Origin of the sequence: Rhizobium sp. P38BS-XIX, assembly GCF_012641435.1 — a bacterium.
Lineage (GTDB): Bacteria > Pseudomonadota > Alphaproteobacteria > Rhizobiales > Rhizobiaceae > Rhizobium.
The window spans coordinates 114,209-171,284 of sequence record NZ_JABAIJ010000003.1 but is presented as its reverse complement, the minus strand read 5'-3'; the positions used below and the strand labels follow the sequence as shown (position 1 = coordinate 171,284).

Sequence of the window (57,076 nt, the reverse complement as noted above, 5' to 3'; positions counted from 1 at the left end):
AGCAGCCGATCTGGAAGACGATGGTTCTGAGATCCAACACTTTTGCCAGATCGTCCATGGCGTGGATTGCACGTGACGTGATCAGAACCAGTTCCTCCTGAAACACGACCTCCTGATCAAGATCGGGATGGCTGACAGGACCCGCCACGAAAGCTCCTTCAAGCTTGCATTCGACCACATCGTCAATCAGCCTGCGAGTGGTCCCAGTGGTCACGACGAGACGAACCTCTGGATAAGTCCTGGCGAAATGGCTTAGCAGAGGTGATAGTCGCAAGGCTGTCGTCGTCTCAAGACTGCCGAGAACCAAAGCTCCATTCGGCTCACCGTCATCCTGCGCGGCGCTGCGTGCATCGGCCAGCAGCTTGGTGATACGGCCCACGAACGGCAGGATACGTTGTCCAGCGGGCGTGGTTGAAACTCCGCGCGCATGCCGCTGGAAGAGACTGACGCCCAGCTCCTCCTCCAGAACGCGAATACGCGCGGTCACGTTCGACTGAACCGTATTCAGCTCCTGCGCCGCGCGGTTCATGCTTCCATGCCGGGAAACCGCCTCGAACACCCTCAGATCGGATATATCCATAGCTAACCTATCTCCATGAGAGATAACTATTCTCACTATAAATCAATTTTAATGATATACATACCGGCCTACTATCTCAAGCATTGATAGCTGAGAGAGTTCCGATGACCGCTCACATTGCTCACCATATCGACGAAAATCACTCCAATGCGAGAGGCGCCTGGCGTGGCGTTCTCTCCGCATTCTGCGCCAGCCTGATCGGTATCGGGCTTGCGCGCTTTGCATATACGCCGCTTCTGCCGGCAATCGTCGGCGCACACTGGTTCGAACCTTCGGCCGCAGCCTATCTGGGCGCGGCAAATCTGACTGGATATCTCGCCGGCGCACTGCTCGGACGGATGATTGCTCAGCGGATCTCGATGTCCTTGACGCTCCGCCTCATGATGATCGTGGCGACGGCGGCTTTTTTCGCCTGCGCATTTCCGATCGGCTTTGTCTGGTTTTTCGTATGGCGCTTCGCGGCCGGCCTGGCAGGTGGTGCCTTGATGGTGCTGGCCGCGCCAACCATCCTGCCTCACGTGTCGCCCTCACGCAGAGGTCTCGCCAGCGGTGTAATCTTCATGGGTATAGGCGCGGGCGTCGCCCTGTCCGGCACCCTGGTGCCCCTGTTACTTCAGCAGGGCTTACGCGCCACTTGGCTTGGCCTCGGCGCACTTTCCCTGTTGCTCACTGCCATTGCCTGGTTCGGATGGCCGAGCGACAGCACAACAGCCGGCGCAGCACATCACCACGCCGTACAGGTGCCCGCACGCGGGGCGCTGCGCGCGCTTTATGTCGAGTATGCGCTGAACGCCGCCGGATGGGTTCCTCACATGATCTTCCTTGTCGATTTCGTCGCGCGAGGCATGGGAAAAGGCCTACAGGTGGGGGCGGAATATTGGGTCCTGTTCGGTATCGGCGCAACGCTCGGGCCAATCCTTGCCGGCCATCTTGCCGATCGCACCGGCTTTGGCGCGGCGATGCGGTTTGCGTTTTTGCTTGAAGCGGTCGCCGTCGCGATCCCGGCGTTGGGCTTCGGCCAGACATGGCTCATCGTCTCCAGTCTCGTGGTCGGCGCATTCGTCACCGGAACCGTGCCACTGATGCTCGGACGCATCGGAGAATTGCTGCCCCATCACCCCGCACAGCAGAAAGCGGCCTGGGGCGTGGCCACCGTCTTCTTCGCCCTGTTCCAGGCTGGCGCAGCCTATGGCCTTTCATTTGTCTTTGCCCGCAGTGGCGGAAACTATCAGATGCTCTTCCTCATCGGGACAGCGGCCATAATTCTCGCTCTGGCGATCGACCTGACCGCGGCGCTGTTCTTCCGCGTGCCTCGGTCACAGAAAACTCGGGACACAACACCATCAGACCCTGACCTTACGGATTGATGTCCCGGATCAGATGGCGGATGCGCTGGCCATCGCGAGATTTTGTCCCACATATGGTCTCGCGCCCACATGGCGCCAAAGTTTCGAGCGACGGGACATATATGAGGCATTTTCTGCGTTTGCTAGCCAGCCTGTCCGCTATCTGCATTATGTCGATCCCGGCATATGCCCAGGGATTTGTCCACGCCCACCACACGCAAATTGTCGCCGCGAAAGGCAATCCGCTCATCCTGCGAGGCATGGGGTTAGGCGGCTGGATGGTGCAGGAAGGCTATATGATGGGCCTATCCAATCTGAAAGCGCAGCACGTTATTCGGGAGCGGATTTCGCAGATCGTCGGCAAGAAGGACACGGAACGATTTTATCGCTCCTGGCGCGACAATCTCGTGACGAAGGCCGATATCGATGCAATGGCCAGATGGGGCTTCAATAGCGTGCGCCTGCCGATGCACTGGAAGCTTTTCATCAAGGAAACGCCGGGCAAGAACGGCGAGAGCAGCATCGTCTGGAACGAAGAAGGATTTCGCCGCGTCGACAGGCTGATCGCGTGGCTGAAAGCCAATAAAATGTATCTGATCCTCGATTTGCACGCTGCACCCGGTGGCCAGGGGCATGACATTGCGATCTCCGATCGTGATCCGAACAGTCCATCGCTTTGGGATAGTAGTAGGAACCAGGAGGCGATGATCGCCCTATGGAGCGAAATCGCCAGACGATACAAGAACGAGACGACGATCGCGGGCTACGATCTGCTCAACGAGCCGAACTGGGGTTTCCAGGATAAGGAAGACAAGGGCGGTTGCCGAGAGACCGAAAACAGACCGCTACGCGAAATTTACGAGCGCACAATCCACGCCATCCGCTCCATTGACAGCAATCACATGCTCATAATCGAAGGCAATTGCTGGGGTAACAATTACGCCGGAATATTACCGATTGCCGACCGCAACACGGCGCTGAGCTTTCATAAATATTGGACCCCTACGACACAAGGATCCATCGAACCATTTCTAAAACTACGCCAGCAATATGATATGCCGCTTTGGAACGGTGAATCCGGTGAAAATACCAACGACTGGTATAAACGCGCCGTCACGCTTCAAGAAAAGAACGGCATCGGCTGGTCATGGTGGCCACTCAAAAAGCTCGGTCGAGGCAACCCTCTAGAGATCAAGACGAATACAAATTATCGGCAGCTAGCCGCTTATCTTCGCGGCGAAGGCAAAAAGCCTACCGTGAAAGATGCACGTGCGGGATTGATGCGATTGGCAAGAGACAGCCGCTTCGATAGAAACACGCATCATCCCGATGTTGTCGAGGCATTGATCGGTGCCTCAAGAAAATCAGGCGCTCCTCACTGAATAGCAGCACTGCGCTATACACCTAGCCCATGGCATGCCGAATTCGTTTAGAGATTCGCAGAAGAAATTGCGGTCTCGAGGAGGCAACGAGCTTCCATGAAAGAACGGCTTTCGCCATGTTGCGTGGCAGAATACCAACCGACAGAAACCAGGCTGCCAACATGGCACGGCGCCGTCGTGATGCATTCATCTCGAGGCTGGCAACAGCCCCGGCCTTTGCCAAGGAAAGCCTGGAATCGCTTGCGACAGGGTGCTGCGCCTCGTCCATGCAAATCGATGCGAGGCGTTCCTCCAGATGGACAGGATCGTGAAGACCGGCGTCATCACGCATTTCCAAGCCGATCTCCGACGCCTGATCCGACAGTGCTTCCAGCCGGCGAAAATCATGCTCAATGCGCCAGCGTGCGCGCTGGCCGAGCTTCTCCGCGAATACTGAATGATTACCGCCATGAATGCGATAGGCACCGAGGCACTCCTCGACGGAGGTGACATCGCCGTGAAGCGGCGCGACCGTGGCCAAGTATCCATCGCCCCCCTGGCGAAATTCCTGTTCGGGAACGGGCATGACCGTATCGAGAACAGAACGCCGGAATGCCAGTCCGCTCGTCACGGTCGTCTGATAGCGCCCCTTTTGCAGCAGTTTCGATGTGACGTCGCCGGAATCGAAGGGCAGTTCGGCGGGTGGATACACATCTTTTACATGCATATTCTCATCCACGATATGCAGCCGGAATTGCATCTGCGCTGTATTCTCTTCCCAGGCCTCGATAACCTCGGATACGGCATTGGGATAGAGATAGTCATCCGCATCGAGAAACAACACGATCTCGCCGTGACTTGCTGCAAAGCCGGTGTTGAATGCCGCTGCATGTCCGCCATTGGCTTCGCGAAGACATGCTTTGATACGCGGGCCATAAGACGAAATGACTTCGACACTCGCGTCGCTCGATGCATCGTCAACGACGATGACTTCAATATGATCGTAGTTCTGCTCCAGCGCACTCTCGATGCTGCGCGGGAGAAAATGTGCGTAGTTATAGTTCGCGATTACAATAGAAACGGGAACATGGTCGTCGATGGAATACATCGCATTGAACCTCGCAGATCTGCTTTGGTCGCGGCGAACCTTCTCATCAGGTCCTGGTGAATGAAGCCGTTGCAGGCAAGGATAACCGGGGCAAAAGGTAGTGTCCCATGAAATTATCAAGCAGCGGCTGTATGGATCTTATCGATCCGTTGCACTCCCGACCCTCGTCAGTTTTGTGGCTTTTGAATGGCCGGCATCCATGATTTGCATGCCGGCCAGTCTGCAATGCGCCAATTTCCCTATTGGATCTGGTAGCGTGGTGCTGCCTTGGAACGCGAGAGATTTGGCATCAGGGCTTGGCGAGCATCCTCATAGGCCTTCTGCAACCCGGCATCCTCAAGTGCCGGGATTGTTACCAGTTCACCCTGATCGAAGCCAACCAGCGATGCATCGACCATATCTTCCGTCGACATCACGATTTCGGATGGCAGCTGTTCGACGGCGATGCCGGCGGCAGACCAGAACTCTGTGGCCGTTGCACCCGGCAGAACCGCCTGGATCCGGATATTCTTATCCGCCAGCTCATGCTTCAGCGACTGGCTGAAGGCAAGCACGAAAGCTTTCGAGCCACCATAGACACCGTTTAACAGCTCCGGTGCGATCGCAACGATGGAGGCTATGTTGATGATGGAACCAACGCCGCGCTTCACGAAACCAGGCACGGCGGCATAGGTCAGCCGCATGAGCGCCGTGATGTTCAGGTCAATCATCTGCTGCATTCTGTCGACGTCGGCATCTACCGCGGGAGCGGCGCCGCCGAAGCCGGCATTGTTGATGAGAAGCGTAATCGTCTCATCGGTCTTCAGCACGTGTTCGACGCGGCTGAGATCATTTTGAGCGCCAAGATCCACCGCCATAACCTCGACGCTGCGCCCCGTTTCCGCGCGCAACTGCGCGGCAATCGCCGAAAGCCGCTCCTCATTGCGGGCGACCAGAATGAGGTCGAAGCCGCGGTGAGCAAGCCGATGTGCATATACCGCACCAATGCCCGATGAAGCGCCCGTGACCAAAGCCTTGCCTAGTGAATTCGTCATTGTTCCAATCCTTGTTTTGCGGAGTTGCTGTTCCGCGTGGAGGAACTATAGGCCCATATGCCTGCGGCCGAAATGTCATATTCACCACCTTTTGGGACATTCAGCGCTGCCGTTTTGGGCATAACCTTTAAGAATCTGATGCCATTTCCGTCTCAAAACTGCTACAAGCAACTTTTCCAGTCGGGAGCGCCACCATGCACACTATCGGATTTCTGATCTTTCCTGGCTTTCAGGTCATGGGGTTCACAGCGGTCACCGCTTTCGAGGTGGCAAACCTGGAAAGCGACCGGGAACTTTATCGCGTAACGCTCCTCTCGGAGACGGGCGGCTTGGTGCGCTCTTCGGCGGGCTTCAGCGTGGAGACGGAAGCGTTTGGCGACGCGACCTTCGATTCTCTCTTCATTGGCGCCGCCACACATGTTTCCTCCATGTCGCCCGCGACCCTCGAGTATATACGCACGGCGTCCAAAACCTCCCGACGCGTCGCAGCCCCCTGCACCGGAGCCTTCGCTTTGGCCGAGACCGGCTTGCTCGACGGGCGTCGGGCAACGACGCATTGGGTCTTTGCCCGAGAGCTGCGCGATCGCTTCCCGGCGCTTAAAGTGGATGAAGACAAGATTTTCATCGTCGACGGAGCCATCTGGACATCCGCCGGGATGACGGCCACCATCGATCTCGCCCTTGCCATGATCGAAAAAGACCATGGCGAGGAACTGGCCCGCACCATTGCCAAAAAGCTCGTCGTCTATCATCGCCGCGCCGGCGGTCAGTCACAATTTTCGACGCTGCTCGAACTGGAGCCGAAATCGGACCGCATTCAACGCGCGCTCGACTTTGCCGGTCGAAACCTGCGCAAGATCGTATCGGTCGAGGAACTGGCGGATGCGGCAAGCCTCAGTCCTCGCCAGTTCAATCGCATCTTTCGCAGCGAAACCGGCCAATCGCCGGCCAAGGCGATCGAAAACATGCGTGTGGAGGCGGCGCGATTGATGATCGAAGACGGACGTCATTCGATGGACGAGATCGCGATAGAAGTCGGCTTTGCGGACCGGGAGCGGATGCGCCGCGCCTTCCTGCGTGTGCTCGGTCAACCGCCACAGACGATCCGCCGCAATGTTCGAGCCGTCGCCTGACGGGTCGAAATGAGCCTTGCATTCAGTGATTTATGTCACAAGCTCGTAACAACCCCTGATTAGGTCGGTAGCGTTCAACTTAACGCGGGGGCGTATATGAAAAAGCTTGTTTCCATCATCGCGATGACAATTCTGTCCAGCACGGTCGCATCGGCGTCCGACTATGTGTCTTACATCGACTATCCGCAGCCGAAGGATGATAGTCGCGAATTCTATACGGCAATCGAAATTCCGGCCGGGAGCTTCACCAAATACGAGATCGACGCCAAGACGGGGCACATCGTCGTCGACCGCTTCCAGTCGATGCCAGTCGTCTATCCGGCAAACTACGGCTCGATCACCAGCTCGCTCGGCGGCGACGGTGATCCTCTGGACGCTATCGTCTATTCGCGCGAACCGATCGTGCCCGGTGCCATCATTCGCGTTCGCGCCATCGGTGTCATGAAGATGATCGATGGTGGCGAAGTCGATGACAAGATCGTTGCTGTTCCGACATCGAAGATCGATCCGACCTACGACAAGATCAAGGAAATTTCCGATCTGCCGAAAATCGAGCAGGACCGCCTGCAGGCGTTCTTCCGCGTTTACAAGCAGCTTCCCGATGCCCGCAAGGTCGTCGAAGTCGGCGGCTACGAGAGCGCGGAAAAGGCACAGAACGAAGTTGCCGCCGCGATCAAGGCCTATAGCGAGAAGAAATGATCCTCTTCGGGAGGGGGTGGCTTCGCCGCCCCCTTGTTTTGAATAGCAGCGCAAGTCTGCGGGAGCAGATGCTCCAATCGCCTATAAAGGCATCGCCGTGGATTGATAGATTAGCTTTTCGTACCTCACCTCATGCCCATAGGTCCGACATGAACGGCAGATGTATATGAGGCCGGTTGTCTTTTATTTCATGATCTATCTGCTGATCGATATCGTGGCGAATATACTGATCATTCATTGACATATTGATACTTCTACGAAGCGATATCTTCGCAGTATCTGCCTATCAATATCATCATAGTTGATAGACTTTTTGATAAAAACCTAACGAATCTATTTGAGAAATTGAGGCGCAGAGCGGGATATTTGATCGTTCAGAAAGGCCGCTCTATCGAGAAATGCGTCTGCGAAATAGGCCCGGCCGACCAAAATATAAAGCCCGCACGAGGCGGGCTTTATATTCATTCTTGTCGGCCTTATTCGGCCGCGCCTTCTGCTTTCGTCTTGCGTCCGCGCTTTGGCTTTGCCACCTCTGTAGCGGGCGTAGCGGCGGCTTTCGGCTTGGCAGCCTTCGGCGCGGATTTGGCCACAGCTGGCTTTGCGGCGACGGGTTTTGCAGCAGCAGGCTTCGTCGTCGCCGGCTTTGCAGCAGCAGGCTTCGCGGCAGCCGGCTTTGCCTTTGCCTTTGCGGAGACCTTGTCACCGCCGGTTTTGGCGGCATTCAACAATGCCACGCGGCGGCGCCGGTTCTGTTCAAGTGCCTGCTGAAAGCCGACATCGTTCTCGGCGTGATAGGCGAGATCCTCGAGGAACTCCGACACGTCCTTGAGCGATTCGACTACGATGTAGCTCAATCCTGAGCCGGCGTTGATGGAGTCGCGACCAACCGTGACACCGAAGCCGCCCGGCACGCGCTGAAACCAGGTAGAACGCCACTTCTTGAAGCCGGCGTTGTCTCGCTCATACTCCTCCAGATATGCCTTCTGCTCGGCTACGCGTGCACGAAACGTATCAACGACATTGCGTGCTCCAGCCTTCGGCTTGTCAGCCTTCTTCGAGGACCATTTCTCTAGAAAGTTTGCCATTGTCTGCCTCTCTTCCGGTTTGCGTTTTGTCCAGGCGGCCGCTCGCTCATGAGGCGATAACGGGACTCCTCCACGTGGATAACGACATAAATGTATAAGATAAGTGCATAATGGCAACATTATCGCCTGTTATCGCCCGCGAAACGGCATATTTGCCCTCGCGTTTTCGCGCGTCGTTGCCTCCAGAAGCAATTAGACCAACACCTTTGTGGCTTCTTGTCCTGCGCAATCTGGCTGGTTCATAGGCATTTGCCGCTTTATGGCCGAAGCGGGCGTTTGCTATTACGAGCGACAGTGCCGCGTTATGGCACGCGTTCCCTCACGTATAGACTTGCGACGGCTATTTCCTTGTCCGGCAAATTCTTGCTGGTTGCCTGAATGGAGCTGGGGACGAGCATAACAACTCTCGTCCCCAGCATCACGTTGATATCTGTCGATAATAGACGACGGACGGCAGTACCTCTTTAAGCGACCTCCAGCAGGTCCCCGTGCGGGTCCAGCACGAACTTGGTGGCCGCTCCCTGATCGAAGCTTTCATAACCTTGCGCTGCATCTTCGAGCGATATGATCTTGGCGTTGACGATATCTGCTATCGGCAGACGGTCATGAAGAATCGCCTGCATCAGTTGGCGATTGTATTTGAGAACCGGCGTCTGACCCGTATGGAAGGACTGCGCTTTTGCCCAGCCGAGACCGAACCGCAATGACAGGCTGCCCTGTTGGGCTGCAGCATCGACAGCGCCGGGATCTTCGGTCACGTAAAGACCGGGGATGCCGATCGAACCTGCGGCACGTGTGATCTCCATCATCTGATTGAGAACGATTGCCGGCTGCTCACCGCCCGTATGTCCCCGCGCCTCGAAGCCAACGGCATCGATCGCGCTATCGACCTCATTGGTCCCGACAACTTCGGCAATCATGTCGCCCAGGCGGTCGCTCTTTGAGAGATCGATCGGCTCGAACCCCACCTTTGCCGCATGAGCAAGGCGATCCTTGTTGAAATCACCCACCATAACCACGGCGGCGCCGAGGATGCGGGCGGAGGCAGCCGCAGCAAGCCCGACCGGTCCGGCACCGGCGACATAAACGGTGGAGCCTACCCCAACACCGGCGCGAACGGCGCCGTGAAAGCCGGTCGGCAGGATATCCGACAGCATGGTCAGGTCACGGATCTTTGCCAAAGCCTTATCGCGATCAGGAAATTTCAGCAGGTTGAAGTCTGCATAGGGCACCATGACGTACCGCGCCTGTCCGCCGATCCAGCCACCCATGTCGACATAGCCATAGGCCCCGCCGGCACGCGACGGGTTCACGGTCAGGCAAACGCCTGTATCTTGCGACTTGCAGCAGCGGCAGCGTCCGCAGGCAACATTGAACGGCACGGAAACGATATCGCCGATGTCAAGCATTTCGACATCGCCACCTTTTTCGATAACCTGACCGGTGATCTCGTGGCCGAGCACCAGTCCCGGCATGGCCGTTGTGCGGCCACGCACCATGTGCTGGTCGGATCCGCAAATATTGGTGGAGATCACCTTCAGGATCACACCGTGCTCGATGCGGCGGCCATCCGGCGCCTCCAGCTTCGGATCGTCGATATCGCGAACCTCTACCTTGCCGGGTCGCAAGTAGACAACGCCTCTGTTCCCACTCATGCCATCTCCTCCTTGGTTGAACGCTTGATCATCCTCGCAAGCGATTGCTCGCCCGCATCTTCGGGTCGGCCCGCTCCTCAACGGGCCGAAATCGGCAAAATCGGCCGCGGCCGCCGCAAGCGGCACTCCACGCCCGGAACGTTCATGACTGATACAAGAGAAGCGAGACGTGAACGGAAAACCGCAAGATCGTTTCCGTTCGCCTCTCGATCACCCTCCGTGATCAATCGAACCTGCAGTCAAGGCTGGTTTCCGGGCTTCGAACCTATCCCAGTGATCGTCTCGGCACCTTCCCAGTCAAAAAGACCAGTGGCATCTGCCGAGACTTTCGGTTCCGTTACCGTTGCGGGGGCAGCACCGGCCTCTGACCGGTTTCCCAATTATCCATCAGGACGATATCCCGATGGCACCTTGAACATGCATAGAAGATCATGTTCGAAGGGGGCGGCGCGCACAGGAAAACGACATCAGCCCTTTGTTGGGCGACATCGCGCATTTTCATTACCGGTTGGCGCCTCTCAGGCCAGCGGATGACCGCCGGCGTCGAAGAGATGGTATCGATCGCCCTTCGGCGAGAAGGAAAGACGTTGGCCGGATCGATAATCCGACTTGCCTTCCTGGCGAATGATGACCGGCTTCGTTCCGCCCATATCGATGTAGATGTAGGAATCGGCGCCAAGATTTTCCGAATGCATCACCGTACCGGACCACACGCCACCCGATACGTCGATCGCCAGATGCTCGGGACGCACGCCCACGGTTTCCGCCTTGTACCCTCTTGCGTCTTCACCGGTCATGAAATTCATTTCGGGCGAGCCGATGAACTTTGCAACGAAAAGGTTCTGCGGATTTTCGTAAAGCTCCAGCGGCGAACCAACCTGCTGCACCACGCCGTCGCGCAACACGACGATCTTGTCCGCCATTGTCATGGCTTCGACCTGATCATGGGTCACGTAGATCATGGCCGTGTCGGAAAGGTTCTTGTTCAATTGCGCAATCTCGATGCGCATCTGGACACGCAAAGCGGCATCAAGATTGGAAAGCGGCTCGTCGAAGAGGAACACCTTGGGATTGCGGACAATGGCTCGTCCGATCGCGACACGCTGGCGCTGGCCGCCCGACAGGGCTTTCGGGAGCCGCTTCAGATAGGGCACAAGCTGCAGCTTTTCCGCCGCGGCCATGACCATCTTGTCAATCTGATCCTTCGGCAGCTTCTGCAGCTGCAGCGAATAGGCCATGTTATCGTAGACGGTCTTGTGTGGGTAGAGCGCATACGATTGGAAGACCATCGCGATGCCGCGCTGCGACGGGCCGACATCATTGACAACTCTGCCGCCGATTTCCAGCGTCCCATTGGAAATCTGCTCAAGGCCGGAGATGCAGCGCAACAGGGTCGACTTGCCGCAGCCGGAAGGGCCGACGAAGGCAACGAACTCACCCGACCTGATGTCGAGATTGATATTCTTCAGGACTTCGACCGCGCCATAGCGCTTGTAGAGATTGGTGATTTTGACGTCGGCCATGAGGCACTCCATTCCAGAATTTTGTAGGCGTCGCGGACAAGGATTTACTTGCCGACACCCTGACTGAGACCCTTGATGAACTGGCGCGAGAAGATCACGTACAACACGACCAGAGGCACGACGCCAAGCGTCAGCGCGGCAAGCAAGGCCGGATAGTCATTGAGAAACTGTCCCACGAATTGCTGAACCCCGAGCGTGACGGTCTGATTGTTCTTGCTGGGTGCCAGAACCAGCGGGAACCAGAGATCGTTCCAGACCGGCAGCATGGTCATCGTCGCCACCGCGGCAAGGCCTGGCTTGACGACGGGAAGCGCGATCAGGAAGGTACGGAATTCACCCGCACCATCGATGCGCGCAGCTTCCTTGAGTTCCGTTGGGACCGTGCGGAAATAGGCCACCATCAAGGTAACGGCGATCGGAATACTCATCGCGGTATAGACGAGGATCAGCGACGTCAGCGTATCGATAAGGTTCCAGGAGATCATGATCTCAAGGATTGGCACCGTGCCGAGGCGGATCGGCAGCATGATGCCGATGATAAACAGGCCACCAAGCACAGGCGCAAGCCGCACCTTGTATTCCACAAGACCATAGGCAGCGAGTGTCGATGTTATGATCGTCAGCAGAATGGTAACGACAGTGACGATCAAGCTGTTTTGATAGTTCAGGAAGAAGTTGCCGCGCGTGAAGACACGCAGATATCCGTCTACACTGAATGTCTTGGCCGTGGGCAGATCAAAGGGACCGCCAAAGATCGCGGGTGTTGTCTTGAACGAATTCAGGATGACAACCAGGATAGGACCAATGGCCAGCAACACGAAGAAGATCAGCAATGCGTGCACGACGATCCTGTCGGCAGTCCACGCGCGGCGATCCCTTGCTTTCCGCTCCGACTGAACAGCCTTATCGTCGCTCAATATCAGGGTCATGCCGGGTCCTCCTCAGATCTGATAGGGCTTCAGGCGGCGCTGCACGAGCCAGAAATAGACTGCAGTCACCACGAGAATGATCGTGAAGATCACGGTTGCAACGGTCGCGCCGAGATCGATATCGGCGACCTGTCCGCTCGATCCGAAAAAGGTTCGATAGAACAGAGTACCAAGGATATCGGTGCTGTAATTCGGGCCGGGCGCGGCTCCGTTCAGAGCAAAGACCAGATCGAAACCATTGAAGGTCCAGATATAGGTCAGGATAACGATCAAGCCGAACTGTGGAGCGATCAGCGGAAACTTTATGCCCCAGAAGATACGCCAGTTGTTGGCGCCATCGATGCGCGCCGCCTCGACGATATCCTCGGGAACGGCAAGGAGAGCACTATAGAGGAAGATCATGGGGATGCCGACATATTGCCAGACCGACATCAAGGAAATCGTCGGCAACGCGGTCATCTCGTTTCCGAGCAGCGGAAAATCGACGAGCCCCCAGAGCGGGTTGATGATCAGGCGCCAGATGAAACCGACAATGACCACCGACAATGTCGCCGGAATGAAAAGAAGCGTGCGATAGATACCTTCCGATCGGCGCAACAAGCCCGATGTCAGGAGTGCCGCCATCAACAGGCCGATCGGTACTTCCACAACCAGATGAATGGCGAAATATTCGACATTGTTGAGAAGAGCATTCCAGAAGCGGGCGCTCGTCACCGGATGCGTGAACAGATAATAATAATTCTCCAGACCGACGAAGACGCGCCCAGCCGAAGTCTTCGTGTTGAAGAAGCTCATCAGGATGGAAAGAGCCAGCGGCAGCACAGCGAAGGCGACGTAAATCGCCAGTGCCGGAAAAACGAACAGCGCCAGACTGATGCGCGCAGTTGTTGGGCGTATCACTCGGAAGGCCTCCCATACCCGTATGAACGTCTTGAATGCGAAGAAGGCCCGCGCGCTTCCCGCAAAGGAAAGCGCGCGGGCCTGAAGATTTACTTCTGTGGCTTGTACCAGGAATCCAGCCCCTTCTGCAGCTCGGTGGCGGCAGCATCCGGGGTCAGCTTATCCGTGGTCATCATTACCTGCAGAACGCGCCAGATTTCGTCGTCGAGCGGCGGGTTGCCGGCACTCAGTCGATCAAGAGCAAGACGCGGCGTCAGCTCGGCACCTTTCTTGAGATCGGCAAATTTCTGCGCGAGTTCGTTCTTGTAGGAAACAGGCTTCGAGCCCATAGCGAAGAAGCCGGGCGCTTCGTTTACATAAAGCTCCTGGAATTCCGGGCTCGCCAGCCAGGTCAGGAATACCTTCGCGGCATCCTTGTGCTTGCCTGCCGCATTGAGGCCGATTGCCATATCGGGCATTTCCTGCAGGTAGCGCTTGCTATCGCCAGTCGCCGTCGGCGGACCGAAGACCCCGACATTGAGACCCGTCGCCGTGACCTGATTGATGTTCCAGGAACCATCCGGCAGGATGGCGGCACGGCCGATCGTGAAGAGCTGGGTCATGTCGGCATACTGAAGGCTGGCCTGGCCGTTCGGCAGGAACGGCTTCCAGGCGGCAAAGGCCTTGAAGGCAGCAACGAAATCGGGATCCGTCAGCTTCTTCGTGCCGTTGATCAATCCCTGGCGGCCCTCTTCGCCCTTCCAATAGGAAGGACCGATATTGTAGAGGCCGTTGTAAGCGAGCTGCCAGCTCTCGGCGGAACCATAGGCAAGTGGCGTGTACTTGCCGTTGTCCTTGATCTTCTGGAGTACGGCGATGAATTCATCGGCTGTCTTCGGCGGCTCGAGACCGAGTTCCTTGAAGATATCGACATTGTAGTAGAAGCCGGCCAGAACGGCGGCGATCGGCAGGCAGAAAGGCTCGCCCTTGCCATCAGCCCAGGCAGCCTTTGAGGTATCGCTGAAATCCTTGATCGGCGCAAAATCCTTCAGCGGCTCGAAATAGCCACGGCGAATCCACTCGCGATTGACGTCGAAGGGGCGGCAGGTCATCAGATCCGGACCGGCGCCAGCCTCCATCTGCGATTGAATGGCGGCATTGTATTCATTGGTATTGATCGGAGCGAACTCTACTTTGATCTCCGGATGCTCCTTTTCGAAAGCCGGCAGCAACTTATCCTGCCAGACAGCGATATCCTCCGTACGCCAGCTTCCCAATTTGATCGTCACGGGATCCGCGGCAAGCGCGCTGCCGGCCATGAGCGCCAGGCCCAGCGACGCAACGGCGCCCTTGATGCATGCATGCTTCGAACGCATCTGAAATGCTCCCCTCTTTTTGTGCTTGGATTGCGCAGCATCTCTCCGATGCTCGCAATGAACGCCTAAAAGATACATCTCAATACAATATGTGACAAGAAGTTTTTTTTCTTTCCATTTTTGTCTTATGTGGTATTTCTTCGATCTATCGATGTTTTGCGGATTTTGGCATCTAGGGGGATGGCTTGATGATCGGTGTTGGGATTTTGGGTTCAGGCTTCATCAGCGACTGCTATGCGGACTCACTGCTGGATGTTCGCAACGGGCAGCTTGTTGCGTGCTACTCGCGCAGCGGCGAACGCGCTGCCGAATTCGCCACGAAATGGGGGCCGGGTGTCACTGCCTATGAAGACATGGATGCGCTTTGCGCCGACCCTTCGGTAGAGCTTGTGGTCATTGCTCTGCCGAACGAGATTCATCTGGACGCCGTGAAAATCGTCGCTCGCCATGGCAAGGGCGTCGTCTGCACAAAGCCGCTCGCACGCACGGAAAAAGAAGCCGCCGAAATGCTGAAGATCGTCATCGACGGCGGCATCTGGCATGGCTATGCGGAAAGCTCCGTCTTTTCGCCTAACATCGCCAAGGCCTATCAGATGGTGCAGGCAGGCGGCATCGGCGATCTACTGACCATGCGGGCGCGTGAAGCGCATTCCGGCCCGCATGCGCCGCATTTCTGGGACGCTGAAACAGCTGGCGGCGGCGCCCTGCTGGACATGGGCTGCCACACGGTGGAGTCGGCGCGGCATTTCTTCGGCAAAGACAATCCCGTCGTCGAGGTTATGGCCTGGGGCGCAACGCTGGCGCATGCCGACAAGACCACCGGCGAAGATACCGCGATCGCACTATTGAAGTTCGCAGGCGGCCAGCTTGCGACGATCGAATCGTCCTGGATCGAAAAGGGCGGCATGCAATTGCGTCACGAACTCGTCGGCTCCGCCGGCCGCATCGTAACCGATAGCTCGGTCGGTCCGGTCTGGGGCTTCATCGAAAAGCCCGTCGGATATCTTGTGGAAAAGGCGAACGCAGACACCGGTTGGGTCTATCCCGTTCCCGAAGAAACGCGCGCTTATGGTTTCTCGCAGCAGATGCGCCACTTTGTTGATTGCTTTGCCGCCGGAACTCGGCCACTGGAAACCTTCGAGGATGGCGTGGTGGTCAATCGTATCCTCGATGCGTGCTATCGTTCGATGCGCACGAAGATGTGGGAAAAGGTGACGATAAGCTGATGGTCAAGATGGACGGCACGGTCGCCCCGCTTCAATCGGACTCTCCCGAACCGCTCTGGCAGCAGGCTGCCAAGGCGATTACCCGCGAAATCAATGCCGGAAAGCTGACGTCTGGCAGCCGTCTGCCGCCGGAGCGTGATCTCATCGACCGCCTGTCGATCAGCCGCGTGACGCTGCGCCGCGCCCTGCAGAGCTTGGTCGGCAGCGGCGTGCTGGTTTCATCCCATGGCCGCGGCTGGTATGTTGCGACCGAGGCGCATCAGGAGTTTCCCCAGACACTCGAATCCTTCAGCGAGACCGCCGCCCGGCTGGGTCTCAAGGCATCATCGGAGGTCCTGAGGGCGGAAGAGGCATCAGCGACACTCGACCAGGCCGAGGAGCTATCGATTGCGCCCGGATCGAGGCTTTTTCATCTCGATCGCATTCGCAAACTCGACGGTGTCCCCGTGGCGATCGACACGTCCTATTTTCCGGCCGCCAAGGAATTGAACCTGTCCGGCGCGGACTTCAGCACCGCATCGCTCTTTCGCCTGATGACAGAGGCCGGCATAGAGCTAAGCCGCGCGGAATCGACCATCGAGGCCCAGGCCGCCGATCCGTTGACCGCCAAACACCTGGGGATCGACGCGGGAATGCCGATCCTCACCATGTATCAGCTCATCGAGGATAGCGCGGGCAAGCCGCTGATATCTTCAACCATACGCTACGCCGGCGACCGCTATCGCCTGCGAACCTCCTTCAGCCGTACGATCAAGCCAGGCAACTAGCACGGCGGCAGGGAAACATCGAAATCATGGCAGGGCTCAGCTCCTGCATTCGCAAAACTGAACGATGGATTGCCGCCGGCGCCCAACCCGACGGGTGGTTTCGTCGTGCCCATACCCAAGGAGACATCAATTGCCCAAAGGATATATCCCGCTCGCGGTGGCCCGCGCATCGCAAGCCGAGGCTTTGGCCAAGGCCATCACCAGAATTACCGAGGATGTTCGTCTCCTGCAGAGCCGCGGCGCACTTCAGGGGCCTGGCCCGATTTTCCTTGGCATCGGCGCAAGCTTCGCTGCGAGCGCCGCCGCTGTCTGGACTTTGAGAAGCCGCAATATTCACGGCTGGCGCCTGAATGCCGGTGAGCACCCGCTCCCCTTCCCTCATACGCCTCACCCCTTGATCGGCGTGTCCCAGAGCGGCAAAAGCTCCGAAACCCTGGCCGTGCTGAACACGGTGGAGCAGGAGAAACGCTTCTCGGTGGTCAATGCCGTCAGCTCGCCGATCGAAGCCATCTCGGCCGTTAATATTTCTCTCGGCAATATTCCGGACAGCTATGCCTCCACGATCGGCTACACGGCAACCGTCGCCGCGCTCGGCATGATTTCCGAAGCCTGGGATGGTGGCGTGATCGATGACACCTGGACGGACCTCTCGGACGCCTTTCGTGCCGTCGAGACGGTCCTTTCCAGCCGGATATCGACCCTGATCGCCCCGATGCAAGAAGCCCAATATGTTGATTGCGTCGGTGCTGCGCCCTCCACCGGCTCTGCCGAAGTCGGCGCGCTGCTGCTGCGTGAAATCGCACGTATCCCGTCGACTGGCATGTCCACGCGGCAATATCTGCACGGCGCCATGGAATCGGCCGGCCGCGGCGTGCACATCATTTTCGGCGAAGAGCGCGAATTGCAGCTTGCCCAAAAGCTTGCACGTGCCGGCCACGACGTCATTCTCGTCAGCCCGCTCGATGTTGCGGAGGAAAGCCACCTCGCGCACGTCGCCATCCCCTCGCTCACGCCGGCGCAACGTCCTATTGTCGAAGCGTTGGTCATGCAGACCATCGCTGTCGAAACCGCAATTGCACGAGGGCTCGATCCCGATTCCTTCGTGTTTGAAAACAACGATACAAAAGTCGCCTGAGAGGGCTCGAACATGACTGACTGCCTGCTCGCGCTCGATATCGGCGGCACCAAGACACATCTGGTCATCGAGGATACGCAGGGCAATCGCCTGCTCGATACCGTCCTGCACAGCCGCGAATGGGATGCCGAACCAGCGGACGAGGCGGCGGAATGGATCGCGGAACGCATTGCGCCATACGTGCCGACTGGGGCACGCATCGCCGCCATGGCCTTCGGCGCGCAGGGTATCAACAGGGCTGAAACGGCACACGATCTGCAACGGGCGCTTGCCTCGCATGGTCTGCGCGCCAACATCGTCAACGACGCAGCGCTGATTGCCCTTGCTGCCGGCTTTCCTGATGGCATAGGCATCATCGCCGGGACCGGCGCCATCGGCGTTGGTGTCGATGCCAACGGTGCGCATATGGCAACCGGTGGCTGGGGATGCGTCATCGGAGACGAAGGTGGAGCCGCAGCCCTCGTGCGCGAGGCGACGCGTGCCGCATTGCGTGCACTCGACGAAGGCAAGCCGGACGACGGTCTGCTCGGTGCCCTCATCCGGGATTTCGGCGTCGCCGATGCCGAGCGACTGACCCGCAAAGTCAACGACGAACCCACCGCCGAAAACTGGGCGCCGCATTGCCCGGCCATCTTCAGTGCCGCGGCCTCCGGCTCGGCGCTTGCGGCCCGCGTGATCGACGAGGGCGCTCAGGCTCTTGCCGTGTTGGTTGATCAACTGGTGGCGCGTGGTGCGGTCGGCAAGAATGTCGTCGTCGCCGGCAGCGTCATCGTCAACCAAGCGCCACTCTTCGACGCATTTAGACGTCATGTCCTTGAGCAGCATGCCGATTTGCGAATTCACAAGCTGGCGATACCGCCCGTCGAAGGCGCAGTCTTCCTTGCCCGCCGGGCGCTCGAAGCCGTGAGATGACAAAGCGGGTGGGGTGACGAAAACCACCTCGCCCGTCGTCCTTCAGATCTGGAGCCCGCATAAGGGCCGGAAATTTTCGAGCTGGATTTCATTTTGCTACTTGAGCCGGACCCAGGGTCATACCTTATGGAAGATTCCCGAAGGAGTTTTCGATGTCCGGTTGCACCCAGGATGACGTTCTCATCACCGCGCTCGAATGTGCCGAACGCATCGGCATCACCATTCGGGCGTTGCGGATCTATGAGCAACATGGCCTCATCTCGCCGCGTCGCACATCAAAGCAATGGCGCCTCTACGGTCGCGATGAAATCGCGCGCCTGAACGAAATACTGGCGCTCAAGTCTCTCGGGTTCAGCCTGCGCGACATCGCAAAGCTTCTTCGAAAACATCCCACCGATCTCGCTCAGATGCTCGCTTTGCAGCGCAACGGGCTCGAGGACACGCGCAGGCGTGCAGAACGAGGATTGCAAGTCATCGAAGCCCTGCAATCGAAGGTTCGATCCGGAGCCGTCGCATCTCTCGACGATCTCACAACTCTGGCAAGGGAAACCAACATGACCGAACCATCAAAAGACTTGAGGGCATGGAAACAATACGAGCAGATGCGCCCGAGAACCGAGGTAGCGGCCGACAGCGCTTCGTTTGCCGACTATGCCGGCGCCTATACGACGGAGGACGGCACAATCTCCATTGTCTCGAGCCGCGACGACAAGCTCTTCTATCGAATTGTCGGACAAGAAGACATCGAGATTTCCTCGGAAGGCAACGACGGATTCTTCATGAAATCGATCCCCGTTCAAGTGACCTTCAATCGGAATAAGGACGGGCACGTCGTCAGCCTTACGCATCATCAAAATGGCTGCGAGGATCTTGTCGCAAGGATGGATCTCACTCAGGCTTTGGGCATCGAGAAAGATATCACTGAGCGTATCAGGGATCAGACGCCAATGCCCGATGGTCCGCGTATTCTTCAGCGCGTCATCGAAGAACATGCACGCGGCGAGCCGGACACCAGCATGATGTCGCCACCATTGGCGGCACTTGCGAGTGAACAAATGGATATGATTAGCGGTGAGCTGGAAAAGGCCGGCTCACTAACGCGCCTTATCTTCAAAGGGGTCGCAAACGGTCTCGACATCTATGAAGTCGAATTCGAGAATGCAAAGATGGAATGGGGTATCGCGATAACATTCAGGGGAAAGATCAGCCATCTCTATCTCAGGCCCATCTTTTAGCTGCATTCAATTCGCAGGCCTTGCCCGACGAAGAGCCTGGTCGGCCGCTGCCGACCGACCAGGATCAAATTCCATTAGGCAGCGCGCTTCAACGCATCGCCGAGCATGGAAACAATGGTTTCGATCTGCTCGCGCTCGATAATCAGCGGCGGCGAAAGCGCAATGATATCACCGGTGACGCGCACCAGAAGACCCTTCTGGAAGCAGTCAACGAAGACATCATAGGCGCGCGCGCCGGGGGCACCATCGCGCGGCGTCAGTTCGACAGCGCCGACCAGGCCGAGATTACGGATGTCGGCGACATGCGGCAGACCCTTCAGCGAATGCAAGGCGTTTTGCCAATCGTCCGCAAGTTCGGCAGCGCGTGTCAGCAGGCCCTCTTCCTCATAGATTTCCATGGTTGCGAGGCCGGCAGCACAGGCCACGGGGTGACCCGAATAGGTATATCCATGGAAGAGCTCGATCTGGCTTTCCGGGCCGGTCATCAGTCCATCATAGACCTTGCGGCTGGCAAAGACGGCGCCCATCGGAATGGTGCCGTTGGTGATGCCCTTGGCCGTGGTCACCAGATCGGGAACGACGCCGAAATACTCGGTGGCGAACGGCGTGCCGAGGCGGCCGAAGCCCGTGATCACTTCGTCAAAAATCAACAGGATGCCATACTTATCGGCAATCGCGCGCAGCCGCTCCAGATAGCCCTTTGGCGGCAGGATGACGCCTGCCGAACCGGACATAGGCTCGACGATCACGGCAGCGATCGTCTCTGCGCCATGAAGCGCGACCAGCCGCTCCAGGTCCTCGGCAAGTTCGATGCCGTGCGCCGGCAGCCCCTTGCTGAAGGCATTGCGCTCGACATCCAGCGTATGGCGCATATGGTCGGCTGGAATCTGCGGGAAGACGCGGCGGTTGTTGACGAGGCCACCAACCGAAATGCCGCCGAAACCGACGCCATGATAACCCTTTTCGCGACCGATGATGCGGGTATGGGTTCCTTGGCCGATCGCACGCTGATAGGCGATAGCGATCTTGAGCGCGGTGTCGACGGACTCTGAACCGGAGCCGGTAAAGAATACGCGATCAAGCCCCGCTTCGGGGCCGCCCGGCGCATGCGCCGCAAGCTTTGCGGCGAAGTCGAAGGCAATCGGATGGCCCATCTGGAAGGTCGGAGCGAAATCCATCGTCGTCAGCTGGCGCTCGACGGCCTGAGCGATCTTCTTGCGACCGTGACCGGCGTTCACGCACCAAAGTCCGGCAGTGCCGTCCAGCACCTTGTTGCCGTCGATATCCGTGTAATACATGCCATCGGCGGCTGCCAGCAGCCGAGGTGCGGCCTTGAATTGACGGTTTGCCGTGAATGGCATCCAGAAATTATCGAGAACCGGGGCGTTGGTGTGCGTGATCTTGTCCATGGTCGACTCCTTTGCGCTGCTCCTGACATCAGCGATTTTCCAGCACCGAACAAGTCCTTTTCTCGATTAATTTAAACTATTGATATTATTAGATGCAGATGTAGAGTTTTCGATATTTCGAACAGCTGAAACGTGAGGCCATCATGTCGGTCGATATCGGCAACCGTCTTCGCCATCTGCGCCTGGCGCGCAACCTTTCACAGCGAGAGCTCGCCAAGCGCGCCGGCGTGACGAATTCGACCATTTCGTTGATTGAATCCAACTCCGCCAATCCCTCGGTCGGGGCTCTCAAGCGCATTCTCGACGGCATCCCGATCGGCCTGGCGGAATTCTTCGCCTACGAACCGGAAGCGCCGAAAAAGGCTTTCTATGCTGCGGAGGAACTGGTCGAAATCGGCAAAGGGCCAATCTCCTATCGGCAGATTGGCGAAAATCTCTTCGGCCGCAGCCTCCAGATCCTGAAGGAATGCTACCAGCCTGGAGCGGATACCGGCAAGGTACCGTTGGTCCACGAGGGTGAAGAAGGCGGCATTGTCCTGTCCGGCCGTCTCGAGGTTACCGTCGATGACGAGCGGCGCATTCTCGGGCCTGGCGATGCCTATTATTTTGAGAGCCGCCGGCCGCATCGCTTTCGCTGCGTCGGCCCGGTGCCTTGCGAAGTCATCAGCGCCTGCACGCCGCCCAGCTTCTGATTGCCGGGCGGCAGCGTTTTAATAATGGCGGCTGCTGTCGTCAGCCAAAGGTAAACGCATAGGCCTGAGCGCCGGGATCAAGGAACTTGATCTCGAAGGTATGATCCATGACGGGACCACTTGCGCGAACAAGCTGATAGAGCCTTTGTCCGTTCACAACGCCGTTGCCGTTCGCATCCGTATCGACGCCATGACCGTCACCGGGCGGCTTGCCATCGACAAGCACCTGGAAGCGTATGGGTTTTCCATCAGCCGATGGTCCAAGGACGAGATGAAGATCGCGCGCATGGAAGCGATAATAGAGGCGAGTATCGGCGCCATTGGAGGTCGCCTGCTGCGGGCCGACGGTCCAATTGCCGGCAAGCCCCCATTCGTTGAGCTTCGGCGTTGCGGCAACATAGTCATGTGCGGCGTCATTCACCGTGCCGCCATCATCGACGAAGTTCTGCGAGCGAAGATAACCGACATAGGTTTCCGGCGATTGCACGCTCGCCTCATCGGAAGCGGCTTCTGCGCCGGTCGCTTTCACATTGACGATATCGCTCGACACATTCGTCTTGCCGGCCTCGGCAAGCAATTGCTGGATCACCCGTTCCGACTGATCATAGTCGCCCTCGCCAAAATGGTGGTGACGAACCTGGCCCTTGGCATCGATGAAGTAATGCGCCGGCCAATATTCGTTGTCGAAAGCACGCCAGATTGCATAATTGTTGTCTATGGCGACGGGATAGGTGATGCCAAGATCGCCAATTGCCTTCTTGACGTTGTCGACATTCTTCTCGAAGGCGAATTCGGGCGCATGCACGCCGATAACGACAAGGCCTTGATCCTTATACTTCTGTGCCCAGGCTTCGACATAGGGAATGGCACGCAGGCAATTGATGCAGGAATAGGTCCAGAAGTCGACGAGGACAACTTTGCCCTTCAAGCCATCCGCCGTCAGCGGCGCGGAATTCAGCCATTGCACTGCGCCATCGAGCGAGGGCACCTGGCCCTCGACCGGCAATTGTTCCGCGGCCGGCTTCGGCGTCATCGCCATCATCATGCTGCCGTTTGCGCCGGCACCATCCGGCTTGCCGCTCATCATCATCTGGTTGGTGGCACTCATCATCGCACCGCCATCGCTTTTCATGATAACCGAAGACTGCTTCTTCTGATCCTGGACATGGAAACGATCGACAAGGCTCTGTTCCAGCGAGGCGGTGCTCGCAAGCGAAGCCTGCGTCAAAAGCCCGGTATCGAGCCCCATGGCAATGGCGACGACGGCGATCAGGACCGCAACGCCGACGCCGCGGCGCAGCCATTCGCCAACACCGAGCGACCGCTTCATAATCTGGTAAACGCGGCCGCCGATCAGCAGCGCAAGCGCCAGAGAAGTGGCAGCACCGAGCGCATAAGCCAGCAACAGCACGGTCGTGCCGACGCTTGCGCCCTGCAGGGCTGCCCCCGTCAGAATAAGCCCAAGAACCGGTCCCGCGCACGGCGCCCAAAGCAGGCCGGTTGCGACGCCAAGCAACAAGGAGGCGGCGACCGCCGATCCCCCACCACGCGTCGAGCGGTCGGCAGACTGCGACAGATGTGCGCCGAGCGATACCAGCGGGCGGGTCAGATAGTCGGACAGCGATGGGAAGAGCAGGATAATGCCGAATACCGCCAGCAGCGCCATGGCCGCATAACGCCCGTATTCATTGGCTTCAACAGCCCAACCGCCGCCCAGTGCAGCAAGCGTTGCCACCGCCGCGAAAGTTGCCGCCATGCCGACCAGCATCGGCAGCGTGCTGCGCAGAAAAGGCTGGCCTGCCCGCGCAAAGACGAACGGCAGGACAGGCAGGATGCAGGGGCTGACAATGGTCAGCACGCCGCCGAGATAAGCAAGAATAAATAAGACCATTGGTCGATCTCTGATGTCGTTCAGGCCGCAGCCGGATGAAATTTCATGGCGACGCCGTTCATGCAGTAGCGCAGGCCGGTCGGCTTCGGCCCGTCTTCGAACACGTGACCGAGATGGCCACCGCAACGACTACAATGCACCTCGTTGCGCACCATGCCGTAGGAAGCGTCACGCGACGTGGCGACGGCACCGTCAAGTGGCGCCCAGAAGCTCGGCCAGCCCGTGCCACTCTCGAATTTGGTCGAGGATGAGAAAGCGTCCTGATCGCAGCCGGCGCAGGCAAAATTTCCCTTGCCATGCTCGCTGAGCAGTTCGCTCGTAAAAGGACGCTCGGTCCCTTCTTCCCGAAGCACAGCGTATTGATCCGGCGTCAGCATCTTTTGCCATTCCGCGTCGCTGTGGGTGACGGGAAACTTCTCGGCGGCTTTCGCAGTCGTGCCGCCGATACCGAACCGCAAACCGATGCCGCCAAGTGCAGCGGTAAGAAGCAACAATCGTCTGTTCAACATCGCACTCTTCTCCTTGGCGGATGAGCCGCCTTCCCGCAAAACATTCAAGCCGGTGATCGTCTCGACGCCATGAACGTTCTGTCGCAATGAATTACGAGAGCCGACGCGATCTTGTTACACACAGAACGATGAAAACACCGAAACGTGATCGGCGGTTACTCAGCCGCAGCCAATGGCTGTGCGATCGCGGCAGCAAAGCTGGCCAGACTTGCCGAGCGGAGCGGACGATAGGGTTTCGAATTTTCGCGACACAAGCGCTTCACCATATCCGCGGCAGAGTGGCTGATGCAGTCGACGGGAAAAATTGCGGACGAAACGCGCCCGACCATTGCGGGCAGCAGCGAAAGATTGTCCTCGACGCCACCATCGTGAAGCACGAGATCGATATTGCGGCTTTCCGCCAGCTTGCGCAGCCGGTCGAACAGGCTTTTGCGGCCGCCGACATACAGCAGCGTTTGCGGTTCGCTGAAAGGCACAACCTCTGAAACATTCGGTGTGACGATTGCCGCCTCAACGAGCTCCAGCTCCCGTTGCAAGGCATTATTTTCGTCGGCGAGAACCGCGGCACGGCGCTCCGCCTCGGCAAGCTTGGCTTCCAGAGCGGCGAGACGACCGTCATGGTCTTCGGCGCGCTTGTCTGCGGCCTCCAGCTTTTCCCGAAGCTTCTCATCCTGTCGCTGATCCCGGCTCATCACTTCCGGCACGACGGCCTGCCGGCGCGAGAGGCCGGCTTCCAGTTCGTCGATGCGCCGCTGCAAGAACGTATGGTCGTTGGCTGCCGCCTGAAGCCGCGCCTCCTGCCGGGCAATCTTTTCGTCCCTCGCTTCGAGATCCAGCTGCAATTTACGCAGACGGGCGAGATCAAGGCGGCTTGAGCTGCCGACCAGATGCGACAGCATATGCACTTCGCCAAACACATCCTGCACAAGCGGCCGATCGCTCGCCGGATGGCTCATAACGGCCCAATACGCCCCGGATATGTCACCCTCATCGACGGCGATATTCCATTGCGCCCTGATCTCGGCGGCGGTCGATAACCGGGAAAATTGCTTCAGGATGCGCTCATGACGTCGGTCCAGCGCCTTGTTCAGCAGCTTGCCGGCGATATCGCGCTGGCCGGCCGCTCGCACGCCTCGACTATGTAGCGTGTGATCGCTAGCGGATTTCGCATCGATGTCCCCGACCTTGGCGAGGACTTGTCGCAGCTCGGTCGTGGTCAGGCATGTCCCGACGATCGAGCAATGAAACATCGACGCCATGTCCCAGGTCTTCAGCCTCTGGGCTTTGACGGTCTCAGCGTCCGGCAAAGGCTGCTGATCCAGCCGTTTGGCAGCGGTCGGAAGTGCGATCGGAAGCGGCTGTTTATGATTGAGCAGAACTGACATATCCGCACTAGCGTTATATTTCTTCGAATATTACGCTAGTGCGTCTTCTCTTCTCAAGCAAGCCCGACGTCAGGGCCAAAGCTGCTCTTTGATCCAACCCGCCTTCTCGCGCCTGTATCGCAGCCGGTCATGACGGCGATCGCTGTTGCCCTGCCAGAACTCGACTTCGTGCGGCATGACGATGAAAAGTGCCCAGCCGGATGCGACCAGATCAGGCTCCTCGTGCAATCGGCGATGCTGCTGCCGCAGGGCGTCCTCCAGGTCGTGCCGGGAGCCCATGACATCGCTTTGCCTGCCGATGAGGGCGACCGCCTTCGCGCCGGTCGCCCGCGCACGAAAATCGGCGTCCCGTTCGTGCGTCTCCGCCTGCAACGCCACGCCACGCAGTCGAACCTGCCTTCCAAGCGCTGACCAGTAGAACGTGAGGGAAACGCTCGGATTGAGCGCAATTTGGCGCCCTTTCGGCCCCTCGCCAGTCGTTGCGAAATGCCAGCCCCGGTGATCCAGGTTCTTCAGGATGAGAACCCGAGCGTCCGGCATGCCGTTTTCATCGACGGTCGAGAGCACCATCGCATGCGGCTCCTTTATATCGGCCGCGATGGCGTCACGCAGCCATTGCGAGAACAACTCGCGCGGTTCGTCCGGCGTCAGATCGGGATCGAAAGCGGGAAATGGCCCTGCCAGTGATTTCAACAGGCGTAAATCATCTCTCATGACACGAACTCATGGTCTAGCAATAACCAGCCGGAGCGACCCTTCGAAGAAAGGCTGACTGCGAAGGTCGCCATAGCGACGATCCCAGCTGCCATCGGCGAGATCACGGCCGAGATCTGCGACAAAACGCTCACCGATAGAGGGGTCGACGAAGCTCCAGGCCGAATTGGCGAGGCGTGCACCGGGATCGAGCATCCGCTCGGGCCTGCCATAATAGGCCTCGCCGAAACCATCGATACAATTCAACGGAATCGGCACCGGCATGACTTCGGCATGGCCGCCCAGACCTTCGACAATGCTCGCCATCGGCGGATAACGGCGGGCTTCCACGGCAATCATCTCGGGCGCATAGGCATGCAGCCAAGAGCGCTCCAAAAGATAGGGATCACAGCTGAGAATGAGCACCGGTCCGCGGGTGACCCGGCGCATTTCGCCAAGGCCGCGCTCAAGGTTCGACCATTGATGAACGGTGAACGTCGCCATGGCCGCGTCGAAGGCCTGATCGGGGAAAGGAAGATTTTCCGCGGTGGCGTCGATTGCTTGCGGAAGATGCGACGGTCGTTGCGCCCGCATCGATGCCGAGGGCTCGACTGCGGTGATCTGCCGATCGACCGGCTCGTAAGATCCAGCGCCGGCGCCGACATTCAAAACCGTCGTTGCGTCACCGAGAGCGTTGCGGATGAACTCCGCGATGTGCGGATCCGGCTGCCGATAGCGCGTATAGCCCGTGCCGATCACCCCATAATTCGCATCACCGGCGCTGCCGTCTTGATGTCTGCCTTGCATTTCATGCCTCCGTTGTTCGTGTGAACAAAGCTTCGCCCTGCATGAAAGCGTTGTCCCGCTCTCACGTCATTGTTCTGCAATCACACTGCCTCTTCGTTTCGAAGCCTAGAAACACTCTATCCGGCAGAAAGAAAAACGATATGATCGAACACTCAATGTTCGGAAAACGCACATGGCTAGACGCATCCCCTCACTGAACGCCTTACGAGCCTTCGAGGCAGCCGGTCGACTTGGTCGGATGACGCAGGCCGCTGAGGAACTGAATGTCACGCACAGTGCCGTGAGCCGACAGATACAACATCTGGAGAATGTGCTCGGAATTCCGCTCTTTGAAGGCCCGAAGAACCGTCTGCGGTTGACGGAAGGCGGCGCCACTCTTCTCGCCGGCCTGACGACGGCGTTCGACCAGATGGATATTTCCGTGCGTTCGGTTGCGGATACCGAGGACGGTCAGCTTGATGTTTCCTGTCCCGGCACATTCACCATGCGATGGCTGATCCCGCGCCTTTATCGATTTCAGGCAAACTATCCAAATATCGAAGTACGGCTCTCCGCGTCATCGAAACCCGTCGATTTCAGCCGGGATGGCTTCGATGTCGCCATCCGCGTTGGCACGGCACCCTGGCCTGATGGCGCCGACGTAATCTCGCTGTTTCCCGAGCAGACCGGCGCCGTGCTTGCCCCGTCGTCGTTTGCCGAGACGACGCCGGAATTCGATGGCGTGCCGCAGCTGCACACGCGGACACGACTTCGAGCCTGGGGAGATTGGCTTGCTCGTTCCGGCAGGTCGGTTGCCGCCAGTCCCCGCGTCGAATACGAGCATTTCTATTTCATGCTTGAAGCCGCCAGCGCGGGCCTCGGCGTCTGCGTGGCACCATGGCCCTATGTTAGCGACGATATCCGCTTCGGTCGGCTCATGGCGCCTTACGGCTTCCTCGAAAGCGGGCATGAATACGTGGCTCTCCGTCGCGCCCGGCGCAACAGAAAATCCGTCCTCTTTTGCGAATGGTTGCGCAGCGAAGCCGAAGCATACGTTCGCTCGAGCACCCCTCCAGCGAACTGATCGGAAAACCTGCGCGGGCGTGTGGTCATGCGATCGGAGAAAAGCCGGCGTCTCGCAAGATGCGCTGGCCTTGAGCCGAAAGCAGAAATTCCTGCAGAAGCCCGGCTCTTTCAGCCGCACCTTTGCGAACGGTCATCCCATACTCGATGACCGGTTGAAACTCCTGAGGGATCTCGACGACACTCAAGAGGGGATCGCTCGCAAGCAACCGCGCGTTCGAATAGTAGCTCATCATCAGGTCGACTTCGCCGTCGATGATCAGATAGCCGCCACTCTTGCCCGCAGGTGCCGGTGGAGAGTTGCGACCACCGACAAGCTGCCTTGCGCGAGCTTTCATCGCCTCGCCTTGACCCGGATGCCTGATCTCGACCCGATCGAAAACCTCGAAAGCATAGTCCCCGCCCGGATCGTCCCCTGGCGTCGACGTGCCGATCCGGACGGCCCGATCGGACAGTACGGGGAGAAAATTCGCCGTCGTGAGGCCTAGATCGGCACGCGCGACAACGCAAAGGCGGTTGCGCGCAAAACATACTGCATGCTCAGAAAAGCCCGCCGCAGCAAGACGGCGCGGATGGGTCATGTTGGCGGAGGTGAAAAGATCGAATTTCGCACCGGCCTCGATCTCCTCGCGCAGCAATCCTGCAGGCCCGAGCGTCAGCGAAACGGCAATGCCGGTTTGCTTTCCGAAAGCTTCAATAATGGCCGGAAATGCATGGCGCAAACTGCCGGCGGACAGGACGTGAATTGCCTCACTCATGGCCGACTTCCTTTCTGTTCCTCTGTCGGAACAACGGCACGAAAGCGGTTTCCATAAGCTCGCCGCTGCCGAGCGTCGCCGATCGCACCGGAATGCCATAAAGCACCTCGAGATTGACCTCGGTCATCACCTCGGCGGTAGTCCCGAAAACTGCCTGTGCCTGATCCAACATGAGCAAAACCTTGTCCGCGACAGCCACAGCATGATTTGGCTGATGCGTGGTGAAGGCAATGGCCAGTGCCTGGCGATCCGCCAGCGTGGCAAGCAGTGATAGCACGACATCCTGATTCCTGAGGTCGAGCGCAGACGCCGGTTCATCGAGAAGCAGAACGGTGTTTTCGCCCGCAAGAGCGCGGGCAATAAGCACGAGTTGACGCTCACCGCCAGAAAGAGCCTCGATATTTCGCTGTGCGTAGCCGGCCATACCGGTGGCATCCAAGGCGGCCATCGCCTTGTCGATATCGGCCTTTCGCGGCGTCTGGAAGAGCCCGATGTGGCGCGCGCGTCCCATCAACACGACATCGAGCACCGAATATGGAAACGAGCCGGAAAATTCCTGGGGTACGAAGCCGGTCTGCTCATTCAATCGAATATCGCCGCTGGTCGGCTTCTGCAGCCCCGCCAGAACGCGCAGCAAGGTCGATTTGCCGCGACCGTTTGGTCCGAGGATAGCCACGATCTCGCCGGCGCTGAGCTCGAAATCGAGCTCGCGAAACTGCCAACGCTTCCCGTCATAAGACTGGCTTGCCCTGGATATTTGCAGTTTGATCGGATCAGAAGCCACGGGCGCCTCTCTGGGTCTGCCGCAAGATGATGGCAAAGACGGGCGTGCCGATCAAAGCGGTGAGAATCCCAAGCGGAATTTCCGTACCCGTGATCGTGCGTGCTACCGTATCGATGATCAGGAGATAGAGCGCTCCAATCAATAGCGAGGCCGGCATCATCACGCGGTGATCAGGCCCAACGAGCATGCGTGCCATATGCGGAACGACAAGGCCGACCCATCCGATAATGCCGCTGATGGCAACCTGCGCCGCGACGATACAGGACACGAGTATGAGGATCAGCCAACGCAAGGGCTCGACACTGACACCAAGCGCGCGGGCATCCTCGTCACCGATGGACAGAAGATTCACCCGCCACCGCAGACCCAGCAACAACAAACTGCAGATCATGATCGGCCCGACGACCAGTGAGAATTTCTCCCAGTTCGCCGTCGCAAAGCTGCCGAGCAACCAGAAGACCATAGCCGGCAGCTTGTCTTCGGTATCAGCCAGATATTGCACGAGGCTCACCAGCGCTCCGAAGAAGCCGCTGACCACAACGCCGGCCAGCACCAGCGCCAGAATATTGCGGCGGGCGACGATGCCATTCAGCGCATAAACGATAACGAGAGCGGAAAGCCCGAAGGCGAAGGCGGAAGCCAGCAGGCCGTAGCGCGAAAAGCTCAGGAGAATTGCAAGCGTGCCGCCGAAAGCCGCGCCGGACGAAACGCCGACGACTTGCGGCCCGACCAGGGGATTGCGGAACACACCCTGCAGCGTCGCGCCCGACAGGGCGAGACCCGCTCCTGTCAGCACGGCGAGCAGGATGCGAGGCATTCGCACCGTGAAGACCACATTGGCCTCAGTCGCCGTGACAGGGATGGCGGGCGCGGAAATCGGCGCCCATAAAATCTCGACAACCCGCATAAACGGAATGTCGTATCGACCGATGCCGAGCGAAACAATCGCGGCAACCACCAGCATCACCGCCAGAATGGCGATGATTGCCTGCGGCGTTCGCCTGCGAAGAGCTACGGCGCTCATTGCGCCGCGCGATAATCGGTGCGGTAGAACTCCTTGTAATAGGCGTCTGCTTCCTTCTGCATGTCGATGTCCTTGAAGCGCTCGGGATAGAGCTCCTTGGCCATCCAGAGTTCGCCGAGTGCCATGGCCTCCGGCATCGGATAACCCCAGGCCTTGGCATATTCCGGCATCAAGTAGATGCGGCCGTTCTTGACGGCATCGATGGTTTGCCAGGAGGGCGCTTTCTTGATTTCATCGACGACAGCGGGATAACGCTCCTGTACGAAGATCACAGCCGGATCCCACTTCAGCACATCCTCCATCGTCACCTGCTTGAAGCCGCTGATCGAGTTCGCAACGTTGCGGGCACCGGCTCGCTCCATCATCAAACCGGTATATTTACCGCGGCCGTAGGTGGTGAGATCAGGGTTGGCCATGTAAACGGGGACGCGCTTGTCTTCGGGAATGTCGGCCAAGCGGTCAGCGACGAGTTTGCGGGTCTTCTTGGTGACCGCGATCATTTCCTCGCCTTTCTCCTTGCGACCAAGAACATCCGCAATCAGCCGCACTCCGCTTGCAAAGCCGGCATCGATCGCAGCCGGTTCGTCCTTGACGGAGGGATTGAGCTTCACAGCTTCTTCCGGTGGAACGTCGAGAAGCGAGATCGCGACGACGGCAAGGCCGGAATCCTCGATCTGCTTGACCATATCCGCCGGTGCATAATTGGTGACGAAGACGACGTCCGGCTTCAACTTCAACAGCTCTTCGATATTGACCTTAGTCAGCCCGCCCGGCATCGGCAAATTGGGCAGTTGCGGCGCAAGACGCACGTAATTGGCGCCAAGTTGCTTCTTCCATTCATCGAGAACGCCGACCACCTTGTCCATCGCATCAAGCTGAACGGCGATATTGAGCGTCTGGTGCTGCAGGATCACGACGCGGTTCACGGCATCCGGAATATGCACCTGCCGCCCGATCTGGTCAGTGACGATGCGATCCGCCCAGGCAGGCGCAGAAAACAGCAAACTGCCGAAAAGGACAGAGAATTTTGCAAGGGAGAGCAGATGACGGCGGCTGAACATGGGTTTCTCCTGAAAGGGTGCCCATCGCTATCATTATATTTTTCCGTATACAACGGCGGCGCCGATACGAAACCATAATCGCGCCGCGTCACCCGGTCATCACCGAAGCCATGGAAATATTTCAGCTTTCTGAAATATCGCGCAGCCCTGTTATTGAAACGACAAAGGCGCGAGGTATGCCTCGCGCCTTATGATTTCAATCACTCGCCAATCCAAGATCACCGGGTTTCGAGTATCCGCATCAAGCGGCCACGATAGCTATCCAGAATGACAGCCAGGACGATGACGGCACCGATGACGATCGGCTTGATGTTGTCGTCAGCGCCGAGCAGCTGCAGGCCTGTGGAGAGAACCTGCAGAATGCAGGCGCCGACCAGCGTACCGACGATTGACCCCTTGCCGCCCGAAAGGCTTGTCCCGCCAATAATGACCGCCGCAATCGCGTTGAGCTCATAGCCGATGCCTGCGACGGGGCTGCCGACGTTGAGGCGAAGCAGATAGACCATCGCTGCAATACCCGCCGTAAGCCCGGAGATGGTGAAAACGGCAATCTTGAAACGCTTCGGCTCGTGACCTGAAAGGCGAACGGCCTCCTCATTGGTGCCGATCGCGAAGACGAACCGCCCGAAAACGGTATAGCGCAGAACGAACCAGCCGATGAGGACGACGACGATCGCAATCAGGAAGATCGAGGGAAATACGCCCCAGAAGATCAGGTTCCCGAAATCCACGAAAGGCTGCGGCAGGCCTGTGATGGTGGAGTTGTCGCTCACGACCCGCGCCAGACCGCTCGCAACATTGAGCATGCCGAGCGTGACGATGAAGGAGGGAAGTTTCCACTTCTCGCATATCCAGCCATTGATCGCGCCAAGGACTGCACCCGTCCCCATCGATGCCAGCGATGCCAGCACGATCGCCTGCCAGGGAGAAAACCGGGGATCGATCATGATCGTCGCGCCGATCACAGTGCAAAGCGCAAGCAGCGAGCCGACGGACAGATCGATGCCGCCGACGAGAATGACGAACGTCATGCCCGAAGCCAGCACCGTGTTAATCGCGATCTGCACGAAGATCTTCAGGAAATTCTCCGGCGTCGCGAAATAGGGTGCTGTCGCCGAGAAGAAGATCAGGATGATGACGAGCGCAATGGTGACGCCCGCCTCCTTCATCGATATCCGAATGAGCTTATCCCAGAAGCGGGTCTCTTTCGCCTCGGTCGTTTGTTCAATGTTGCCGGACACGACTATACTCCTTGTAGGCGAGCGAGAGGATCCTGCTCTCTTCGAATTGGTCCCGGGCGATTTCGCCGGCTATCTTGCCATCCGACAAAACAATGATGCGATGGCAAATGCCCATGAGTTCCGGCAGGTCTGACGAGACGACCAGAACGCCCTTTCCTTCTGCCGCAAATTTCCACAGAAGATCGTAGATTTCGGCCTTTGCACCGACATCGATACCGCGTGTCGGCTCATCGAATATCAAGACTTTAGGCCCACGGAACAGCCATTTGGCAATGACCACTTTCTGCTGGTTGCCACCGGAGAATGTCCTGACCACCTGGTGGATGGACGGCGTCTTGATGCGCAGCTCGCGCACGAGGCGCTGCGAGTGATTGTTCTCTACGGTTCGGCTCATCAGGCCGTTGTGCGAGACCTTGCCGAGGTCGGTAATCGTCGTATTTTCGGCGCAGCTCATGTCGAGCATCAGGCCTTGCGTCTTGCGGTCTTCGGTCGCAAGGCACAATCCCGCAGCAACCGCGTCTTTCGGCGAATTGATTGCGACCGGCTGACCGTCTATGCGGATCTCTCCAGCAGCTTTCACATCGGCACCGAAAATCGCCCGCACGGCCTCCGTTCGGCCACTGCCGACAAGCCCGGCAATCCCTACGATCTCGCCTTTCGCGACGGAGAAAGATAACTCGGGGCTGTTGCGCGTTACCTTCAGGCCGGAAACGCCGAGCGCTTCGCCGGAAATGACACTATCGCCGCGAAACGCGTCGTGCTGCGCAAGCGTTCGACCAACCATCAGCTCAACGATTTTTGGAATGCCGAGCCCTGCAAGTGGCTGGGTGGTCACATGCTGCCCATCACGCAGGATGGTCACGTCGTCGCCGACTTCGAAAATCTCCTCGAGCCTATGCGATATGTACAGTGTCGTGACGCCGCGCGCTTTCAGTCGCTTCAGGATTTCGAAGAGGCGATCGACCTCCTTCGAGGTCAAAGTCGCAGTCGGCTCGTCGAGAACCAGAAGCTTGCTCTCGTAGCAGAGCGCCTTGGCAATTTCGAGCAATTGCAGCTGAGCAACGCTCAGGCTGCTGGCAAGCGTGGTTGGCGCGACATTGAGGCCGACCTCCGCGAGAAGTTCGAAAGCTCTCCTGTTCATCTGCTTGTAGTTCACCAGGCCGTATCGGCGCGGCAGATGTTCAAACAGAAGATTTTCGGCAACGGAAAGATTGGAAAGCGGGTGCAATTCCTGATGGATGACCCGAATACCAGCCTGGAATGCTTCCAGCGGAGATGTCGGCTCATAGGGCTTTCCGTCGAAGACGATGCGCCCGTCATCCGGCTTGAAGACACCGCCGAGCAGATTGATCAGGGTGGATTTGCCAGCGCCGTTCTCGCCGAGAAGGATATGACCTTTACCGCGGCCGATGTTGATGGAAACGTCCTTGAGCGCAACGACGCCCGGGAAGCGTTTGCCTATGCCTTCCAGTTTCAGGATGTAATCATCTGATGTGCCTGACACGTCCACCTCGCGCATGGTCTATTTCAGATTGAAAAAAGGTTGCCTGCCATGGCAACGTCGGGAACGCCTGAGAACGAGCGATGTCGAAGCGTTCAACCGCAAATCTGTCGGGCAGCGAATAGCGCCGGCCAAGCAGCCGGCGCCTTCTCTCAGCTCGAGATCGAGACTTGATTACTTCACGTCCTTGGCGGTGATCAGCGTCACGTCCGTCTTGACCCAACCGGTGAACTTTTCGCCGGCATACTCACGAAGGCCGTACTTGATGCCCATGGCAGCCATTTCCGCGCCGTATTGCTCGACTGTCGCAAGCATCTTGCCATCCTTGAGCAACGGCTTCACCGACGGAATGTTATCGAAGCCGATGACCTTGATCTTGCCGGCCTGGCCGGAAGCGTCGAGCGCCTTGACCACGCCGAGGGCCATGGAGTCGTTGGCGGCCATGACACCCTGAATATCCTTATATTTGGTCAGGAAATTCGTCATGACGGTGTTGGCTTCTTCCGTCTCCCAATGCGCGGTCTTGCTGTCGAGAAGCTCGAGCTTGCCGTTCTTGATGGAGTCCATGAAGCCTTCCTTACGCTCCTTGGCGTTGTCGGCTTCAGGGTTGCCTTCCACGATCACGACCTTTGCGCCAGGCCCCAGGTCCTTTGCCAGAGCGTCACCGGCGAGTTTGGCGCCTGCGGTGTTGTCAGGCCCGAAGAAAGCGAGATCGAGACCAGCCGCCTTTTTGGCGTCCGCATCCAGCGGCACGTCAATGTTGATGACTTTGACACCGGCCTTTACGGCCTTTGCAAGCGGCGTGGCCATTGCCTTGGAATCGGCAGGCGCGACGACGATGATGTCGTATTTCTGCGTCACGAAGTTTTCGACGGCATCGACCTGCGAAGCAAAGTCACGTTCGTCCTTCATGCCGACGGCCTTGAAGTCGAACTTGTCCTTGTTTTCAGCCGCATATTTGTCGGCTCCGGCCTTCATCTGCTTGAAGAACTCGTTGGATAGAGACTTCATGATCAGGCCGACCTTCGGCTTGCTGGCCGCATAAGCCGGCGAAACGCCGCAAGTCAGGGCGAGCACCAGCGTGACTGCCAGGCCAAGCTTCAAGGCAGCACGACGCGGTGCATTGCTCAAGACGGATTCATGCTTCATAGAATTGGACATTTGTTTCCTCCCCAACGGTCCTGATCTCAGCTCCACCTGAGTTGCCTGCGGCAATGAACCGTTTCACCATTTAATGGGTAACAACGGTCAAAAGGATTGTCAAGCTACTCCAAAATACTCAACAAGTGACGGGGATTGCAATTTTATAACGATGCTGCACTATGTATGATGAACCGGTTCCAAGATATTTGGAGGTACCTCCGGCTCGGGATATTCGCATAAAGGAAATTTAACGTGCAGTCTCGTGATGAAGGCAGTAGAGACCGCTAGCCGGATGCCGAAATCAGACGCTCTGCTCGCGTTCGGGAACAAGAGAAGGACACATGCTTCTGTGATGCCAAAGGTCGGGATTCGAGACGTTGCCAAGCTCGCCGGGGTCTCCACCGGGACGGTATCGAGAGTCTTGAACGATCATCCCTCCGTCACGCAGGAATTGAGACGCCGGGTCAGCGGCATCATTGAAGAACTAGGCTACACCCCGGATCCGTCCGCAAGAAGCATGCGCAGCAAGGTCAGCCGGCTCATCGGGATCATCATTCCGGATCTGACCAATCCATTCTTCTCGGAACTCGTTCAATCGGCGGAACAAGTGGCCGCAAAGCACGGCTACAACATCATCGTCATGACCTCCTTCGATCATGCTGCGAAAGAAGCAGATCGGATTCGGCAGCTGACGAGCCGCAAGGTCGATGGCATCATCCTTGTCCCCAGCAACGACTTTCACACGATCAAGCTGCCAAAGGGATTGCCGATTGTCGTCGTCGACCGCCTCATGCCGGGATATTCGGGGATCGCGTCGGACCATCGTAACGGCGTGCGCCTTGGCGTCGAGTATCTCCTGAAACTGGGGCATCGGCGCATCGGCTTCATTTCCGGACCGAAGCATTCGGTTCCTGCGAACGACCGCTTGAAGGGCTATCTTGACGCCATGGAACATGCCGGGGGCGCCGTACAAAATCCCGGACCGCCGCTGATCATGGAAACCGCGTTCGATTATGAAAGCGGCCGTTCCGCCGGAAACTATCTTCTCGCACGGGCACGCCATGAACGCCCGACGGCGATATTCGCAAGTTCGGATCAGCAGGCAATCGGCTGCATGCGGGCAGCGCACGATTTGGGTATTCCGGTGCCTGCCGCCTTATCGATCGTCGGCTTCGATGGCATTCCGCTCTCCAGCATGACCACGCCGCGCCTGACGACGGTGAAGCAGCCGATCCAGCAAATCGCGGCAGCGGCTGTCGCCGTCCTTTTGACGGAGCAACCTGCTGCAAGCGCCGAAAACCGGGTGCTCTTTGCCTGCGAGCTGTCCGAAGGTGAAACAACCGCAGCTCCTCAGCCGGATTGAGAACCGGAATTATGACGGAGCCTGTTCGCCACCGGCTTCGCTTGGCGCGTGCTTCGGCGGAACCACACCATTCTGCTCGGCGCGATCACGGTGAAGTGCCGCGCGGGCCAGCAGCATGAAGGTGATGGGCGTAGTTATGGTCACAAATACACCGATCAGGATCTCATGAATGACGAGCGCGTCGGTGGCCGTTGAGAAGAAAATCATCGAGGCCAGCATGATTGCGCCGATGCCGCCGCTTGTACCCAAAGTCGGCGCATGAATACGCTCATAGAAGGTGCCGAGCCGCAAAAAGCCGATGGCACCCACGAGGGTTAGAAACGCACCGATCAGCAGCAGCCCGCCAATCGGAATTGCGGCCCAGATCGGTATGTTTTCAAAGGGCGTGTTCATTCGATCACCTCCCCGCGCATCAAAAATTTCGCCAGGGCCACGGTCGCGACAAAGCCGAGCATGCCGATGACCAGCGCCGCCTCGAAATAGACGACCCGCCCGGTTGCAATACCGAAGGTGAGCAATAGCAGCATCGCGGCCACATAGAGAGTGTCGAGCGCAATGATGCGGTCCTGCGCACGAGGTCCGCGAAACATGCGAACGGAAGCAATCGCCATCGCAGCGACAATCATCAGCTGTGATACCGCGACACAGATTTGGATGATCATCGCGCTCATGCGAATATCTCCATCAAAAGGCTTTCGTAACGGTTGGCGACTGTTTCGCGCCACACCGCCTCGTTTTCGAGGTCGAGAACATGAAGCAGCACGGTGTTGTCGTTGGAATCATATTCGAGCCAGGCGGACCCTGGTGTGCTGGTGAGAATGACGGCCAGAAGCGCCAGCGGAATTTGATCCCGCACCTGCAACTGCAACGTCACGAAACCAGGTGTCGTCATTCGCGACTTGCCCCTTAGAATGATCCAGGCGACCTGGATATTCGACTTCAACACATCGAACACGACGCGAAAGAACAGTTTGGGAAGCAGATACCATTTCCGCAGCCTCGGTTTCTCCGGTCGCAGCGACGCCATGGCCCAGGAGGCAAATACCGCAACGATGATGCCGAGAATGAGATGACCGAGCGTGAAACCGTTCAGCAGCAGCCAGATGAAAACCAAAGTCACGGTCAAGAGCGGATAAGGCAACATCACGAACCTCCCGCGCTGCCCGCTTCAGAGGCGCCGCCCGATATCACTGCGGCATTGTGGACCGCATCGACGTAGACCTTGGGGTCGCTGAGCGTCCGGATGGTCGCCTCCATATATTGCATGGTCGGGCCTGCCCAGATGGTCAGAGCCAACGTCAAGGCGAGCAGGCCCATCACGGGCACGATCTCGATCACAAGGACGCGCGGCACGGTGCCTTCCAGCGAGCTCCAGAACGTGTGTATGCCGGCACGCGTCATCGAGATGAGGGCGGCAATGCCCGAGAGGATCACGAGAAAGATCAATGTCCAGACGGCCGCGCTCGGAGGCACGCCGATCGCTCCTGTTCCCATCATCGCGGAAAGCATCGCAAATTTCGCGACGAAGCCAGAGAGCGGCGGCAGGCCCGCCAGCAAGATTCCGCAAGCGGCAAAGCAGATACCGAGCATCGCCATCGTGCCGGGCATGGTCACGCCATCCCCCTCCGTGGGCTCCTTTTCCTCGGCATCGCCATAGGCCTCCATGGTGACCGCCAGCACACTTGCGCCGGCATCCTGCCCACGCTCGACCAGCTCGATCAGCATGAAAAAGGCACTGATGGTCAGCGTCGAACTGACGAGATACATCAGCGCGCCAGCCGAAATGGAGCCGTCGTTTATGCCGATGACCATCAGCAGCGTGCCCGACGAAACCAGCACGGAAAAGCCAGCCAATCGACCAAGCGCCTGCGACGCCAGAACGCCGACAGTGCCAAAAATCAGCGTCGCCATCCCGCCGTAAAGCAGGAAGGACGATCCGAAACCGGCCGATGGTCCGTCGCTGAAAAGAAGCATGGTCAGACGCAGGATGACGTAGATCCCGAGCTTGCTCAAAATGGCGAATATGCCAGCGACGGGAGCGGAAGCCGCGCTATAGGCCGTCGGTAGCCAGAAGCAGAGCGGCCACATACCGGCCTTGATCAGAAACGCGATACCAAGCACGCCCGCGCCGGCCTGCATCAGCATTCGGCGATCCGGAGCCATCTCGGGAATTCGCACCGCCAGATCCGCCATATTCAACGTTCCAGCCGTACCATAGATAAGGCTGACGCCGATCAGGAAGAGCAGTGCAGCAGCGAGATTGACGGCAATATAATGCATCCCCGCCTTGACGCGCAGTGGCCCCGAGCCATGCAAAAGTAAACCGTAGGAAGCCGCCAGCATGACCTCGAAGAACACGAAGAGATTGAAAAGATCGCCCGTCAGGAAAGCGCCGTTCACACCCATGAGCAGCAACTGAAACATCATGTGGAAATGCGCGCCCACCGCATGCCATCGCGCCAGCGAAAATATCAATGCAGCAACAGCAACAACTGACGTCAGCAGCAACATGAGTGCCGACAGACTATCGACCACGAGTACAATGCCGAATGGAGCGCTCCAGTTTCCGAGCAGATACGCGCGCTCCGGAAGTTGTGCGCCGCCTTCGATCCGAAATAAGGTGAGAGCTATACCAGCAAGCAGCAGTGTTGCCGCAAGGCTGATCAACGCCTTTACGGTGCGCTCGCGTTCATCGATGAATAGCAGCAGCGCGCCCGCAACCAAAGGCAGAAGTATCGGTGCAATAATCAGATGGTGGGACAAACCTGTCATTTCCGGTCGCTCCTTCCATCGACATGATCTGTACCAGTCATGCCACGGGAGGCCAGCAGAACCACAAGAAACAATGCGGTCGTTGCAAAGCCGATCACGATGGCGGTCAGCACCAGTGCCTGGGGTACAGGATCCGCCAGTGCTGCCGTTGGCGTACCATCTGACAGTAGCGGCGGCATATTGGTCTTGACGCCACCTACGCCGAAGATGAACAGATTGACTGCGTAAGACAAAAGCGAGAGGCCGATGATGACCTGATATGTGCGTGGACGCAGGATCAACCATACACCGCAAGCCGTCATTACACCGATTGCAACAGACAAGATGAGTTCCATCAATCCCCCCTTGCCTTTTCCGCCTCGATAGAGCGCAGACGGTTGATACGGATCGACTGGTGCGCCAACGCAACAAGGATCAGGACGGTGGAGCCGACGACGAGCATGAAAACGCCGAGGTCGAAAAGAAGCGCGCTGGCGGCCGGCACCTTACCGATCAACGGCACATCCAGATATTGAAAATGCGAGGTCAGGAAGGGATAGCCAAAGAACCAGGCTCCGATGCCCGTTGCCGTTGCAACGAGCAATCCTGCGCCCATCCAGCGCAGTGGCAGGATGCGAATTCGATCCTCGGCCCAGCGCGTCCCGCCAGCCAGATACTGCAGCAGGAAGGCGATGGACAGCGTCAGACCAGCTGAGAAGCCCCCACCTGGCAAATCATGACCACGCATGAATATGTACACGGACAGCGTTATCACAAAGGGGAACATCCACTGCATGATTACCGATGGAACCAGCAGATAGTCGCGCACCGTATCTCCCGCGGAGCGCTCAGGCCGCTCTTCGTCGAAACGGTTCTGAATTTTCTGCTGCTCCGGCATTTCCATGCTGTCGGGCGCCGGGCGAAAACGACGCAGCAATGCATAAACCGTCAACGCGACGACGCCGAGAACGGCGATTTCCCCCAATGTATCGAAACCGCGGAAGTCGACGAGGATTACGTTGACGACGTTATGGCCGCCTCCCTTGGAGTAGGCGTTATCGAGGAAATAGTTGGCGATCGCATCCGGTACCGGCATCGTCATGACGGCATAGGAGATGAACATCATGCCGACGCCGCAGGCGACTGCAAGCGCGAGATCGCGAAAGCGGCGGAAGCGCGCACGCATGTCGACCGTGTCATCGATCCCCTCGCTCCGCTTCGGTAGCCAACGCAACCCCAGGAGAATGAGAACCGTGGTGACGATCTCGACGAGAAGCTGGGTGATGGCAAGATCGGGCGCCGAAAGCCAGACGAATGTCATGCAGACGATCAAGCCGACACCGCCAAGCATGACAAGGGCCGCAAGCCGATGGTATTTCGCCAGAAACGCCGTGCCGATCGCCAGGCAGATCCCGATTGCCCAGATCGCTGCGAAGACCGGATCGGCGCCTGAAAACGCAAAATGAGGTTTCTCGAAGCCGGCCAGATAGAGGGGCAGCAATCCGGCGGCAAAGCCCGTCACAACAACCCAGCGGAGCTGCGGCTGCAGCTTGCGTGTGCCGATCCGCTTTTCAGCCGTTCTCGCCCAGTGCCAGGAAACCTCCACCAGAACTCGCTCGAAGATACGTTGCCCCCTGAGCCGCCGGAAGATGGGTGGCCCATCCTCGCAACGCGACAGATAATTCTTGAAGGCGAAATAGAAGACCGTGCCGCCAATCAACGCTACCACGCTCATGACGAGCGGCAGATTGAGGCCATGCCAGAGCGACAGGCTATATTCCGGCGTTTGCGCGTGCAGAACGCTGACGACGGCCGCATTGAGGAACGGGGCAACGGAGAGCGCTGGTACGATACCGACGACCAGGCACACGACCACCAGAAGCTCGATCGGAAAGCGCATCCACCGCGGCGGCTCATGCGGCTTGGCGATCGGCAGGTCGGTCGGCGCCGGCCCGAAGAACACCGTCTGAATGAAGCGCAGGGAATAGGCGACGCTGAATGCGCCAGCCAGGGTCGCTACATAGGGAAGCATCCGGTCGAGAATGGAATCGGCATGCGTCTCAATCGCCTCGGCGAAGAACATCTCTTTCGAGAGGAAGCCGTTCAAGAGAGGAACCCCGGCCATCGCGGCGCTGGCGACGATCGCAAGAGAGCCGGTGAACGGCATATATCGAAACAGGCCGCTCAGTCGGCGCATGTCGCGCGTTCCGGTTTCGTGATCGATGATGCCTGCGGCCATGAAGAGCGACGCCTTGAAAGTGGCGTGGTTCAGCATGTGGAAAATAGCGGCAACGGTCGCAAGGGGGCTGCCAAGGCTCAGCAAGGTGGTGATGAGGCCGAGATGGCTGATCGTCGAATAGGCAAGCAGTCCCTTGAGGTCCTGCTGGAACATCGCGAAATAGGCACCGAGCAGCAATGTGATGATACCAGCCGCCCCGACGATATAGAACCACTCGTCCGTGCCCGCCAGAACCGGCCAGAAGCGCGCAAGAAGGAAAACGCCCGCTTTCACAAGCGTGGCGGAGTGCAGATAGGCCGAGACCGGCGTCGGCGCCGCCATGGCGTTCGGCAGCCAGAAATGGAAGGGAAACTGCGCGCTTTTCGTCAAGGCGCCGAGCAGGATCAGGATCAGCGCCGGCAGATAAAGCGGGTGATTGCGAATGATATCGCCGGAGGCGAGGATCTTGTCGAGATCGTAGCTGCCGACGATATGGCCGAGCAGGATGAGCCCGATCAGCAAGCAGAAGCCGCCGATCCCCGTGATCGTCAGAGCCATGCGCGCACCGTCGCGGGCAGCAGCACTATTGTGCCAGTAGCTGATCAACAGGAAAGAGAAGATACTGGTCAGCTCCCAGAAAATCGAGAGCAGGATCACGTTGCCCGACAGCACGATACCGAGCATTGCCCCCATGAAGGCGAGCAGGAAGGAGAAGAAACGGGGAACCGGATCCTCTTCCGACATGTAATACCGGGCATACACTATGACGAGAAAGCCGATCGCCGTAATGACGACAGAAAACAGCCAGGAAAACCCATCCAGCCTCAGGCTGAAATCAAGCCCGAGCTGCGGCAACCATTCGATGCTGTAGCGAACGACGCCACCATCCATCACGGCTGGATAGAAGCTGATCGCAATCAGAAGCGCCAGAAATGTCGCAGCACCTGCGATCCAGGCTGGCGTGCGCCGCGACTGCGTGCGCAAGAGGCATACGGAGAGAAGACTTCCGATAAACGGCAGAGCCAAAAGTGCTAGAATGAGAACAGGCTCGCTGATTATCCCAAAACGTCATTCCTTTGTTCGGCCGAATCACCTCTGGCGCCCTACGGCAAACACCCCTAGCAAACCGACGCAATATGCCCTATATGACAGATATTGACCAATATGGGCAGCTTGGAACCGCACGTCAAGGTAGGATGGCGATGATTTTGACACCAGCGCTCTGTCGAGCGGCCCGCGGCTTTCTCGACTGGACACAGATCGATCTCGCCGACCGCTCCGGTGTATCACGCAGCACGATTCGTGATTATGAGGGTGACCGTCACAAGCTGCACCGGGCAACGGAAGCTCAGTTGCGTATGGCGCTCGAAAGCGGCGGAATCTCCTTCTTTCACGTCGAGGGTCACGAGATCGGGATCTGCACCAAGACACCCGCTTCTGACATGGCCGCTCCCGCGCAGGCGGAAAGCTGCGAGATTTTGGAAGCTTCGGGCGAGCACAGTGAGACGGCAGTCCGTAAAACCAGCAGGTAAGCCATATGCCAGGCAGGTCGCGACACCTGTACGATGTCCGAGACAGTGCCGGTTTCTCGCTCCTGTCCCATGGCTGCAAATAGAGGGGTTGCTCGCGAGAAGGTGAAAGGGCGAGCCTTCAAAATAGCCTGATTTCGGCTGATTGACAGCTCCGCGCCGTACCCCCGAGACGACCGGAGAAACCCATGTCTGCCACCTTGACCTCCACCGCCGACGCGCCGTCGGCCAACCGATATCGGCGATCGCAGCGAATCCTGCACTGGCTCATGGCCATCGTCATCATTTCCGCGCTCCTCATCGGACTCTACTGCTCATACCTCGTACAAGGCACCCCGCTGCGGCGCGCGCTTCTCGATATACACAAGTCACTTGGCATGACGGCGCTCATCCTCATTGCGATCCGTCTGCCACTGCGACTGTCGCTGGGCGAGCCGGCCTATCGCCGTCCACTCGATGTGTTCAGTCATTATGCAGCGCGTGGGGCACATATTTTACTGTATGTGCTGATGATCATGATGCCGCTTGCCGGCTACACGACCTCTGCCGCCGGTGGTCACGATCTGCCGTGGTTCGGTGTCTTCCAGTGGCCCAACCTGCTGCCACCAGACAAATCCCTAGAACGAACAGCGGCAATAGTCCATGAATACGGCGCTTACTGTCTCTATGCGGTCGTTACGCTGCATATTCTTGCTGCCCTCTGGCATCATTTCGCTCGCAAGGATGAAGTGCTGCAGCGCATGCTGTAGCTAGCCTCTGCAACGGAAATAGGCCAAAGCGCAGAGCCTTTTCGCTTTTCCCCGAAGAGCAAAAAGGCTGGAGCTCTTTGCTTCAGCGCATATTAAGCCGCGACAGGGTGAGGCGCGATTGCTCGCATAGCGCCTCGTTCAGCCCGCCCCGGTAGTAGCTTAGTGCGATGACCGCTCCGTAAAGCGCCCACCCTTCGGCCCTCAACCAATCGGCCTCGCTAACACAGCAGGCCATGCGAAAGGCGTCACGCGCCGAAGGATCGACCCACGACCATGCGGCTGCATAGTCTGCAGCCGGATCGCCCACCGCGCAGAGACCCCAATCGATCACACCCACAAGATTGCCGTTCCTGGCGATCAGATTGTCCGCTTTGATGTCTCCATGCAGCCAGACAGGCGGCCCATGGTGCCTGATCGCACAGGCTTGCCGCCACAGACGTCGGGCTGCGTCAGCATCGATCTCGTCCGCGAGACGATCGATTGCCGGAAGCGTGATGGACGTCAAAACATCCAGCGTCACTCCGCGATGATGATTGATCTCGCCGGCCTTCGGCGCACCATCGATGTCCACGCGATGCAGCGCGCGTAGAAAGCTTGCCAGTGAAAGAGCGGCATCCTCCGGATTGGCGATCGTGCCCGGTGAGGCAACCTCACCTTCCATCCACTCGAAAATGCCGAAATCGCGCTCGGGATCAGAATCGAACCGCCCCCTGAAAAGCAGTTTTGGCACCTCAAGCGGCAGGTCTGCAAAGCGAGGCAGACAATCAAGTTCCTTTTCAATCAGCCGTGCCGCAGAGGCGCGACGAGGAAGACGCAACGCAAGCGTTTCGCCCAAGCGAAAGATGGCGTTGTCTGTGCCGGAAGAGACCAGGCGACGGATCGGAAGATCGGCCCATTGCGGCGCCTGCCGCGAAAGCAGATCGCGAATAACCCCTTCCGCTGGCGAAATGTCATCGTTCATCATGGGGAGTATCTAGCATACCTGCGGCGTAGAAGCTCTCGAGCATCCTCCACAGGCTTTCAGCCCGACATAAGTCTTCAAGCGCGTTACCAATATCAGCGAAGTCAGCCATACTATCCGTTGACGCGCGTGATGCGATGACTTTCCAAATCACACTCGAGGAATACATCTCTCGACACCACATCGTTTTCAACCATAGGGTCTCATGTCAATAGAGATCCACACCAAACGCGACACAAGCGAGGATCCCATTTATGACAGATGATACACGCACCATGATCGTCATGGACGTCGGACACTCGCGCTTCCAGATGCGAGCCTGCGCGCTGATCCGCTGCAACGATCATATTCTCATTCATCGCGTGGTCGGGGACATTTTCTGGGTGCTGCCCGGCGGTCGCGTGGAGTTTCACGAAGCAAGCGCCGAAACACTAGCGCGCGAGATCGAAGAGGAGATCGGCAAGCCTGCAAAGGTCGGGCCATTGCGCTTCATCATTGAGAATTTCTTCGAGCTTACCGGACAGCGCGTGCATGAACTCGGCTTCTATTACGAGGCAGAGCTATCGCAGCCATTGCCGTTCCATGAGACGGACATCGTGCACCGGGTGAAAGATGGCAACTCCGATCTCGAATTTCGCTGGGCACCATGTACGCGTGAGGCTCTGGACGAATTCGATCTGCAACCCATGCCGATAAGAGACCTTATCGAGGCCATGCCTGCAGGCATTCAACATTTGATCCGCCGCGATCCTGTTTAAGGCGTGGTCTTTGCCCATTAAGCCCAAGGACAATTATTCCCAAGGGTGCAGCTCAAGCTCGATCAAAGGTAGCATCTTCAGGTCTTCGCATGATGTCACGTATCGTCATTTTGGGAAATGCGGGCGGAGGTAAATCGACCTTAGCCCGGAAGATCAGCGCGAAGCATGGTCTCAGTCATTTCGAAATTGATAAAATTCTTTGGAGAGAAGGTTGGGTACCGACCGCGATGAACATCTATACCCAGCAACACGAAGAGATCATATCTGGGGAGAATTGGATTATCGAAGGGCTCGGACATCTGAATTCCCTCCCTCTTCGCCTTGCCCGCGCGACCGAAATCATTCTCATCGACATGCCGCTCTGGATGCACTTCTGGCTCGCTGCCGAACGGCAGATTGCCTGGCACGCCGGTGAACTGAACCATTCGCCTGCCGGGCTCTCGACAATGCCACCAACGAAAGAACTTTTTCGAACCATCTCGGAAATCGACCGCGACTGGATGCCCGGCATCCGGAGCCTGTGCGCCGAGGCGGAGAGCACGGGAACGAAGCTCACGCGTATTTGCGGTGTAGATGAATTGGACAATTTTGCGAGAGGACTATGAGAGGCCGTCTCGGGACGGAGAAGATGGTCGAAAAGAGTTGGCGATAATCATCGCGGCTTTCCGGCTCGCATCCATGCCTGACGATCCGCATCGAAAAACCATTCCTGGAGGCTGCCGATCTTTGAGATGTTCTTGTTTGCATTGGCATTCAAGCGCCCTTAGCCTCGGCCCGGTTCGAAAACCGATTTGAGAGGAAACCCCGTGACCGTTCACACGACGCCGGCCGAAACGCACTCATCGTTGCCGACTCTCGATCTGTCTCGCTTCAATGCGTCGCCTGCAGAAAAGCAGGCTTTTGTCGCAGAGTTACGCTCGGTGCTCTATCATCACGGCTTCTTTTATCTGACCGGCCACGGCGTCGATCCGAAATTGATCGAGGATGTGGTAGGGACGGCCAAGCGTTTCTTCGCGCTGCCACTCGAGGAAAAGCTCAAGATCGAGATGGTGAAATCGCCGCACTTCCGCGGCTATAACAGAGCCGGCCAGGAACGCACGCGCGGCGAGCAGGATTGGCGTGAACAACTCGATATCAACACCGAAGACAAACCGGCCGAGATTGGACCTGACACGCCGGCCTGGCGGCGGCTGCAAGGTCCAAATCAGTGGCCTGAAGCCTTGCCGGAACTAAAACCGTTGCTGCTTGCCTATCAGGCCGAGGTGACACGGATCGGTATCGATATTCTGAAGGCCATAGCCGCGGCGCTCGACCAATCCGAGACCGTCTTTTCAAATATATATCAGCCCCAGCCTTCTCAACTCCTGAAGATCATCCGATATCCCGGTCGCGATGTCGCCGAGACCGATCAAGGTGTCGGCGCGCACAAGGATGGCGGTTTCGTCACCGTACTGCTTCAAGACACAACGCCCGGCCTGCGCGTGCGCACAGAAGACGGTGTGTGGATCAACGCCCCACCGGTTCCCGGTACCTTCGTCATCAACACAGGCGAACTGCTCGAACTCGCAACGAACGGCTTCGTGCGCGCCGACGTGCATGACGTCATCGCGCCGCCGGCCGGTGTGGAGCGGTTTTCCGTCGCCTTTTTCCTCGGCTCGCGCCCGGATGCGACCATTCCGGTCATCGAACTGCCCGACGACCTGAAGCGATCAGAACGGGGGATTTCGGTCGATCCGCTCAACGCTATTTTCCGCGAAGTCGGCCAAAACCAGCTCAAGAGCCGGTTGCGCTCCCATCCAGACGTCGCACGCGCGCACTATCCAGATCTTGCCGCGTCAAGTTAGCCGATCAAACAGCGATCGATGACAGGTGATGACAGCCGTCCTCGTCAGAGCCTTTCAACATTTGCAAAATTCCGGATAGAAAAGCGCCGCGCGCACCCTACAGGCGCTCTAATGCTGACTATCGGGCACGACGACACGCATGCCGTCGGTCACATCGCTCATGAGGATCTGACAGCTCAAGCGGCTGCTTGGGTTCGGCTCCATGACGAATTCGATCATCATTGCCTCTTCTTCCGATGGGGGCGGCAAGGCATTGAGATGCGGCTCATCGATATAGCAATGACAGGTGCCGCAGGCTAAGGCACCGCCACACTGAGCTACGATGCCATCGATACCGTTGCGAACCGCGACGGCCATCAGCGTCTCGCCAGTCTCCGCTTTGACACGTTTTTCCCGTCCGGCGGAATCGACGAACACGACTTCACACATTGCAGTCTCCCTGCTTTCAAGAACCCGTTCAAACGGGAATGAGGCGGATATTGAGGCTCTTTGGTCCGCGGACAGACAGGCCACGCTTATAGGCGGGATCTTCATCCAGCAATTCGATGGAGCGTGTCCGCTGCAAGAGCGTCGAGAAGATGATCTCCATATCGAGCCGTGCAAGGTGATTGCCAAGACAGAAATGCGCACCGCCGCCAAATGCCAGGTGGCGATTGGGGTTTCGTTCGATATTGAATTGATTGGGCGCATCGAACTGATCGGGGTCACGATTGGCCGCACCGTATAGCAGGCCCACCTTCGCACCGCGCGGCAGTAGCTTGCCGGCGATCACCTTCTCTTCCGTCAGATATCGATGAAAGAAGGGTAATGGCGACTCGAAACGAAACATCTCCTGGATGGCCGTCGGCATCGCTGCCGGGGCCTCCTTGAGCTTGGTCAACGCCTCGGGATATTTCAGAAGCGCGTGCATGCCGCTGCCCAGCACATCGATCGTCGAACCATGACCGGCCATCAGGATCAGCATGCAGGTGGAAACCAACTCGTCTTCGGTCAATTCGCCAGCAGAATAGGCCTGCGTGAGCCGACAGAGCAAATCGTCGCGCGGGCTGCGGATGCGATCCGCGATCAACTCTTTCAACAGTTCGTAGAACTCGCTCGTCGCACGCTCGGCGATCGCCTTGCGTTCCGCACTACGATCCACGTCGAAATACTGCACAACCTGTTCCGACCATTTACGCAGCTGCCCGGCATATTCGTCGGGCACGCCGAGCACCGAGCCGATGATATGACCGGGGACCTGCGATGCCAAATCCTCGACGAAATCGATCGATCCGGCCTCAAGCAGACTATCGAGCAGACGATCGACGAAATCCTGGATCATGCCACGCTGGCGTGCGACAAGTGCGGGCGTGAATTCGCGGAAAACCTTGCGTCGCAAACGGTCGTGCGTTTCACCATCTGAATCCAGCATGCTGAATTGCACGAAGCGCGAATGATTCGGCATGTCGTGCCAGTTCAGCCGAACCTTGTGCTCCTCAATCTCTTCGGGAGAGAGGAAGAACTCGAGCGAGCGCACAAGGGTCTTGTCGGCAGCCGCAGCCGCAACATCCTGATAGCGCGACAGCAGCCAGATGTCGAAATGTTCGTAGTAGACAGGGCCGGGGCTGGCACGAAGCTCACTGTATGACGCATAGGGATCGTCGGCAAATGCCTGCGAGAGCGGATCAAATACCAGTGCTGCCGTCACGATCTGGACCTCTTCCATTCCGGTTCAATGTTTCCACCTTATCCGTCCCGCACAGAGAAAGACATGGATGCCAAGTGCGACGATATGGATAAAACTCTCATTTCGAGATAGAGTGCCGGCACCATGAGCCATGCAACATCCTTGGCGGAAATCCGCACCCTGGACGATGTTTTTTTTCAGACGCCAGGACGCCTCTCGCGCGCCCTGCCCTACTCGCTTCTGGTGGCCGGACGGCGGATCTGCACGCCTGTGGAGGCCCCAATCGCCCGGCGCTTCAACCAGCATACGCTTATCCTCACCATGGGCGGAAAGGGTGCGCTCGATGTCAACGGACAGACAAGCCTCCTGAAGGAGGGAACCATAGCCTGGCTCGATTCCTCGATGCTGTATTCGCATGGCTGCGAGCCGCATCACTCGCATTGGTCTTATCTTTGGCTTGGGTTTGTCGGCCATGGCCTCGATACGCTGTTCGACAGCCTTGGCGTGGAGGCGGATCCTGTGTTCAGCGGCGTCGCGCAATACGAGCTGCTACCTGTCTTCGAGGATATTCTACGCGAAGTGGAAGCGAGCGGTTTCCTGTCGGAAAGCCGATGCTTTGCCCTGCTTGCTCAGCTGGTTTCGGCATTGGTATCCGAGCGGGCGGATCGCGGCGATCTCAGCGGAGCAGCGCAGCGATTGCATACCGTACTGGAAAAGGTCAGAGCGGATCTTTCCCATCCCTGGAGTGTGGCGGAACTCGCCCTTGCCGCCAATCTCAGTCAAGCGCAGCTGTTTCGTCGGTTTCGGCAGCGGATGGGAACGACGCCGCTCGACTGGCTACGCCACGAGCGTGTCAACGCCGCCAAGCGTCTTCTCGTCGTCACGGACGATCGTATTGGAGGAATTGCGGCCAAATGCGGCTATCCTGATCCCTTTCATTTCGCGCGTGATTTCAAAAGGCTTGCCGGTGTGACGCCAACGGAATTCAGACGACAAGGGCAAAGCGCAATGCTGCATGGATGACGCCGCAAAGAGCTGGCGAATGATCGATCGGAGCGAGTGCGAAATGTTTATTCGAAGGACTGAAGCGTGACCACAGAACAGAGTGTCCTGCGCGTCTCCATCATCGTGACGTTTATTCTTGCGGCAGCCGGCATCGTCTTCGGGCTTTTGTCGGGCTCCTATGCAATCGTGTTTGATGGCGTCTATGCCTTGACGGATGCGATCATGACGATCGTGGCTCTGATCGTTTCCAATCTCATCATTGCCTCGGCAACGAACAGTCCGACGGCCGGCCGCTTCGTCAAACATTTCACCATGGGCTTCTGGCATCTGGAGCCGATGGTTCTCGGCCTCAATGGTATCCTGCTTACCGGCGCCGCGATCTATGCGCTGATCAATGCCGTGGGCAGCATCATGATCGGCGGCCGCCATCTCGCCTTCGATCGGGCGATCATCTATGCGATCCTGACGATGGTCATCGCCTTTGCCATGGCCGCTTATGCCAGCCGAATGAATCGGACACTGAAATCCAGTTTCGTTGCTCTTGATGCCAAAGCCTGGATCATGACCGGCTGCCTCAGCACGGCTCTGCTCGTCGCCTTCATCTTCGGCTCCCTCATTCAAGAGACAGGCCTGCAGTGGGTGTCACCCTATGTCGACCCGGTCGCACTCGCTATCGTTTGCCTCATCGTCATTCCCATGCCGATCGGGACGATCAAGCAGGCGTTCGCCGATATCCTGCTCGTCACGCCCGCCGACCTCAAACAGCACGTCGACCGCGTCGCGGCAGACGTCGTCCAGCGCTACAATTTCTTGTCCTATCGCTCCTACGTCGCGCGCGTCGGACGCGGCAAGCAGATCGAGCTTTATTTCATCGTTCCGCCGAATGGACCCGCGAAACGATTGGAGGAATGGGATCATATTCGCGACGAAATCGGCGATGCCATCGGCGGCGAAAGCCCGGACCGATGGCTGACGATTGCATTTACGACCGATCCGGAATGGGCGGATTGAGAGACGCAGCTTGCGCGACCGAGTTCAGGCGTTTTTCGTATCGGTGACCGATGCCGTTGTCGCAGTCGCGCGCTGTTTCCGCCTCGCATGCGGCAAGAAACTCTGGACGTAAGACGTCAGCGGCTTCTCGATAAGCCGGTAGAGTATCACCGCAACGATAGCTGCCGCGATCGATGCGCAAAAAATGAAAACGCCGTGCGGGAGATCGTCGCCGACTGTCTTTTTCCAGATGGCTCGCATCGGCCTCAGGATAAAAGGATGCGCGAGATAGAGGCTATAGGAGGCATCTCCCAGCGCAACACCCCATAGCACCAATCGGCCGGCACGAGGAACAGGCCCGATAGCGCCGGCAAGAACGAGCAGCGCTGCAGGCACGCCACTGCGAAGAAACTGCGGCAAGGCGGCATCGTCCCAAGGTGTCGAAACGTGGACAAAGCCGACAAGGCCGATAGCCAGCAGGGCAAGCGCCGTCCCACGGCCGATGCGCAGGCCGCTGCGGAAGATGAGCGCCACATAGACGCCGAACAGGAATTCCAGGATGATCGGGCTCGTCCAGAAGGCAATCTGAACGAATTGTGGATTGACCAGATTACCAACGAGCGCCAATGCCAGCATGAGTGCCGACAGCCAAATAATCCCGAAACGAAGCGGCAAAAGCAGGGCTACGGCAAACAATACATAGAACAGCATCTCGTAGTTCAACGTCCAGCCGAGAGCGAGCACGGGTCTGATCTCCTCCATCACCCCCCGCCCTGACGGAATGAAGAAATAGGATGCCAGCACATGCGAGACACTACCGATCGGTACGCTCAACAGGGATGGAGCAACGATTGATCCCAGCAGCAGCGCGGTCGTCAACAACCAGTAAAGCGGGATTACGCGGGCACAGCGTCGAAGAAAGAAACGTACCGACGCTCCGCCCTTGCCGAATTCGGCGGCGGCGGTATGGGTCATGATAAAGCCCGACAGCACGAAGAATATGTCGACTCCGAAGCCGAGATTCCACATGGAGCGACTACCTGCTGGCTCGACCGTCGCGCTCGTCAGGCTCGCAGTTTCATGGATGGCATGGGCAACGACAACTGAGAATGCGGCAAGCGCGCGTAAAAGCTGAAGATTGATGAGCGTGCCGGAAGAGGTGCCGTCTTTCGAACGGGCCGTTCCATCACCCAGCATCTTTTGATCGACCGCCACCAGAAATCCCAGTCAATAATCCTTCGGATCTCTATTCCGTACGGCTGACGATATAATAACTCGTCATGATCGGCAGGAATCGGCGGATTTGCCTGAAGTTATGGTTATGCTTCGGTTAAGCAGACGCGAAAATCGCATGGTACGTCCAGTGAAGCAGCCGAATTCCCCAGGCTATGTCCATCAGCTATTCTCGCCGCGCGCGAGAACGTCGAGCAACTGGCTGGTATTGTCTACCGAAAACTGGACGCGTTCACCCGGCCAAACCGACTCGGAATAGGAAATCGGTGTTCCCTTGAGATCGACGTCCACTTTCTTCAGAACCACGACCGGCTGCGACGTCGATTGGGACAGCTGCTTGGCTTCCTCACTCGTCGGCAGGCGCACGAGGATATCGGTCCGCAGACGAATATAATCGGGGATGCCGTATTCCGCGAGAATGACCGTGACGCTGCGACCGCTGCGCCGCGCCTCGTCGAAGCCGGGAAAGCGGCGAACGGGATAATAGGCGTTGGAATAATTGATGGGCTCCTCATCAGCAAAGCCGCGCCTGACGATATGATACACGGGTTCGCCATGGGGCAATCGCAGGGCCTCGGCAATCATCTCGGAAGCCGGCACAACCTCTTCGTGAATCGCCTGCCCCAAAGGCTCCCTCCCCTGATCAAGCAAGTTTTGCGAGAAGCGGGTGCGCTCGGAGAGCCGATAATCGAGACGGCTGTCTCGCACGAAAGTCCCGCGACCCTGCTCGACCAAAACGAGCCCACGGCTTTCCAGCCGGGAGATGGCACGCCTGATGGTATGGCGCCCGACGCCGAAACGTTCCATCAGGTCGGTTTCCGTCGGCAGTTGCGCCTTCGGCGACAGACGGCCTGTCAGAATATCCTCGGCAATATCGCTTTCGACCTGTTGCCATTGGCCGTGCAGCAACTTTCTTTCCATGCCTGCCCTTCCGAACATCCACCCATGTCATTCGGATGTCATATATCGGCTACAGCATCGATTTTCAATCGCCATTGGATCGTGAAGTTATTGCAAATCACCAACTAATGCCATTTGACGATTTATGTTGGCGTTTGACCACATGATCTTTCACACGCATGTCACTTGCCGCCATTAGATAAATATCCGGATGTTTTATTAGTCATTCGAATATTGAGGTTATAATGGTAGCGCTTAATCGCCGTCAATTTATCGCTGGTACGACCGCAGTCGTCGGCACGTCATTCGCAATGGCCGGCAAGGCACGATCTGCCGATGCGGCGATCGAGATTTCCAGCACCTGGGGTTCCGACAAGCCGTTCCAGAAAGTTGTCGACGCGTTCAATGCCAAGAATCTCGGCGTCACGGTCACTAATCGGTTCGACGGCGATTATGAAGCTGTGACCGCAAAGGCCGTCGCAAGCATCGCCGCAGGCCGTCCGCCCGCGATGATGGTGACGGGCTGGAAGTTCGGCTATTTCGCCAAGCGCACGCTCGGCGCCCGCGACCTGCGCGAGATCAATTCCGCAAAGGCGGAAGCAATCCTCGGCAACTTCCGCTCGTCGGTGCTGCCACTGGTCACGATCGACGGTGCCGTTATCGGCCTTCCCTGGGCGATGTCGACGCCGATCACCTATATCAACAGCGATATGTGGAAGGCTGCCGGCCTCGATCCGAACCTGCCGGAGACCCCTGATACGACGTGGCTCTACGAGACCGCGCGCAAGCTGGATACGGCCCTCAAAGGCAAGCATGCGACCTATCGCTCGCCGATCTCGCTCTCCAATAACGAATGGACGAGCCAGTCCTTCATCCAGAATGCCGGCGGCTTCATCATCGATCCGGATGGTAAGCTCGCGCTCAACAGCCCGGAAGCCGTTGCCGGCATGACCGAATATTGCGCGCCGGCCCATGAAGGCCTCTGGCTGCCGGTCAGCGACAAGGAGCAGACGGCCGCGTTCCAGGCAGGCGCGCTTGCCATCTGCACGACCAGCTCGACTGCCGCCGTCACCTTCCCGTTCGGCGCGGCAAAGGCCGTCACGACCAAGTTCCCGGGCATGCCGGGGCACCAGCGCAAAATGAACAGCGGTGGCAATTTCCTCGCCGTCTACACCCGCAACAAGGAACAGGCGGAAGCCTCTCTCGCCTTCCTTGAATTCTGCGCCTCGAAGGAAGGCCAGGCGCTCTGGTCGGAGACGGGCTATCTCAACACGTCCAAACACGACATTCCGCTCATCAACGAGTTCATGAAGCCGGCAGCCGCTCAGCTTGCCGATGGCCTGACAGCAGAAACCATCTGGCCGGGCAAGCGCGGCCTCGAAGGCCAGACCGTATGGCGCAAGTGGGTTTCGCGCATGTTGCTCAAGGAAACGACGGTTGCCGACGGCATCAAGGGCGCTCATGACGAGCTTGCCGGGCTGATTTCGGCATAGGCTTCCCATCATGCCATTTCGCTTTCGATCGCTGGCCCCCTATTTGTTCGTGGGGCCAGCCGTTCTTTCCGTCGCGGTATTCCTCTACGGCCCACTGATCGCGTCGATGTTGCTTTCGGTGGTCGACTGGAATTTGCTGTCGTCCGACATCCGCTTTGTCGGCGTCGATAATTACGTGTCCATCTTCGATAATCCCGATTTCCGCATGGCCTCATGGAACACGCTGCTTTATTGCGTCGTCCTCATCCCGGCCGAAATCATCATTCCGCTCATCTTCGCCGTCATGCTGCATTCGGTGCGCAAAAATCCGCTGCAGGGGCTCTATCGCGGCAGCCTGTTTCTACCGACGATCGTCGCCTATTCGGTGGCGGGTGTTGCCTGGTCCTGGCTCTTCAATCCGGTCAACGGTCTCTTCAACGAGGTGCTCGGCCATTTTGGCTTTCCGCCGTCGCGCTGGCATACGGATCCGAACCTTGCGCTGCTCTGCGTCAGTCTCGTCACATTCTGGAAGACCTTTGGCCTCAACATGCTGCTTTGGCTCGCGGCACTTGCGAACCTGCCGCATCAATTGCGCGAGGCATCGCAGCTCGATGGCGCGGGTTCGACGCGGCATTTCTTCAATATCAGTCTGCCATTGATGACGCCGACAGCCTTCTTCATTAGTGTCACGACCTTCTTCCATGTGCTTGACGACATTGTTGGCGTCATCGACGTGCTGACCCATGGCGGGCCCGCCGGCAGAAGCTCGAGCCTCCTCTATTTCCTGTGGCAGCAGGGTCTGTTGTTCTTCCAGTTCGGGCCGGCCAGCGCCGTCGCCGTCATCATCATCGTTCTTGTGCTCGCCATAACCTGGCTGCAGTTCCGGGTCAGCGAAAAGCGGGTGCACTACAGATGAGCGACATAGGCCACAGACTGAGCAGGTTGCTGCTTCACATCGTGCTCATGGCGATCTGCATCGTCACCGTTTTTCCACTTGTCTGGATGGTATCTGCCGCGTTCACACCCAATGACATGATCATGGCCAAGGCCGTCCGCCTCTGGCCCGAAAACCCGACGTTGTCGAACTTCACCATTGCGGCGAGCCGCCATCCAATCTGGATGTGGCTGTGGAATTCCATGCTGACCGCAACGCTCATTACGGTCGGAAAGCTTGTTCTGGCGATCCCCGCGGGCTTTGCCTTCGGGCGGTTGGAGTTCAAAGGCAAGCAGACGCTGTTTTGGTTCGTCATTGCCACGATGTCGTTCCCCAACGTGCTCGCGATCATCCCGACCTATATCGCCGTCGTTAAGCTCCAGGCTTTCGATACCTATGGCGCGATGATCATCCCGTCGATCCCGTATATCGGCTTCTATGTTTTCTACATGCGGCAGGCCTTCCGCTCGCTTCCCGCTTCGATATTCGAGGCTGCGCGCATGGACGGAAGCGGCCTGTGGCGGCAATTCATCGAGATCGGCCTTCCAAACGTCATTCCGGCGGTCGCGGCACTTTCTGTGATTTCCTTCATGGGCGCCTGGAACATCTATCTCTGGGGCCAGCTCGTGCTGGACGATGCCTTCAAGAAGACGCTGACGACAGGTATTGCAGTCTTTGCCGATCTTGAAGGCGCCGAAAGGGCATGGGGACCGTTGATGGCGACAAGCCTGTTATCTGTCGTTCCCGTTCTCTTGATCTT

54 protein-coding genes, 1 pseudogene and 1 riboswitch (2 of these 56 cut by a window edge) are annotated in these 57,076 nt (G+C 58.0%); of the genes and pseudogenes, 22 read left to right on the top strand and 33 right to left on the bottom strand.

Annotation, left to right across the window (positions count from 1 at the left end):
- A protein-coding gene (locus HGP17_RS12830) for a LysR family transcriptional regulator (protein WP_168809447.1) crosses the window boundary here: on the bottom strand, nt 1-580 show its 5' portion. 308 nt of this gene lie to the left of the window's left edge; only the first 580 of its 888 coding nucleotides appear in the window; the start codon lies at nt 578-580; its stop codon lies beyond the left edge, outside the window.
- Nucleotides 581-684: 104 nt separating this feature from the next.
- Between HGP17_RS12830 and HGP17_RS12825 the strand changes: the two genes are divergently transcribed.
- Both HGP17_RS12825 and HGP17_RS12820 read left to right on the top strand, forming a co-directional pair.
- Nucleotides 685-1,947, top strand: coding sequence for a YbfB/YjiJ family MFS transporter (locus tag HGP17_RS12825; RefSeq protein WP_168809445.1), 1,263 nt, complete (start codon nt 685-687; stop codon nt 1,945-1,947).
- A 101-nt stretch (nt 1,948-2,048) separates the two neighbouring features.
- Nucleotides 2,049-3,308 (top strand): glycoside hydrolase family 5 protein, encoded by a 1,260-nt coding sequence (locus tag HGP17_RS12820; protein ID WP_168809442.1) that lies wholly within the window; start codon nt 2,049-2,051, stop codon nt 3,306-3,308.
- A gap of 22 nt (nt 3,309-3,330) precedes the next feature.
- On the opposite strand, the gene HGP17_RS12815 is transcribed toward HGP17_RS12820, so the two are convergent.
- The gene (locus HGP17_RS12815; RefSeq protein WP_168809440.1) at nt 3,331-4,395 is read right to left on the bottom strand and encodes a glycosyltransferase; all 1,065 of its coding nucleotides are present in this window, start codon (nt 4,393-4,395) and stop codon (nt 3,331-3,333) included.
- 239 nt (nt 4,396-4,634) lie between these two features.
- Nucleotides 4,635-5,429 (bottom strand): SDR family oxidoreductase, encoded by a 795-nt coding sequence (locus HGP17_RS12810; protein WP_168809438.1) that lies wholly within the window; start codon nt 5,427-5,429, stop codon nt 4,635-4,637.
- Between the two features lie 194 nt (nt 5,430-5,623).
- Here HGP17_RS12810 and HGP17_RS12805 point away from each other — a divergent pair, with 194 nt between their 5' ends.
- A complete protein-coding gene (locus HGP17_RS12805; RefSeq protein ID WP_168809436.1) occupies nt 5,624-6,562 on the top strand; it encodes a GlxA family transcriptional regulator in 939 nt (312 codons plus the stop codon).
- Between the two features lie 96 nt (nt 6,563-6,658).
- Entirely contained in the window at nt 6,659-7,261 is a 603-nt protein-coding gene (locus HGP17_RS12800; RefSeq protein WP_168809434.1) for an inorganic diphosphatase, read from the top strand.
- Nucleotides 7,262-7,737: 476 nt separating this feature from the next.
- Here the strand turns inward: HGP17_RS12800 and HGP17_RS12795 are convergent, their stop codons facing one another.
- The 6 genes from HGP17_RS12795 to HGP17_RS12770 form a co-directional block, all read right to left on the bottom strand.
- Nucleotides 7,738-8,346: a hypothetical protein gene (locus tag HGP17_RS12795; protein WP_168809432.1), complete on the bottom strand. Its 609-nt coding sequence runs from the start codon at nt 8,344-8,346 to the stop codon at nt 7,738-7,740.
- A gap of 464 nt (nt 8,347-8,810) precedes the next feature.
- A complete protein-coding gene (gene fdhA, locus HGP17_RS12790) occupies nt 8,811-10,001 on the bottom strand; it encodes a formaldehyde dehydrogenase, glutathione-independent (RefSeq protein ID WP_168809430.1) in 1,191 nt (396 codons plus the stop codon).
- A gap of 225 nt (nt 10,002-10,226) precedes the next feature.
- A riboswitch (cobalamin riboswitch) is annotated at nt 10,227-10,430 on the bottom strand.
- Nucleotides 10,431-10,519: 89 nt separating this feature from the next.
- Complete coding sequence (locus HGP17_RS12785; protein ID WP_168809428.1) at nt 10,520-11,524, bottom strand: ABC transporter ATP-binding protein; 1,005 nt, start codon at nt 11,522-11,524, stop codon at nt 10,520-10,522.
- 44 nt (nt 11,525-11,568) lie between these two features.
- Nucleotides 11,569-12,453: a carbohydrate ABC transporter permease gene (locus HGP17_RS12780; RefSeq protein WP_168809426.1), complete on the bottom strand. Its 885-nt coding sequence runs from the start codon at nt 12,451-12,453 to the stop codon at nt 11,569-11,571.
- Nucleotides 12,454-12,465: 12 nt separating this feature from the next.
- Entirely contained in the window at nt 12,466-13,353 is an 888-nt protein-coding gene (locus HGP17_RS12775; protein ID WP_168809424.1) for a sugar ABC transporter permease, read from the bottom strand.
- Between the two features lie 89 nt (nt 13,354-13,442).
- Entirely contained in the window at nt 13,443-14,708 is a 1,266-nt protein-coding gene (locus tag HGP17_RS12770) for an ABC transporter substrate-binding protein (RefSeq protein ID WP_168809423.1), read from the bottom strand.
- Between the two features lie 188 nt (nt 14,709-14,896).
- Here HGP17_RS12770 and HGP17_RS12765 point away from each other — a divergent pair, with 188 nt between their 5' ends.
- From HGP17_RS12765 to HGP17_RS12745, 5 genes are all read left to right on the top strand, one after another.
- Nucleotides 14,897-15,934 (top strand): Gfo/Idh/MocA family oxidoreductase, encoded by a 1,038-nt coding sequence (locus tag HGP17_RS12765; RefSeq protein ID WP_168809421.1) that lies wholly within the window; start codon nt 14,897-14,899, stop codon nt 15,932-15,934.
- On the top strand, nt 15,934-16,701 hold the full coding sequence (locus tag HGP17_RS12760; protein ID WP_168809420.1) for a GntR family transcriptional regulator: 768 nt from the start codon (nt 15,934-15,936) through the stop codon (nt 16,699-16,701). Before HGP17_RS12765 ends, HGP17_RS12760 begins: the two co-directional genes overlap by 1 nt.
- Nucleotides 16,702-16,831: 130 nt before the next feature.
- Nucleotides 16,832-17,836 (top strand): SIS domain-containing protein, encoded by a 1,005-nt coding sequence (locus HGP17_RS12755; protein WP_168809419.1) that lies wholly within the window; start codon nt 16,832-16,834, stop codon nt 17,834-17,836.
- Between the two features lie 12 nt (nt 17,837-17,848).
- On the top strand, nt 17,849-18,748 hold the full coding sequence (locus HGP17_RS12750) for a BadF/BadG/BcrA/BcrD ATPase family protein (protein ID WP_168809418.1): 900 nt from the start codon (nt 17,849-17,851) through the stop codon (nt 18,746-18,748).
- Nucleotides 18,749-18,900: 152 nt separating this feature from the next.
- Nucleotides 18,901-19,983 (top strand): MerR family transcriptional regulator, encoded by a 1,083-nt coding sequence (locus HGP17_RS12745; RefSeq protein ID WP_168809417.1) that lies wholly within the window; start codon nt 18,901-18,903, stop codon nt 19,981-19,983.
- A 74-nt stretch (nt 19,984-20,057) separates the two neighbouring features.
- On the opposite strand, the gene HGP17_RS12740 is transcribed toward HGP17_RS12745, so the two are convergent.
- The gene (locus tag HGP17_RS12740) at nt 20,058-21,392 is read right to left on the bottom strand and encodes an aspartate aminotransferase family protein (RefSeq protein WP_168809416.1); all 1,335 of its coding nucleotides are present in this window, start codon (nt 21,390-21,392) and stop codon (nt 20,058-20,060) included.
- Between the two features lie 143 nt (nt 21,393-21,535).
- Between HGP17_RS12740 and HGP17_RS12735 the strand changes: the two genes are divergently transcribed.
- On the top strand, nt 21,536-22,084 hold the full coding sequence (locus HGP17_RS12735) for a cupin domain-containing protein (RefSeq protein WP_168809415.1): 549 nt from the start codon (nt 21,536-21,538) through the stop codon (nt 22,082-22,084).
- Nucleotides 22,085-22,124: 40 nt separating this feature from the next.
- Here the strand turns inward: HGP17_RS12735 and HGP17_RS12730 are convergent, their stop codons facing one another.
- The 5 genes from HGP17_RS12730 to HGP17_RS12710 all read right to left on the bottom strand — a co-directional run bounded on the left by HGP17_RS12730 (nt 22,125) and on the right by HGP17_RS12710 (nt 27,369).
- A complete protein-coding gene (locus tag HGP17_RS12730) occupies nt 22,125-23,975 on the bottom strand; it encodes a cytochrome c biogenesis protein DipZ (RefSeq protein WP_168809414.1) in 1,851 nt (616 codons plus the stop codon).
- 20 nt (nt 23,976-23,995) lie between these two features.
- A complete protein-coding gene (msrB, locus tag HGP17_RS12725) occupies nt 23,996-24,484 on the bottom strand; it encodes a peptide-methionine (R)-S-oxide reductase MsrB (RefSeq protein ID WP_168809413.1) in 489 nt (162 codons plus the stop codon).
- A 155-nt stretch (nt 24,485-24,639) separates the two neighbouring features.
- Complete coding sequence (locus tag HGP17_RS12720; protein WP_168809411.1) at nt 24,640-25,869, bottom strand: DUF2325 domain-containing protein; 1,230 nt, start codon at nt 25,867-25,869, stop codon at nt 24,640-24,642.
- Between the two features lie 69 nt (nt 25,870-25,938).
- Nucleotides 25,939-26,583, bottom strand: coding sequence for a pyridoxal 5'-phosphate synthase (locus HGP17_RS12715; protein ID WP_168809409.1), 645 nt, complete (start codon nt 26,581-26,583; stop codon nt 25,939-25,941).
- Between the two features lie 9 nt (nt 26,584-26,592).
- Nucleotides 26,593-27,369 (bottom strand): class I SAM-dependent methyltransferase, encoded by a 777-nt coding sequence (locus HGP17_RS12710; RefSeq protein WP_168809407.1) that lies wholly within the window; start codon nt 27,367-27,369, stop codon nt 26,593-26,595.
- A gap of 172 nt (nt 27,370-27,541) precedes the next feature.
- Here HGP17_RS12710 and HGP17_RS12705 point away from each other — a divergent pair, with 172 nt between their 5' ends.
- Entirely contained in the window at nt 27,542-28,432 is an 891-nt protein-coding gene (locus HGP17_RS12705) for a LysR family transcriptional regulator (protein WP_168809405.1), read from the top strand.
- Nucleotides 28,433-28,457: 25 nt separating this feature from the next.
- Here the strand turns inward: HGP17_RS12705 and HGP17_RS12700 are convergent, their stop codons facing one another.
- The 7 genes from HGP17_RS12700 to HGP17_RS12670 all read right to left on the bottom strand — a co-directional run bounded on the left by HGP17_RS12700 (nt 28,458) and on the right by HGP17_RS12670 (nt 35,961).
- Nucleotides 28,458-29,189: a molybdate ABC transporter substrate-binding protein gene (locus HGP17_RS12700; protein WP_168809403.1), complete on the bottom strand. Its 732-nt coding sequence runs from the start codon at nt 29,187-29,189 to the stop codon at nt 28,458-28,460.
- Nucleotides 29,182-29,973, bottom strand: a complete 792-nt coding sequence (locus HGP17_RS12695) for an ABC transporter ATP-binding protein (RefSeq protein WP_168809401.1) — start codon at nt 29,971-29,973, stop codon at nt 29,182-29,184. Before HGP17_RS12695 ends, HGP17_RS12700 begins: the two co-directional genes overlap by 8 nt.
- Nucleotides 29,963-30,997 carry an iron ABC transporter permease gene (locus HGP17_RS12690; RefSeq protein ID WP_168809399.1) on the bottom strand — a complete coding sequence of 345 codons (1,035 nt, stop codon included), beginning with the start codon at nt 30,995-30,997 and terminating at the stop codon, nt 29,963-29,965. Before HGP17_RS12690 ends, HGP17_RS12695 begins: the two co-directional genes overlap by 11 nt.
- Nucleotides 30,994-32,058: an ABC transporter substrate-binding protein gene (locus tag HGP17_RS12685; RefSeq protein ID WP_205925957.1), complete on the bottom strand. Its 1,065-nt coding sequence runs from the start codon at nt 32,056-32,058 to the stop codon at nt 30,994-30,996. The genes HGP17_RS12690 and HGP17_RS12685 overlap by 4 nt, the downstream gene beginning before the upstream one ends.
- A 218-nt stretch (nt 32,059-32,276) precedes the next feature.
- Nucleotides 32,277-33,299: an ABC transporter permease gene (locus HGP17_RS12680; RefSeq protein WP_168809397.1), complete on the bottom strand. Its 1,023-nt coding sequence runs from the start codon at nt 33,297-33,299 to the stop codon at nt 32,277-32,279.
- The gene (locus HGP17_RS12675; protein ID WP_168809395.1) at nt 33,283-34,818 is read right to left on the bottom strand and encodes a sugar ABC transporter ATP-binding protein; all 1,536 of its coding nucleotides are present in this window, start codon (nt 34,816-34,818) and stop codon (nt 33,283-33,285) included. The genes HGP17_RS12680 and HGP17_RS12675 overlap by 17 nt, the downstream gene beginning before the upstream one ends.
- Nucleotides 34,819-34,974: 156 nt before the next feature.
- Nucleotides 34,975-35,961, bottom strand: a complete 987-nt coding sequence (locus HGP17_RS12670) for a sugar ABC transporter substrate-binding protein (RefSeq protein WP_168809393.1) — start codon at nt 35,959-35,961, stop codon at nt 34,975-34,977.
- Nucleotides 35,962-36,295: 334 nt separating this feature from the next.
- Here HGP17_RS12670 and HGP17_RS12665 point away from each other — a divergent pair, with 334 nt between their 5' ends.
- Nucleotides 36,296-37,306, top strand: a complete 1,011-nt coding sequence (locus HGP17_RS12665; protein ID WP_168809391.1) for a LacI family DNA-binding transcriptional regulator — start codon at nt 36,296-36,298, stop codon at nt 37,304-37,306.
- A 9-nt stretch (nt 37,307-37,315) separates the two neighbouring features.
- Here HGP17_RS12665 and mnhG read toward each other — a convergent pair whose 3' ends face one another.
- Genes mnhG through HGP17_RS12635 form a run of 6 tightly spaced genes read right to left on the bottom strand, consistent with a single transcriptional unit; the run spans nt 37,316 to nt 43,331 of the window.
- The gene (mnhG, locus tag HGP17_RS12660) at nt 37,316-37,699 is read right to left on the bottom strand and encodes a monovalent cation/H(+) antiporter subunit G (RefSeq protein WP_168809389.1); all 384 of its coding nucleotides are present in this window, start codon (nt 37,697-37,699) and stop codon (nt 37,316-37,318) included.
- A complete protein-coding gene (locus HGP17_RS12655; protein WP_168809387.1) occupies nt 37,696-37,977 on the bottom strand; it encodes a K+/H+ antiporter subunit F in 282 nt (93 codons plus the stop codon). Before HGP17_RS12655 ends, mnhG begins: the two co-directional genes overlap by 4 nt.
- On the bottom strand, nt 37,974-38,450 hold the full coding sequence (locus HGP17_RS12650) for a Na+/H+ antiporter subunit E (protein ID WP_168809385.1): 477 nt from the start codon (nt 38,448-38,450) through the stop codon (nt 37,974-37,976). The genes HGP17_RS12655 and HGP17_RS12650 overlap by 4 nt, the downstream gene beginning before the upstream one ends.
- Nucleotides 38,450-40,078 carry a monovalent cation/H+ antiporter subunit D gene (locus HGP17_RS12645; protein WP_168809383.1) on the bottom strand — a complete coding sequence of 543 codons (1,629 nt, stop codon included), beginning with the start codon at nt 40,076-40,078 and terminating at the stop codon, nt 38,450-38,452. Before HGP17_RS12645 ends, HGP17_RS12650 begins: the two co-directional genes overlap by 1 nt.
- Nucleotides 40,075-40,413, bottom strand: a complete 339-nt coding sequence (locus tag HGP17_RS12640) for a Na+/H+ antiporter subunit C (RefSeq protein ID WP_168809381.1) — start codon at nt 40,411-40,413, stop codon at nt 40,075-40,077. Before HGP17_RS12640 ends, HGP17_RS12645 begins: the two co-directional genes overlap by 4 nt.
- Nucleotides 40,413-43,331 carry a monovalent cation/H+ antiporter subunit A gene (locus tag HGP17_RS12635; RefSeq protein WP_168810066.1) on the bottom strand — a complete coding sequence of 973 codons (2,919 nt, stop codon included), beginning with the start codon at nt 43,329-43,331 and terminating at the stop codon, nt 40,413-40,415. The genes HGP17_RS12640 and HGP17_RS12635 overlap by 1 nt, the downstream gene beginning before the upstream one ends.
- 80 nt (nt 43,332-43,411) lie before the next feature.
- On the opposite strand from HGP17_RS12635, the pseudogene HGP17_RS12630 reads away from it, so the two are divergent.
- Both HGP17_RS12630 and HGP17_RS12625 read left to right on the top strand, forming a co-directional pair.
- Nucleotides 43,412-43,696: pseudogene (locus HGP17_RS12630) on the top strand (helix-turn-helix transcriptional regulator); the annotation flags it as partial.
- Between the two features lie 296 nt (nt 43,697-43,992).
- Complete coding sequence (locus HGP17_RS12625; protein ID WP_168809378.1) at nt 43,993-44,553, top strand: cytochrome b; 561 nt, start codon at nt 43,993-43,995, stop codon at nt 44,551-44,553.
- Between the two features lie 82 nt (nt 44,554-44,635).
- Here the strand turns inward: HGP17_RS12625 and HGP17_RS12620 are convergent, their stop codons facing one another.
- On the bottom strand, nt 44,636-45,517 hold the full coding sequence (locus HGP17_RS12620; RefSeq protein WP_168809376.1) for an aminoglycoside phosphotransferase family protein: 882 nt from the start codon (nt 45,515-45,517) through the stop codon (nt 44,636-44,638).
- 251 nt (nt 45,518-45,768) lie between these two features.
- Here HGP17_RS12620 and HGP17_RS12615 point away from each other — a divergent pair, with 251 nt between their 5' ends.
- The 3 genes from HGP17_RS12615 to HGP17_RS12605 all read left to right on the top strand — a co-directional run bounded on the left by HGP17_RS12615 (nt 45,769) and on the right by HGP17_RS12605 (nt 48,116).
- On the top strand, nt 45,769-46,272 hold the full coding sequence (locus HGP17_RS12615) for an NUDIX domain-containing protein (protein ID WP_168809374.1): 504 nt from the start codon (nt 45,769-45,771) through the stop codon (nt 46,270-46,272).
- Between the two features lie 89 nt (nt 46,273-46,361).
- Nucleotides 46,362-46,877 carry an adenylate kinase gene (locus tag HGP17_RS12610; RefSeq protein WP_246704077.1) on the top strand — a complete coding sequence of 172 codons (516 nt, stop codon included), beginning with the start codon at nt 46,362-46,364 and terminating at the stop codon, nt 46,875-46,877.
- A 201-nt stretch (nt 46,878-47,078) separates the two neighbouring features.
- Nucleotides 47,079-48,116, top strand: coding sequence for an isopenicillin N synthase family oxygenase (locus tag HGP17_RS12605; RefSeq protein WP_168809372.1), 1,038 nt, complete (start codon nt 47,079-47,081; stop codon nt 48,114-48,116).
- Between the two features lie 108 nt (nt 48,117-48,224).
- Here the strand turns inward: HGP17_RS12605 and HGP17_RS12600 are convergent, their stop codons facing one another.
- Both HGP17_RS12600 and HGP17_RS12595 read right to left on the bottom strand, forming a co-directional pair.
- Entirely contained in the window at nt 48,225-48,545 is a 321-nt protein-coding gene (locus HGP17_RS12600; RefSeq protein WP_168809370.1) for a 2Fe-2S iron-sulfur cluster-binding protein, read from the bottom strand.
- A 28-nt stretch (nt 48,546-48,573) separates the two neighbouring features.
- A complete protein-coding gene (locus tag HGP17_RS12595; RefSeq protein WP_168809367.1) occupies nt 48,574-49,821 on the bottom strand; it encodes a cytochrome P450 in 1,248 nt (415 codons plus the stop codon).
- A gap of 105 nt (nt 49,822-49,926) precedes the next feature.
- Between HGP17_RS12595 and HGP17_RS12590 the strand changes: the two genes are divergently transcribed.
- Nucleotides 49,927-50,805: an AraC family transcriptional regulator gene (locus HGP17_RS12590; protein ID WP_168809365.1), complete on the top strand. Its 879-nt coding sequence runs from the start codon at nt 49,927-49,929 to the stop codon at nt 50,803-50,805.
- Between the two features lie 66 nt (nt 50,806-50,871).
- Nucleotides 50,872-51,798, top strand: a complete 927-nt coding sequence (locus HGP17_RS12585; protein ID WP_168809363.1) for a cation transporter — start codon at nt 50,872-50,874, stop codon at nt 51,796-51,798.
- A gap of 24 nt (nt 51,799-51,822) precedes the next feature.
- Here HGP17_RS12585 and HGP17_RS12580 read toward each other — a convergent pair whose 3' ends face one another.
- On the bottom strand, nt 51,823-52,992 hold the full coding sequence (locus tag HGP17_RS12580; RefSeq protein ID WP_348648929.1) for an acyltransferase: 1,170 nt from the start codon (nt 52,990-52,992) through the stop codon (nt 51,823-51,825).
- Nucleotides 52,993-53,172: 180 nt separating this feature from the next.
- Nucleotides 53,173-53,931 (bottom strand): phosphonate metabolism transcriptional regulator PhnF, encoded by a 759-nt coding sequence (phnF, locus tag HGP17_RS12575; RefSeq protein WP_168809361.1) that lies wholly within the window; start codon nt 53,929-53,931, stop codon nt 53,173-53,175.
- Between the two features lie 224 nt (nt 53,932-54,155).
- Between phnF and HGP17_RS12570 the strand changes: the two genes are divergently transcribed.
- The 3 genes in view from HGP17_RS12570 to HGP17_RS12565 are tightly spaced (at most 10 nt apart) and all read left to right on the top strand, a layout consistent with a single transcriptional unit that may run on beyond the window.
- A complete protein-coding gene (locus HGP17_RS12570; RefSeq protein ID WP_168809359.1) occupies nt 54,156-55,403 on the top strand; it encodes an extracellular solute-binding protein in 1,248 nt (415 codons plus the stop codon).
- Between the two features lie 10 nt (nt 55,404-55,413).
- On the top strand, nt 55,414-56,298 hold the full coding sequence (locus tag HGP17_RS33460; protein WP_205925954.1) for a sugar ABC transporter permease: 885 nt from the start codon (nt 55,414-55,416) through the stop codon (nt 56,296-56,298).
- Nucleotides 56,295-57,076, top strand: partial view of a carbohydrate ABC transporter permease gene (locus HGP17_RS12565; protein WP_205925953.1) — the 5' portion only. The gene runs 58 nt beyond the window's last position; 782 of the gene's 840 nt are visible here — the first part of the coding sequence; the start codon lies at nt 56,295-56,297; its stop codon lies beyond the right edge, outside the window. The genes HGP17_RS33460 and HGP17_RS12565 overlap by 4 nt, the downstream gene beginning before the upstream one ends.

Coding starts and splice junctions, on each gene's coding strand:
- HGP17_RS12625 (WP_168809378.1), top strand. CDS start 43,993: ATGTCTGCCACCTTGACCTCCACCGCCGACGCGCCGTCGGCCAACCGA.
- HGP17_RS12675 (WP_168809395.1), bottom strand. CDS start 34,818: ATGCGCGAGGTGGACGTGTCAGGCACATCAGATGATTACATCCTGAAA.
- fdhA (WP_168809430.1), bottom strand. CDS start 10,001: ATGAGTGGGAACAGAGGCGTTGTCTACTTGCGACCCGGCAAGGTAGAG.
- msrB (WP_168809413.1), bottom strand. CDS start 24,484: ATGTTGAACAGACGATTGTTGCTTCTTACCGCTGCACTTGGCGGCATC.
- HGP17_RS12665 (WP_168809391.1), top strand. CDS start 36,296: ATGCCAAAGGTCGGGATTCGAGACGTTGCCAAGCTCGCCGGGGTCTCC.
- HGP17_RS12615 (WP_168809374.1), top strand. CDS start 45,769: ATGACAGATGATACACGCACCATGATCGTCATGGACGTCGGACACTCG.
- HGP17_RS12810 (WP_168809438.1), bottom strand. CDS start 5,429: ATGACGAATTCACTAGGCAAGGCTTTGGTCACGGGCGCTTCATCGGGC.
- HGP17_RS12785 (WP_168809428.1), bottom strand. CDS start 11,524: ATGGCCGACGTCAAAATCACCAATCTCTACAAGCGCTATGGCGCGGTC.
- HGP17_RS12670 (WP_168809393.1), bottom strand. CDS start 35,961: ATGTCCAATTCTATGAAGCATGAATCCGTCTTGAGCAATGCACCGCGT.
- HGP17_RS12805 (WP_168809436.1), top strand. CDS start 5,624: ATGCACACTATCGGATTTCTGATCTTTCCTGGCTTTCAGGTCATGGGG.
- phnF (WP_168809361.1), bottom strand. CDS start 53,931: ATGGAAAGAAAGTTGCTGCACGGCCAATGGCAACAGGTCGAAAGCGAT.
- HGP17_RS12710 (WP_168809407.1), bottom strand. CDS start 27,369: ATGCAAGGCAGACATCAAGACGGCAGCGCCGGTGATGCGAATTATGGG.
- HGP17_RS12690 (WP_168809399.1), bottom strand. CDS start 30,997: ATGAGCGCCGTAGCTCTTCGCAGGCGAACGCCGCAGGCAATCATCGCC.
- HGP17_RS12655 (WP_168809387.1), bottom strand. CDS start 37,977: ATGAGCGCGATGATCATCCAAATCTGTGTCGCGGTATCACAGCTGATG.
- mnhG (WP_168809389.1), bottom strand. CDS start 37,699: ATGAACACGCCCTTTGAAAACATACCGATCTGGGCCGCAATTCCGATT.
- HGP17_RS12780 (WP_168809426.1), bottom strand. CDS start 12,453: ATGACCCTGATATTGAGCGACGATAAGGCTGTTCAGTCGGAGCGGAAA.
- HGP17_RS12730 (WP_168809414.1), bottom strand. CDS start 23,975: ATGGTCTTATTTATTCTTGCTTATCTCGGCGGCGTGCTGACCATTGTC.
- HGP17_RS12600 (WP_168809370.1), bottom strand. CDS start 48,545: ATGTGTGAAGTCGTGTTCGTCGATTCCGCCGGACGGGAAAAACGTGTC.
- HGP17_RS12640 (WP_168809381.1), bottom strand. CDS start 40,413: ATGGAACTCATCTTGTCTGTTGCAATCGGTGTAATGACGGCTTGCGGT.
- HGP17_RS12570 (WP_168809359.1), top strand. CDS start 54,156: ATGGTAGCGCTTAATCGCCGTCAATTTATCGCTGGTACGACCGCAGTC.
- HGP17_RS12735 (WP_168809415.1), top strand. CDS start 21,536: ATGTCGGTCGATATCGGCAACCGTCTTCGCCATCTGCGCCTGGCGCGC.
- HGP17_RS12795 (WP_168809432.1), bottom strand. CDS start 8,346: ATGGCAAACTTTCTAGAGAAATGGTCCTCGAAGAAGGCTGACAAGCCG.
- HGP17_RS12765 (WP_168809421.1), top strand. CDS start 14,897: ATGATCGGTGTTGGGATTTTGGGTTCAGGCTTCATCAGCGACTGCTAT.
- HGP17_RS12650 (WP_168809385.1), bottom strand. CDS start 38,450: ATGTTGCCTTATCCGCTCTTGACCGTGACTTTGGTTTTCATCTGGCTG.
- HGP17_RS12825 (WP_168809445.1), top strand. CDS start 685: ATGACCGCTCACATTGCTCACCATATCGACGAAAATCACTCCAATGCG.
- HGP17_RS12740 (WP_168809416.1), bottom strand. CDS start 21,392: ATGGACAAGATCACGCACACCAACGCCCCGGTTCTCGATAATTTCTGG.
- HGP17_RS12770 (WP_168809423.1), bottom strand. CDS start 14,708: ATGCGTTCGAAGCATGCATGCATCAAGGGCGCCGTTGCGTCGCTGGGC.
- HGP17_RS12645 (WP_168809383.1), bottom strand. CDS start 40,078: ATGACAGGTTTGTCCCACCATCTGATTATTGCACCGATACTTCTGCCT.
- HGP17_RS12820 (WP_168809442.1), top strand. CDS start 2,049: ATGAGGCATTTTCTGCGTTTGCTAGCCAGCCTGTCCGCTATCTGCATT.
- HGP17_RS12745 (WP_168809417.1), top strand. CDS start 18,901: ATGTCCGGTTGCACCCAGGATGACGTTCTCATCACCGCGCTCGAATGT.
- HGP17_RS12800 (WP_168809434.1), top strand. CDS start 6,659: ATGAAAAAGCTTGTTTCCATCATCGCGATGACAATTCTGTCCAGCACG.
- HGP17_RS12700 (WP_168809403.1), bottom strand. CDS start 29,189: ATGAGTGAGGCAATTCACGTCCTGTCCGCCGGCAGTTTGCGCCATGCA.
- HGP17_RS12720 (WP_168809411.1), bottom strand. CDS start 25,869: ATGTCAGTTCTGCTCAATCATAAACAGCCGCTTCCGATCGCACTTCCG.
- HGP17_RS12595 (WP_168809367.1), bottom strand. CDS start 49,821: ATGGAAGAGGTCCAGATCGTGACGGCAGCACTGGTATTTGATCCGCTC.
- HGP17_RS12685 (WP_205925957.1), bottom strand. CDS start 32,058: ATGTTCAGCCGCCGTCATCTGCTCTCCCTTGCAAAATTCTCTGTCCTT.
- HGP17_RS12610 (WP_246704077.1), top strand. CDS start 46,362: ATGATGTCACGTATCGTCATTTTGGGAAATGCGGGCGGAGGTAAATCG.
- HGP17_RS12620 (WP_168809376.1), bottom strand. CDS start 45,517: ATGATGAACGATGACATTTCGCCAGCGGAAGGGGTTATTCGCGATCTG.
- HGP17_RS12815 (WP_168809440.1), bottom strand. CDS start 4,395: ATGTATTCCATCGACGACCATGTTCCCGTTTCTATTGTAATCGCGAAC.
- HGP17_RS12760 (WP_168809420.1), top strand. CDS start 15,934: ATGGTCAAGATGGACGGCACGGTCGCCCCGCTTCAATCGGACTCTCCC.
- HGP17_RS12750 (WP_168809418.1), top strand. CDS start 17,849: ATGACTGACTGCCTGCTCGCGCTCGATATCGGCGGCACCAAGACACAT.
- HGP17_RS12705 (WP_168809405.1), top strand. CDS start 27,542: ATGGCTAGACGCATCCCCTCACTGAACGCCTTACGAGCCTTCGAGGCA.
- HGP17_RS12715 (WP_168809409.1), bottom strand. CDS start 26,583: ATGAGAGATGATTTACGCCTGTTGAAATCACTGGCAGGGCCATTTCCC.
- HGP17_RS12590 (WP_168809365.1), top strand. CDS start 49,927: ATGAGCCATGCAACATCCTTGGCGGAAATCCGCACCCTGGACGATGTT.
- HGP17_RS33460 (WP_205925954.1), top strand. CDS start 55,414: ATGCCATTTCGCTTTCGATCGCTGGCCCCCTATTTGTTCGTGGGGCCA.